We start from the raw sequence: 49,077 nt of genomic DNA on the forward strand, positions 1-49,077 counted from the left end.
CCCCCCCTCATTTTTTATCCTCGCACACGACCGCCACCGTGATTTTGGGGTTGGGCTGGTGGGCGCGTTTTTTTTATTAAGCGTGTGCGCCCCGCGGGCACCGGGCCTCCCGTCCGTCGTGGGCCGGGCCCGTCGGGCGGGGCCCGTCGGGCGTCGGGACACGCCCGGGGGCTGACGCCGAGGGGTCACGAAGTGTCGTTCTGGAGGCGTGGGACACGCCCGGGGCCTGGCGCCGAGGGGTCACGAAGTGTCGTTCTGGAGGTGCGGGACCGACAGTTCGTGACCACTCGGCGGAGGTGAGCGGGGTGTCGTGACCGGTCGGGGCAGGCCGGCGGGACCCGGCACGTCTACCCGGCGCAGCTACCCGCAGGACCACAGCTACCCGGCGATGTTGGCCGTCACCGCGTCGATGTAGGCTGCGCGCTCCTCGCGGGAACTCGGGCGACCCGGCACGCCCGGGCGCTCCTCCCACGGCAGCGGCCCGGACTCGTGGCGGTACTCGATGCCGAGCGCGTCGAGGCGTGCCAGGTGCTCGGTCAGGCGCTCCCGGAAGTCCGCGACGTCGCGCGGGCCGGCGACGTCCGCCGACCAGAGCGCCTCGGACAGGGCGACCACGCGCGGGAACAGCTGGTAGTCGAGCCGTCGGACGGTGTCCACGTGCTCGGTCCACATGTTCGCCTGCCCGCCGACCACGTGCGCCCGCTCGGCCTCGGTCAGGGACTCGGGCACCGGGTCGAACGCGTAGACGTCGTCGACGGTGAGCACGATCGACACCGGGATCGGCTCGTTCGGCAGGTCGCTCTGCCGGTAGTCGAGGTACACCTGGTCGTCCGGGGTCGAGATGACGTCGTGCCCCCGACGGGCCGCCGTGACCGCACCGCGCATGCCGCGCCAGGACACCACGGTCGCGGACTGGGAGAGCGTGCCGCCCTCGAGGATCTCGTCCCACCCGAACGCCCGGCGTCCGTGCGACTCGATGTGGGCCGCGAGCTGGCCGACGATCCAGGCCTGCAGCTGCTCCTCGTCCTCGAGCCCGAGTTGCCGGATCCGCTCCTGCGTGCGCGGGTCGTCCTCCCACTGGTCCTTCGGGCACTCGTCGCCGCCGAGACCGATGTACGCGGACGGGAACAGCGCGATGACCTCGTCGAGCACGTCCTTGAAGAACTGCACCGTGCTGTCGTCGGCGTTGAGGACGTCGTGCGCGATGCCCCACTCCGTCCAGACCCCGACCCGACGCTCAGGGTGCACGCCGAGCTCCGGGTAGGCGGCGAGGGCGGCGCGAACGTGTCCGGGCGTCTCGATCTCCGGCACGACGGTCACGAAGCGGTCCTCGGCGTAGGCGACGATCTCGCGGATGTCGTCCTGCGTGTAGAAGCCACCGTGCGGGCGGCCGTCGTACCCGGCGACCTGCAGCACCCCGTCGGCGTCGGGGACGTGGGCGCCGACCTGGGACTCGCGGCGCCAGGAGCCGACCTCGGTCAGGCGCGGGTACTTCGTGATCTCGATGCGCCAGCCCTGGTCCTCGGTGAGGTGGAAGTGCAGGCGGTTGATCCGGTGTGCCGCGAGCTGGTCGATGACGCGCAGGACCTCGGCCTTGGTCCGGAAGTGCCGGGCCACGTCGAGCATCACCCCGCGCCAGGCGAACGCGGGGGCGTCCTCGACGACCGTCGTCGGCAGCGTCCACGCCGCCGTGCGCACCTGCCCGCGGCGGTACACGTCGGCGGGCAGCAGCTGCAGCAGGGCCTGGACACCGTAGAACACACCGGCCGGGCCGCCGCCCTCGACGGTGACCCCGTCCGGCGTGACGGTCAGGCGGAAGGACTCCTCGCGGCTGTCACCCGGCCCGGCGGGCAGGTCCTCCGGCATCGTGGCGATCGTCAGCGCGATCACGGGGGCGTCGGCGTCGTCCGCGCCGAACAGCGGCAACCGCGTGGAGGCTCGGAGCACCTGCTGCAGGTACTGTGCGGTCGACTCGGTGGCGGCCTCGGCGCGGACGCGTGTGCGCTCGTCGATGGTGAAGGTGCCGGACGAGTCGTTCCGGGATCGCGGTCGGGGGATCAGCATGTCGGTTCACCATTCCTCAACGGTCTTTCGTAATGTGGAGATTATGGCGACGCACTCGAGCATGTCAACGATCGGCAGCTCCCCGGCCCTGCTCCGCAGGATGAACTCCCGCGCGGTCCTGGCCGAGCTGTTCCGGGCCGGACCCGACGTCGGGGACCCGGGGCGGGCCTCCCGGACGGTCACCGAACTCGTCGCCGCCGTCGGGCTGACGCGCCCCACGGTCGAGGCCGCGCTGACCGACCTGGTCGCCGAGGGCTGGGTCGAGGAACTCAAGGCCGTCGCCACCCCGAACCGCGCCGGACGCCGCGCCCGCCGGTTCCGCATCGACGCGCGATCCGGACTGGTGCTCGGCATCGACCTCGGCCTGCACGCCGTGGTCGGCGTCCTCGCCGACCTGCACGGCGACCCGGTCGCCCGCACCGAGCAGTTCGCCCCCACCCTGGCCCCGGTCGAGCAGGCCGTGGACGCCGTCCGCGAGGTCGTCGACCGCCTGGTCGGCACCCTGCCGCCCGGACGACTGCTCGCCGTCACCGTCTGCGTCCCCGCGATCATCGACCGCGCCGGCCGCATCGTGCACTCCGTCGCCGCGCCCGAGTGGCAGAGCGGCGGCATCACCGACCGCATCGCCGCGCTGGTCCCCGACGCGGTCACCGTCTTCGAGAACGACGCGAAGGCGGCCGCCCGCGCCGAGGCCGCCTGGGGGCGCCTGCACGGCGTCCGCGACGGCCTGCTCCTGGTGATGGGGCGACAGATCGGTGCGGCCCTGGTGGTCGGCGGCACGGTCGCGCAGGGAGCCCACGGCGCCGCCGGTGAGGTCGGTGGGATCGCCGCGACCGGGTGGCCGGCTGCGGCACGCGCCCTGGAGGCCCGGACCGGCTCCGGCTCGGACCTCCCGTCCGCCGCCGGTGACGGCCGTGCCGCCGTGCGGGCGCTCGCCGCGGACGTCGCCCCCGGGGTCGCGCAGCTCGTCGCCGCGGTGGACCCCGAGGTCGTGGTCGTCGGCGGCGAGGTGCTGCCCGACGGCGAGGAGTTCTGCACCGCCCTGGCCGGTGAACTCGAGCGGACGCCGGGTCTGGGGCTGCCGGGCGCCGCCGGGGTGCCGGTCGTGCCGTCGGGCCTCGGGCGGGACGCGGTGTCGCGCGGAGCGGTGGCGCGGTCCCTGGCGACGGCTCGGGCGGAGCGGCTCGGGCTCGGGGCGGAGCTGCGCACCGGCGTCGTCTAGCGCACCGGAGTCTGTCAGCCCGCTCAGGCAGGCTTGGCGGATGACGACTGCCGTGCCCTCGACCGTCGCCCACACCGGCGTCCTGACCGCATCCTCCGGCTCCGGGGGTGGACCGGACCCCGACATCGGTGGGCTGACCGGCCTGGTGCTGCAGGTCATCGACGCGATGGGGGAGTGGGGCGTCGCCCTGATGCTCTTCATCGAGACGGTGTTCCCGCCGATCCCGTCCGAGGTGATCCTGCCCCTCGCCGGGTTCCTCGGGGGTGCCGGCCGGATGGACCTGACGCTCGTGCTGGTGCTGGCGACCGCCGGGTCGTACCTCGGGGCGCTGGTGCTCTACTGGCTCGGCGCGGTGATCGGCTTCGACCGGACCGTCCGCTGGTTCGGCAAGCTGCCGCTGGTCGACGAGGACGACTTCCGGAAGGCCGCGTCCTGGTTCCACCGGCACGGCAAGAGCGCGGTGTTCTTCGGCCGCCTGGTGCCCGTGGTCCGCAGCCTGATCTCGCTGCCCGCCGGTGCCGACCGGATGCACCTCGGCACGTTCACCCTCTTCACGGTGCTCGGCAGCGGGCTGTGGAACTCGGTCCTGGTCCTCGGTGGTGCGGCCCTCGGCACCCAGTACGAGCGCATCGAGGCCTACACCGACTGGATCGACCGGGCCGTGTACGCGGCGGTCGTCGTCATCGTGGTGGCGTTCGTCGTCCGCCGGGTCCGACGAGGCCGGGCCGCAGCGCGGTCGACCGCGTCGGAGTAGCGGACCGACCGCGTCGCGGGAAGGGGCCCTACGCCTTCGTCAGCGCCGACTCCTTGTGGGCGGCCTGCTTGCCGGACTTCTCCGACTCGATGATCCAGTACGGGTCGTCGTCGGTCGGCTTGAAGTGCTGACCGTCGAACTCGAAGTCCGCGGTCTTCTTCTCGACGAGCTTGCCCGTCGTCTTCCCCTGGGACGTGTTCCAGTGGACTTCGTCGCCCTTGCGCATCTCGGCCTCCCGCCTCGTCCGGACCGGCTGTCCGGAGCCCGGACGGTACCCGGGCACCCCCGGCAGTCGCCGACACCATCCCGGTTACGCACCGGGGACGCGAAGACGGGTCACATTCGCGTAACCCCGCCTCGGATCGGCAGGCCCGCGCGTACCGTGGCAGAGGAGTCAGACCGCGATCACCGACGCGGTCCCCGAACTCCCAGAGGATCGAACGACACCATGAGCATGGCCATCGGCAGCGCACGAGCGGACACCGTCCTGGCAGGACGCTACCGCCTCGTCAAGCTGATCGGCACGGGCGGCATGGGCTCCGTGTACGAGGCTCGCGACGAGCACACCTACCGCGCGGTCGCCGTGAAGATGTTCGCGACCCCCGAGCGGATGACCACGGCCGACCGGGTCCGCCAGGAGCGCGAGATCCGCCTGCTCAGCATGCTCTCGCACCCCGGCCTGATCCCGCTCTACGACGCCGGCACGCACGACTTCGAGGACGGCCCGCACCGCTACATCGTGATGGAGCTCATCGCCGACGCGACCCTGCTGCGTCGCCTGGCCGAGGGGCCGCTGCACAACTACGAGGTCGCCGACCTCGGCGCACAGCTCGCCGACGCCCTGGCCTACGTGCACTCCCGCGGGATCGTGCACCGCGACGTCAAGCCCGCGAACATCCTGCTGAGCGACGAGGGCGCCTCCGGGTTCGTCCGGACCGTCAAGCTCACCGACTTCGGGGTCGCGCACTTCGTCGACGGCTCACGGCTCACCAACGACGGCACGATCATCGGCACCGCCGCCTACCTGTCCCCGGAGCAGGTCGCCGGCGAACCGATCAGCTACGCCACCGACGTCTACTCGCTCGGCCTGGTGCTGCTCGAGGCGCTGACCGGCGACCAGGAGTACTCCGGCACCGTCATCGAGGCCGCCCTCGCCCGACTGCGTCGCGACCCGCACGTCCCCGACTCGGTGGCGTCCGAGTGGCGGGAGCTGCTCACCCTGATGACGTCCCGCGACCCGGCACGTCGGCCCACGGCTGTCGCCGTCGCGCGTGCCCTCCGGGGCGGGTCGACGCAGGTCACCGGACCGGTGCCGCTGGGGCCCGAACGGGAGGTCCGCCGCAGGGAACACCGCATGCACCGGGCCGCTCACCGGCACGCCCGGCGCGGGACGTTCGACGTGGTGCGGCGTTGGCGCCGACGGAACGTCCTGGCCGCGTCGGCCACGGCGCTCGCCGTCGCCGCTGCCTGCGTCGGCTGCTACGTCGTCGGCGCGTTGCACTGACCAGGACCTGGCCGGACGGTCCGAGCATGGTCGGGCTCGTCCACTGGGGCCGATCAGGCAGGATGGGTGCATGAGCGACCAGCGATGGATCAAGATCTGCGGCCTCTCCACCCCGGAGACGGTCGACGCCGCCGTCGAGGCCGGTGCGGACGCCGTCGGGTTCGTCTTCGCTGCCGGCAGCCCCCGCACCGTCACGGCGGACACCGCGAAGGAGCTCGTCGAGCGCCTGCCGGAGGGCATCGACGCCGTCGGGGTGTTCCGGGACCAGCCGATCGACGAGGTCGTGGGCATCGCCTCGGCCGTCGGGCTCACCACCGTCCAGCTGCACGGCCGCGAGTCCGCCGCCGACTTCGCCCGTGCCCGCGACGCCGGCTTCTTCACGATCCGCGCCCTGGCCGCCGCCGACTACCTGGCCGAGACCGCCGACCAGCGCGCCGCGTTCGACCACGACCTGCTGCTGCTCGACGCGGCCGTCCCCGGCAGCGGACACCTCGTCGACCCGGCGACCCTGACCGGCACCGTCGACGAGGCCTGGATCCTGGCCGGCGGCCTCACCCCGGAGAACGTCGCCGGGCTCGTCCAGCGCCTCGACCCCGACGGCGTCGACGTCTCGAGCGGCGTCGAGTCGGAACGCGCCGTCAAGGACGTCCGCGCGATCCGGGCGTTCGTCGAGGCGGTCCGCAGCATCCCCTGAGGCGGGCGGTCTCTGAGACGCGGGGCGGGCCTCCTGGCCGGGTCCCTGCTCGTCAGGCCGTGCGGAGCGCTCGTCAGGCCTTGCGGAGCGTCGGGATGAGCTCACGGAGGAACGCGTCGGTGTCCTCCCAGCCCTCGACCGCGTGCGTGGGCACGCCCAGGGCCTTGACCGGGTAGTCGTTGCCCTCCGGGTCGAGCCGGTCGCCGACGAACAGCATGTCCGACAGGGCGATGCCGGTCAGCTCGGCGAGGCGCTGCATGCCGTACGCCTTGTCGATGCCCTTGCGGGTGATGTCGATGCTCGTGGAGCCGCCGGATCGGACCTCGAGGTCGGGCAGCTCGGCCTGCACCAGACGACGAAGGTCGTCCTTCTTCGCACCGGTCGGGTCCCAGCGCTTCTTGACGTCCACCGGAGCCGACTGGCCGAGTGCCGAGAACGTGATCTGTGAACCGCGGTCCTCGAGGATCGCGCCCCAGGTCTCGGACTCCCAGTAGCCGGCGGCCTTCGCCTGCGCCTCCACCGCGGCGAGGGCGCGGGCCTTCTCGTCCTCGGTGAGGTCCTCGGCGTACTGCAGGGTCCAGTCCAGTTCCCACGCGTAGTACCGGGTACCGCACGTCGGCATGAGGTGCAGGTCGTCGAGGCGCAGCCCCGGTCGCTTCCGGAGCGGCGTGACGAGCTGCTGCTCGAACTGCTGGAAGTTCCCGCCGCTGATGACGGCGACGGGGACGACCTCGAGCAGGGCCGCGAAGGTCTCGAGCATCTGCGGATCGAGCGGGGACTTCGACGGGGCGAGCGTGTCGTCGAGATCGAAGGCGACGAGGCGAGGTGCAGGCATGCCCTCGATCATGCCAGGCGGCTACTCCTTGACGAGCACGACCTCGTCGAGGGGGATGCGGGTACGCGGGGCGACCTCACGCTCGGCGGCCTTCTCGTCGAGGACCGACGGGTCGGCGACGGTGCCCACCGCGGTGACGGTGAACGGCACGAAGCGCTCGGGCAGGTCGAACGCGGCGGACAGGCCCGCGGCGTCGATGCCGGCCATCTGGTGCACGTGCAGGCCCTCAGCGTGCGCCTGGACGGTCAGCGCCGCGAGCGACTGGCCCAGGTCGTACTCGGCGAAGCGCAGGGGCTCGCCGTCCTCGTTCGTGGTCTCGAGGATCCCGACGACCAGCGCGCTGGCGCGGAACGCCCACGCGGCGTTGAAGCCGAGCAGGTTCTCGGTGACCTTGCGGAACGCGTCCGTGCCACGGCGGGCGGCGACGAAGCGGCGGGGCTGCAGGTTCATCGCGGACGGGGCCCAGCGGGCGGCCTCGAGGACGGCGTCGAGCTGCGCGTCCGTCATCGTCGCGGTCTCGTCGTAGGAGCGCGGGCTCCACCGTTCCTCGAGCAGGGGGACGAGGGGCTGGCTGGAGTCCGTGGAGCGGGAGAGCGTCGTCTGCGTGGTCATGGTTGCCGGAACAACCGCCTGCGCGCGGCTATTTCCGTCCGGGCCTGCGAAGATGGGCAGGATGAGTGGCGTCCTGATCGGCTTCGCGATCATCGCCGCCGTCATCGTCACGGGCTACGGCGTCGGTCGCGCCGGACTCCTCGGACCCCACGCGCAGTTCGTGCTGAGCCGGCTGGCGTTCTTCGTCCTCATGCCGTGCCTGCTGTTCCACACGATCGCCACGGCCGACGTCCGGACGCTGTTCTCCCCGATGCTCGCCGTCTCCGCGATCACCGCGCTGTCCGTCGCCGCCGGCACCGCCCTGGTGTTCGGACTCGTGCTCGGGCGTCCGCTCACCACCACGACCGTCGGAGCGCTCGCCGCCTCGTACTCGAACGCGAACAACATCGGGCTCCCCGTCGCCGTGTACGTGCTCGGGCAGGCGACCGCGGTGGTGCCGGTGATCATGCTGCAGCTCGTCGTGATGGCGCCGATCGCCCTGACCGTCCTCGACGCGGCCACGGCCTCCGGTGGCGGGTGGCGACGCCGCGTGCTCGGGCCGGTGTCGAACCCGCTCATCATCGCGTCGCTGCTCGGCCTGCTCTGCTCGGTCACCGGGGTGCAGCTGCCCGACCCGGTCCTCGAACCCTTCGCCCTGGTGGGCGGCGCCGCGGTCCCCGTCGTGCTGCTCTCGTTCGGGATGAACCTGCACGGCGCCGCACCGCTGCAGGACGCGGCCACCCGGGTCGACGTGCTGCTGGCGAGCGGGGTGAAGCTCCTGGTGATGCCGACGGTCGCGTTCCTGCTCGCCCGGTACGCGTTCGGGTTGGACGCCGAGCACGTGTTCGTCCTGACCGTCCTGGGCGGGCTGCCGGCGGCGCAGAACGTCTTCAACTACGCCCAGCGGTACGGCGCCGCGGTGCCGGTGGCGCGGGACGTGGTGCTGCTCACGACCGTCGGGTCGGTGCCGGTCCTGGTCGGGATCGCGGCGCTGCTGCACCCGTAGACGGGGCTGGCGGGAGGCGCGTGGCGGGGCCGGGGCGCGCCTCCCGTCCGCCTGGCGTGCCGTCGGGTTGCCGCCGGCCGCCTGACGCGCCGTCGGGTTGCCGCCGAGTGGTCACGAAGTGTCGGTCCCGGCCGGCCGGAGCGACAGATCGTGACCGCTCGGCGGAGGTGAGCGGGGTGTCGGGGCGCCGGAAGCGGCGCCGACCGGTCGGAGTCGACCGGGCGCAGTCGAGGCGGCCGGTCGACGCAACGGGAGGCGCGCACCCGGCTGGTGCGCGCCTCCCGTCGCTCGTCGGTGCAGGCCGGTGCACCGCGGTTGCGTCGCGGTCAGCGGCCGCGCTCGGCACCCTCGATGCTGACGGCGGCGCCGTAGTCGAGGTCCACGGACCGGTCCGGGCCGACCGCGATGCCGTCGAGGAGCTGCTCGACCGTAACGGTGTGCACGCCGCCGGCGTTCGGGGCCGGCACGTCGACCGTGAACGCGCCACCCGCTGCCTCGTCGCCTGCGGTGACCGGGTCGCCGACCGGTGCACCGTCGCGGAGCAGCTGGACGGTCGCGCCGGGGACGGCCGTGCCGGTGACCTGCGCGGGGCGGGTGACGTCCTCGTCGAAGCGGTCGGCCACGTCGGCGAGGTCGGCCGCGTCGAGCTGGACGGTGCGCTCCTCCTGGCCGACGATCGAGCTGCCGATGAGCTGTTCGATGACGAGCGTCTGCTCCACCCCGACCGGCAGGTTGCGCAGCGTGGTCGTCCACGTCGAGTCGTCACCCGCGGCACGGGTGGCGACGGAGTCGATCGGTGCGCCGTTGATGGTCACGGTCGCTCCGGGGATCTTCGTGCCGGACAGCGTGATGCTCCGATCGGCGACGTCCGCCACGGGGTCCTCGACGGACCACGAGTCGGAGTAGTCGTCCTCGGCGGCGAGCTGGGCCGCGTCGTCCGACGAGCCGACCACGACACGACCGTCGTCGCCGAGTGCGAGGTACCAGTCGCGGTTCGACCGCGACTGCAGGACGGTGCCGCCGGTCCGCTCGACGGCGGTGAACTGCTGGGCCCGGTCGCTGGTGCGGCAGGTCGAGAGGATGACCCGTCCGTCCAACGCCGCGCTGCTGGCCGGCTGGACGCAGCGGTTGCCGTTCACGACGACCTGCGCGGTCGTGCCGGTCTTCGGGAGCGCCCACGAGAGCGTCTTGGCCGTGGCCTGCTCAGTCGGCTTCGAGTCCCACGTGATCTCCTGCAGGAGACCCTCGCCGGAGCGGACGGGCTCGAGCGCGACCGCTTCGCCGGCCGTGGCGCTCGTGAAGAGGGCGCGGCCACCGCGGAGGTCCTTGTCCTCGACGATGGGCCAGACCAGTGTGGGGTCGGTCGGTCCGACAGGAGGCGCACCAGCCTGCTGCGGGGTCGCGGCGATCTCGTCGTTGTCGACCGCGATGAAGACCGTGGCGATGGAGAACTCGCCGGCGAACGAGAGCCCGAAGACGCCGTCCGGACGTGCCGTCGTGCGGTACTCCTTGTCGTACACGTCGACGACGCGGATCCGTGCACCCGGGTAGGTGGTCCCGATCACGGTCTGGCGGCGGTTGCCCGCGCTGCCCTTCTGCCAGATCTTCAGGTCCTCCGGTTCGGCGAGTGCCTTGCGGACCGTGGCGTGCGCGGGGCTGGTCTGGCGGTCGTCGTCCGTCACCACGAAGGCGTCGATGTCCCACCGCCCGTCCTCGACGGTGAACTCGACGTCGGCGGTGCCCGCGGTGACGGCGGTCGTGGCGACCACCTCGTCGTCGTCGGCGTTCCACGGGTCGTTGCGGTCGACGACGGTGAGGGTTCCGGCGGCGCTGGACTCGATCGTGGCGGTCACGTCGTTGCGGTCGACGTCGAAGCGGGGCCGGTCGCCGGAGGTGCTCTCGGGCGCTGCACCGTCGACGGCGGTGATGGTGGTGCTGCTGCCCGGGATGACCGGGAGCTGGGGGATGGTGGCGCTGGTCTGCGCGCCGGTGGTGTTCGCGGTGGCGGTCTCCGGCGCCGTGGCGGTCCCGGCGCACAGGGCGGCGGTCAGCACGGCGGTGCCGAGGAGGAACGGGCGGTACTTCACGGAAGGCCTTTCGAGGTGAGGGGGGGGGCTGTCGGCCGTGGGGTCAGGACGCGGTGGGCGCGTCGACGGTGACACCGGCGCCGTAGTCGATCGTCACCGTGGTCGGCGTCCCGACCGCGGCGCCGTCGAGGACCTGCACGACCGCGAACTCGTGCGGACCGGCTGCGTTCGGAGCCGGCACGTCGAGCACGAAGGAGCCGGCGGCGTCACCGTCGGCCGCGGCCGTCGTCGTGGCACCCTCGACCGGGACCCCGCCGTCGAGCAGCTGGATCGTCGCCCCGGGTTCGGCGTCGCCGGTGATCTGGGCCGGGAGGGTGACGTCGTCGCGGAACGCGCTGGTCACGCCCGAGAGGTCTCCGGCGTCGATGCGGACGGTCTGCTCGCTCTGGGCGACGACGACGCCGTCGATGAGCTGCTGGACCTCGAACGTGCGGGCCTGTCCGATCGGCAGGTCGTGCAGCGTCGTGCTCCAGGAACCGCCCGCGGCGATCGCACGCGCGTCCTTCGCCGACCGGGCGCCGGTGCCGTTCTCGACGGGGGTGCCGTCGACCGTGACGACGGCACCGGGGATCGCGGTGCCGGACAGCCGGACCGAGCGGTCCGCCACGGACGGGGCGGGCTCGTCGACCGACCACGAGGACTCGTACTGGTCGACGTAGGCGAGCACCGCCGCGTCGGCCTCGTCACCGAGGACGATCATGCCGTCGGCGCCGAGGGTCAGGTAGCGGGACTCGTCCGATGCCAGGCGCAGCAGCGTGTCGCCGTCGCGCAGGACCGCGGTGAAGGTCTGGCTCGGGTCGCCGTCCTCGGCACGGATGCAGGCCGCGGAACGGAGCGAACCGTCGTCTCCGGCGGTGACGCAGGTGTTGCCTTCGAGGATGATCGGTCCGGACACGTCGACGTTCGGGATCGACCACCCCACGGCGTTGTTGCCCGCGATGTCCTCCGGGCCGAGACGCCACTGCAGCCTCGCGCTGGACGCACTGGTGAGGTACGCGCTCTCACGCCCTTCCTCGCCGCCGACGAAGAGACCGAACAGGGAGCGGAGGTCCCCGAGGTCCACGATCGGCCACACCAGGGACGGGTCGCCCTCGCCCGGCTCGACCTGCTCGAACGGGACGACCTGGGTGCCGTTGGTGAGCTCGTTGTGCTCGACGATGACCTGGGTGCGGCCGGTCGACCCGAAGTAGCTGATGCCGAATCGGCCGTCCTCTCGCGAGCGCGTGGAGTACCGTTCGCCGTCGTCAGTCACGATCTCGACGCGCTCGTTCGCGTAGGTCGAGCCGGTGACGGTGATCCGCTCGTCCGTGCTGCCCGCCACGTCCGAGTACGTCCCGGCGAGGTCCTGGACGTCCTGACCGCCGACGGCGAGCGTGAACCGCTCGGGCCGGGTGCGCTGCCCGTCCGCGGTGACGACGTACATCGAGTAGTCCCAGTTGCTGTCCGGCACCGCGAACGAGACGTCGCTGGTGCCGGCCTCCACCGGGGTCTCGAGGACGACGGCGTCGTCGGTCGGGTCGTAGGGATCACCGTGTTCGACGACCGTCAGGGTGCCGTCGTGACTGGAGCGCAGCGAGAGGTCGATCGGGACGTCGTTGTCGATGTCGTCGTCGTCGTCCGGGACGACCCAGAGCGGCAGGTCCTGCCCGTACTCGGTCTCCCACTCGCCGTTGACGGTGTAGAGCAGGGTCGTGGAACCCGGGATGTCCGGGTACTCGGGGATGATCTCGCGCTGCGCTCGGGAGTCGTGCGCCGCGGTGGTCGTCGTCGCCTTCGTCGCGGTGGTGTCGGCGGGGGCGGCGTCGGCGGTGCCCGCCAGCGCGAGTCCGGAGGCGATGGTCGCGACGAGGGCGGTGGCGCCCGCGAGGGTGGGTCGGTTGTGCACTGTGGTCCTTCCCGAACAGCTGGGGTGCTGGTCGTCAGGATCACTACTCTCTCATGTCAAATGTAAAATACATCGACGGTGAGGGAATCGACGCCGATCAGAAGATCATCGGGCGGTCGTCGTCGAGCACCGTGTCGAGGTCCAGGTCGACCGACACCGGCACGTGGTCGCTCGGGGCGTCGCCCTTGCGCTCGTCGCGGTGGATCGTGGCCCCCACGGTGACGTCCGCGAACGCCTGCGACCCCATCACGAAGTCGATGCGCATGCCCTCGTTGCGGGGGAAACGCAGCTGCTTGTAGTCCCAGTACGTGTAGCCGGTCGGCACGAGGGGGCGGACGACGTCCTGCAGCCCGCGCTCCTCGAACGCCCGGAACGCCGCGCGCTCGGGCTCGCTGACGTGGGTGGAGCCCTCGAAGACCCGGACGTCCCAGACGTCGTCGTCGAAGGGGGCCACGTTCCAGTCGCCCATCAGTGCGAGGGGCAGGTCGGGCTCGGCTTGCAACCACTCCGTCGTCCGGTCGGCCAACTGCGCCAGCCAGTCGAGCTTGTACGTGTAGTGCGGGTCGCCGAGCTCGCGGCCGTTCGGGACGTAGAGGCTCCACAGCCGGACGCCCTCGACCGTCACGCCGATGGCACGGGCCTCGACCGGCAGGTCCGGACCCTCCTGGCCCTTGAGGAAGCCGGGCTGGCCGGGGAAGTCCCGCGTGACGTCCGCCATCGGCAGGCGGCTGGCGAACGCGACGCCGTTCCACTGGTTCAGGCCGTGCGCCTCGACCGTGTAGCCGGCGGCCTCGAACGCCTCGACCGGGAACTGCTCGGGCTTGCACTTGATCTCCTGCATGCCGAGGACGTCGACGTCCTCCCGCACCAACCAGTCGACGACCCGGCCGACTCGGGTGCGGACGGAGTTGACGTTCCAGGTCGCGACGCGCATGGGATCGAACCTACCGGGAGCGGCCGAACGCCCGCCCCGACAGCAGCGGGGCACCCGCCCAGGAGGCCCGCCCCCTGTCCGCGGGCGCGCTCCGGTGGCAGGGTGTTCCCTGGACGCACATCCGACCAGCACCACAGGAGGCACTCATGGCAACGACGGCGGACTCCGACCGCGTGGACGGCACCACCACCGGCAGCACCACGACCCAGGTGACCGCGAAGGGCCGCACGGTCATCGACGACGCGGTCGTCGCCAAGGTCGCCGGCATCGCCGCTCGCGACGTCCCCGGCGTGGTGGCCCTCGGGGGCAACACCGCGCGGGCCTTCGGCGCGATCCGCGACGCCATCGGCTCGAGCGACCTCGGGCAGGGCGTCCGCGTCGAGGTCGGCGAGACCCAGGCCGCGGTCGACCTGACGCTCGTCGTCGCCTACCCGATGCCGATGCAGGAGGTCGCCTCCGCCGTCCGGCAGGCGGTGACCGACGCCGTCACCGACCTGGTCGGACTGCAGGTGACCGAGGTCAACATCGCGATCATCGACGTCGACATCCCCGCACTCGACGCTCCCGCCGCCGCGCCCGAGACGCGTGTCCGGTGAACACCACCGTCGTCGGCATGGCCGTCGGGGCGGTCCTGGCGGTCGTCGCCCTGACGCTCGGGTTCTGGGCGTTCGTCGTGGTGGCGGTCGCGATCGCACTCGGTGGGCTGATCGGGCGGATCGTCAGCGGTGACGTCGACGTCCGTCGTCTCCTCGACGTCCTCCGCGGGCGTCGGAGTTCCTCGTGAGCGCAGCCGCGCTGCCCGGCACCGACCGGATCGCGACGCCTGCCCTCGTCCACACCGCGCAGGCCATCGCCGCTGAGGCGCTGCGTGCACCCCTCCGGGAGGTCCGTGCCCGGGTCGTCGACGACGGTCGCGGTGCACTGGCGGTCGAGGTCACCAGCCCGCTGACCCTGCCCGCGCTCGGCTCGCACGCGGTCCCCGACGAGCCCGTCCTCGCGACGGCGCACCGGGCCCGTGCCGCGATCGCCGAGCGGTTCCGGACGATCACCGGACGGAAGGTCGAGCGCGTCTCGGTGACGTTCTCGTCCGCCGTGTTGGACGTGCCGCGGAGGGTCCGGTGAGCCCGGCAGACACGCGTCCGGCAGGCACGGGTTCGGCAGACTCGCGTCCGGCGAGCACGAGTGACGGGAGCAGTGCCGCGCCCGGGTCGGCGCTCGTCACGAAGGCCCCACCGGCAGACGCCGATCGCTTCCTGCGCCGCATCGTCCGTCGCGAGACCTCGGCGCCCCGGACCCCCACCGTCGTCGTCGCGATGGTCCTGCTCCTGGTGGTCGCCGCGGCCGTGGGGACCGCCGCGGTCGTGGCGCTGCTGGACGAGCGCATCGCCGGCGTCGACCCCCGTGCCGTCGTGGACGCCGCAGTCCGTGTCCCGGGCGGTCTGCTCGACGCGGTCGTCGTCGCCATCGGTGCCGCGATCGCCCTGCTCGGCCTCTGGTTCCTGCTGCGCGGGGTCCTGCCCGCGCGTCGACCCCGGCACACGATCCGCTCCGCCCGACTCGGCGTGGTCGTCGACGACGAGGTCCTGGCCTCCGCCGCGGCCCGCGCCGCACGCTCGGCCACCCGCCTGGCGCCGGACGCAGCCGTCGGCTCGGTCGGCCGACTGACACTCGACGTCGTCCTGCTGCCGGCCTCCGGCCTGGACGTCGCCGTCGTCGCCGCCACCGAGGCCGTCGAGCGCGAACTGGCCGCAGTCGACGCCGTCCCGCCGCTCACTGCCCGGGTGCGCGTCCGCTCGACCGGTCGGATCGACGGATGAACGGCACGAACCGCACGCTCGGCCGCGTCGTCCTGGTGCTGGTCGGGCTGGTGTTCCTGGCGCTCGGCACCGCCGCCGTGCTGGTGCAGTTGCTGCCCGCCGCGGCGGACGTCTGGCGCACGACAGCGGACCGGACGCTCGGCGGCCTCCGCACCGGTGCGGCCGACACCTCGGCGTGGTGGTGGGCGCTCGGCGGGGCCGTCGTCCTGGGCGTCCTCGCGCTCCTCGTCCTCGGCTCGATCGGGGGTGGCCGGACCGGCACCGTGCTCGAGGACGACGGGCCCGACGGCGGGCTGCCCGGGCAGGTCCGGATCGAGGCGGCCGCCGTCGAGCACGCCCTCTCGGCCGCGATCACGCCGCTGCCGCAGGTCGCGTCCCTGGCGGTCGATGTCCGCCGCGTCCGCCGCCGCACCGCCGTCCGGATCGTCGTCCGCACCCGCCGCGGGGCACCACCCCGGGACGTCGTCGACCGGGTCGAGGACGTCGTCCGCGACCTCGACGCACTGCTCGGGCAGCGACTGCCGGTGCTGCTCCGGATCGTCCGCGGCGGATCGTCGCGGCCCGACCGGGTGCGCTGAGCCGTGGCGCCGACCGACGACCTCGCCGGCCGTGGCGGGCAGCCAGACGCGCCGGTGACCGTGCCGGACGCCGTCGCCGAGCTCGCCGCCGGCCGGACCCTCGTGCCGGTGTGGGTGAACACCGCGGGTGGGAAGACCTTCCGGATCGGACCGTCCCCCGACCGTGCCGAGGGGTACGTGAAGTGGGTCCCGCCGCACTACGCACCGTGGGTCGCCGCGGAGGTCGCGCGCCTGCAGTGGGCCGGCCGCTGGCTCACCGTGCCGGAGGTCGTCGACCACGGAGCGGACGGGTCCGGCGCCTGGATGGTCACCCGGCCCGTCGTCGGCTGGAGCGCGGTCGACCCGCGGTGGCACGACGAGCCGCGCACGGCGGTCATCGCGGTCGGTGAGGGGCTGCGGGCGCTGCACGAGACCCTGCCCGTGGCCGCCTGTCCGTTCGTCTGGTCGACCGACGAACGGGTCGACCGTGCACTGGCAGCGGGGCGGGACGTCGACGCGATGGGGTCGACGCCGGAGACCGACCAGCTGGTCATCTGCCACGGGGACGCCTGCACGCCGAACACGCTGGTCGGCGACGACGGCCGGTGGGTCGGGCACGTGGACCTGGGCGCCCTCGGGGTCGCGGACCGGTGGGCGGACCTGGCGGTGGCGTCGATGAGTCTCGGCTGGAACCACGGACCCGGCTGGGACGACCTGTTCCACGAGGCGTACGGGCTGCCGCAGGACCGGGACCGGACCGCCTGGTACCGGATGCTGTGGGAGCTGGACGTCGACGACGTGGACGACCCGCGGGGTGCGGCAGGAGCCTCCCGGCCCTGACCGGACGACTGGCCGCGACGACGGGCCGGGCCGCGGTGACGGGCCGGGCCGCGGTGACGGGCCGGGCCGCGCAGCCCGACGCGGTCTAGAAGCCGACCCCGCGTGCGGCCATGAAGCCGACCGGGTTCACCGTGCCGCCGCCGACGTGCGTCTCGAAGTGCAGGTGGCAGCCGGTCGAGTTGCCGGTCGAGCCGACGAGGGCGACGAGCGCACCCGCCCCGACCTGCTGCCCGGGGGAGACCCGGAAGCCGCCGTCGACGATGTGGCCGTACGCGGTCTTGACGCCGCCACCGTGGTCGATGCGGACGTAGTTGCCGTACCCGCCGTAGCGGCCGACGTACTCGACCGTGCCGGCGGACGCGGCGACGATCGGCGTGGAGCAACCGCTGCCCAGGTCGAGGCCGTCGTGCATGGCGACCGCGCCGGTGTAGGGGTTCACACGGACCCCGTAGCCGCTGGTGATCCAGCCGCCGGCGGGACGGACCCAGCCCGACCCGGAGCCCGAGCCGACGGGGGCGCCACCGCCACCACCGGAGGACGAACCGCCACCGCCGCCGCCGCCCTGGTTCGCGGCGGCTGCGGCGGCCGCAGCCTGCTGGGCACGGAGCTGACGGGCGATCTCGGCCTCGAGCGCCTTGCGCTTGCGCTCTTCCTCCGCCTTGCGGATCCGCTCGCCCTTCTCGTACTGCGCCTCGGTCGTGGCGCGACCCGAGGTCAGCGAGGTGAGCTGCGCTTCGAGCCGGGACTTGTTGCCCTCTTGCTCGTCGGTGGCGGCCTGCGCGCGGTCGGATGCGGCCTGCGCCTCGCCCATCCGGTCCTGCGCGGCCTGGGCCAGGTCCGCGAGCTTGAGTGCGGCCCGGTCGGCCTGGGCGGTGAGGGACCGGGCGACGGAGGCGTCGGTGGTGGCCGCGGTCTCGACGCGTTCGGCCTGCTCGGACAGCTTGCTCAGCGCCCCGAGGTCGTAGAGCAGGTCGCGGGAATCCTCGCCGCCGGTGATCACGCTGGTGGTGACGTCGGCGCCGCCGGAGCGGGCCATCTGCGCGGCGAACCGGCCGGCCTGCGCGGCGCTCGCTTCGGCGATCTCGGCGTGCTCCTCGGCGTCGTCGCGGAGGGCCTGCTCCTTCTCGGCCGCACGGAGCGCCTTGCGCTGCGCGGCCTCGAACACCTGCCCCAGCCGCTCGGCCTCGGCCTTCGCAGCGTCGGCTCTGTCGGACAACTCCGCGATGAGGCCGCGGATCTCGACGATCTGCGACTGCTTCGCGGACTCCTTGCCCCGGGCCGCGACGACGTCGTCCCACGACGGGTACGAGGCCGCCTGGGCGACCGGCGCGTCGAGCACGAGCGAGCCGACCAGGCCGGCGATCGCGAGCGCGGTGGCGAGCAGGCGTCGACGGCCCGCCGAGGCGGAGCGGGGACGGGGAGCGGGGACCACGGAGCGAGACATCGGAACGGAGCCTATACATCCACACAGGTGGAACCCTGCGGCGACGCTCCGCTGTGGAGGACTCGGGCACGCAGATCGGCCTGTGGAGGACGAGTACCCCGTCGCTGAGCCCGCGGGCGGCCGGGCTCAGAACCCCCGGTCGCGCAGGATCTGCTCCGCCGACCCGACGACCCGCTGCCGCAGCACTTCCGCGCCCCGGGTGCCCGCGTAGTCGTAGACGTCGTACCCGGTGCAGTGCGTGATCGTCGCCGGGCGGCCGAGCGAGTCCTCGACCGGCGTGGTCCAGACGTCCCCGGACCCGATCACGACGTAGTCCGGTCGCGCGTCCCGGTAGGCGCCGAGGTCGACGAGCCACGGGTACGTGTCGAACGAGTCGCGGACCTGCAGCAGCCGGACGTCCTGCTCGGCGTAGGCGGCGAGCGGACGCACGGTCCAGAACTGGCCGACGCCGACCGGGTCGCGCCCGTCGCTCCGCTGCGCGTCGACCCAGCGGTCCAGGCAGGTCACCGGGGTGTACCGCGCCACGGCGACGGCCCGGACGGTGCCCGGCGTCACGGCGACGCCGAGGACGAGCACCGCTGCCGCGGCGACCGCCAGCGCGGTCCGCAGGCCGCGCACCGGTCGGTGCACCCGGGTCCGGCGGACCGCGGTGCGGGTGAGCTCGCACACCGCGACGACGGCGAGCAGCGGCATCGCGACGACCGGCTCGAGGTAGCGCGGCGTCTCCGATCCGGCGACGACCACCCCGACGGACACCGCCACGATGGTCACGAGGGGCAGCGCGGTCGCCACGAGCACCGTCCGGGAGGTCCGTGCACGCCAGGCCCAGACCGTGCCGCCCGCGCTGAGCAGCACCCCGAGCAGCATCAGGAGCAGCCCGGCGTCCCCGGCCGCCGACGCCGCCCGGTCGTCGGTGAGCGACGCGAAGAAGGCCGCGGTCGCCCCGGCCTGCTCCGGGTGCACGTAGGTCGAGGGGTCGAGCGAGACGAAGGGCCGCAGCGGGATCCGCAGGAGGTACCCGACGACCGCACCGAGCGTCAGCGTCGCCGCCACCCAGACTGCCGGTCGCCAGGGCACGCGGCGGGCGAGTGCGAGCAGCGCCAGCGTGACGACGACCGGTGCCGCCGACCACGGCACGTACAGCGGGTTGGAGGCCGTGCTCAGCGCCGCCACGAGGCCGAGCGTGACGAGGACGGGGACCGAGGCTCGCCCGGTGCGGACCGCCCGGAGCACCAGGACGGCGGTCCCGAGCATCGCGAGCACCGCGCCGTAGTAGTAGGTCGTGGTGAGGAGGAGCGAGGCCAGCTCGAGCGAGGTCGCGGTCGCCGACGACTCCGTCAGCACGAGCATGGTGAGCAGGACCACGGCGATCACCGACACGGCGACGCGTGCTGGTCGCGTGGCCGACGGCATGAGTTCGTTCGCAGCCCCCCGCACGAGCGCGTACACGGCGAGCAGCACGAGCACCCCGTTCAGCGCCAGCGCCTGCTGCGGTGTCGTGGTCACCGCCGCGGTCGCCAGGTACACCGGCAGCTCGGGGAAGAAGAACAGCGCCGGGGACATCGCCCACTCGAACGGCTGCCCGAGTGCGATCGAGCGTGCGACCAGCGGCAGGAGCACCGAGTCGCCGTCGTACCAGAGCAGCGTGACCCGCGCCGTGGCGAGCACGTGCCGCAGCGCCACCACCGCGAGCACCAGGGCGAGCACCGCTCCGACGGCCTCGTGCGCGACCGCCCGGGCGAGGGCGGATCGCGGGCGGCGGTCGCCGGCCTCGATCGGTCGGACGCCGTCCCGCGGACGGGCGAGGGGCATGACCGGAGCGTACCGGCGTCGGCATCGGAGCAGCCGGACAGTGCGCCCTGCGGGAGTGCACAGCACAGCCGGGTGGGCGCGGAACGGCGGTCGCCGCTACCCTTGACCCTCGTGACCCACGCGCGCGAGCAGTTGATCGAGCACATCAAGGCCGATGCGGTCTTCCACGGCGACTTCACGCTGACCAGCGGGAAGCAGGCGTCGTACTACATCGACCTCCGCAAGGTCAGCCTCGACCACCGCGTCGCGCCGCTGATCGGCCAGGTGATGACCGACCTCATCGCGAGCATCCCGGACGTCGACGCCGTCGGTGGTCTGACGATGGGCGCCGACCCGATCGCGAGCGCCGTGCTGCACCAGTCGGCAGCGCGCGGTGGCTCGTACGACGCCTTCGTCGTCCGCAAGGAGCCCAAGGACCACGGCCGCGGCCGCCAGGTCGAGGGCCCGGACGTCCGCGGCAAGCGCGTCATCGTGCTCGAGGACACCTCGACCACCGGCGGCTCGCCCCTCAAGGCCGCCGAAGCACTCGAGCGTGAGGGCGCCGTCATCGCCGCCGTCGCCGTCGTCGTCGACCGGGACACCGGCGCCAAGGAGAAGATCGAGGCAGCCGGCTACCCCTACCTCGCGGCGATCGGGCTGGCCGACCTGGGGCTGTCCGCGTGACCGAGGAGCGTCCGGAGGGGCGCGACGAGTCCGACCGGTCGGTCGCGCCCGAAGACGGGGGCGACGGACAGGAGGCTCGGCGCGGTCCCGATCCGGACGCTCCGTTCCACGGTCTCCGCAGTGCGGCCGACATCTTCGGTGCGCCGATCACGGAAGAGGAGTGGCCGTCCCGCCGCGAGCGTCGGGAGGCCGAACGGGCCGCCCGGCAGGCGGGGCAGCCCGAACCCGAGCCCTTCACCGCCCCGGCCTCCGTACCCGCGTCAGCCCCGCAGGCCGACCACGAGCAGGCGGACCACGAGCCGCACGCCGACGAGCCCGATGAACCCGCTACCGAGGTCGACCCTGCGGCGACCCAGGCGATCTCGATGCCCGAGCAACTCGCGCTGCCCGGTGGCGTCGCCGGCCGGGTACCGCCGCCCGCCGCCGTGCCGCCGGTGTCGAACGCGCCGGACCCCCGTGCCATCACGCTGCCGACCGCGCGCTCGGACCGCGACCTCCGTGCCGCCGAGGCCCGGGCGATCGAGGACGAGCGCCGCCGCACCGACCCGGACGGCGTCGGGCGTGACGACGTCGACTGGCTCGGCCGGGCCCGTCCGTCCGCGACACCGCTGCCGCCCGAGTCCGTGCAGTCCGCGCCGGTGCCCCCGTCGTTCCGCGGCGGTCCGGACGCGCAGCCGCTCGGGGTGCAGGACGCGCTGCCGCCGACGTCCGAGCCGCCGACCTTCACGGAGCTCCTCCGCCTGGGCGACGACGTCGACGCCGCTCCCCAGGCTGACCGTCCCTTCGACTGGTCCCTGCTGGACGACCAGACCGGCGAGGTCCCGACGACCCTGACCCGCGACGCCTTCGACACGAACCTGGTCGCGGCGGAGTCCTGGGCGACCGGCACCGGCCTGGGCGCCGAACCGGTCGACGAGTCGGCGAGTGCGTCCGCCGCACCCGCTGCCCCGGCGCCCGCTGCCCCGGTTCCCCCGGCCGCTGCCAGGCCGGCGGTGGCACCGACGGCGGGCACCGTGCCGGACCACGACCGGGCCGACGAGCGCACCACCCCCTCGGGCTCGAGCTGGTCCCTCAGCGACGACGCGGCCCGTACCGGCGAGGTCTTCCCCGGCGACGTGGACGTCGTGGTCCCTCGTGACACGACGGTCGACGCGCCGGACGCCGACACCCGCGCCGCCGACGCCAACGACGACGCCGACGACGACCTGGCCGACGACCGCGGTTCCGCCCCGACGGCTGCGTTCTCGCCGCGGTCCGCCGCCGCGGTCCCGCCGCCCGCAGTCCCGTCGCCCTCGGTGCTGCCGACCCCCGCGGTGCCGTGGTGGGAAGCCGACGACGACGGCCCCGACCGACGATCGGCCGTCCCACCGCTCGTGGAGCCCGCACGCCAGGACCCGGCACGCCAGGACCTCACGCGCCAGGACCCCGCACGCCAGAGCCCCGCATCGCAGGACCACGCCGCCGCATGGCCGATGCCGGACTGGCAGACGCCGACGGCAGCGGGCCCCGCCGGCGACGACGACGGCACGCCGAGCCCGCGCGGCCTGGCGCCCGAGGACATCGACCAGTCCGAGTGGCAGGGCCGCGAGACGAGCGACACCGGCGTCATCAAGGACCTGTTCGGCACCGAGGCGATCCAGCAGCTCCGCGACGCCAGCCCCCGGGAGGACACCAGCACCCGGATGATGCCCGCCGTCGCCCGACCCGAGCAGCCGGCAGCAGCAGGCTCCGGAGCGAACGCGGCCGATCGCGACAACTTCATCAACGAGGGCTTCGCCCGCCTGCAGAACGAGGGGCGTCGCGGCAAGCAGCTCCTGGTCTACGGCTCGATCGCGATCATCGTGGTGCTGCTGGTCCTCGTGCTGCTCATCACCACGTGGATCCGCGGCAACACGATCGACGACCACCCGGCGTCCCCGTCGAGCAGCCCGGCCGCAGCGCTCTCGGTGCAGCCGCCCGGCAGCGGCGGCTGACGGACCCCGACGCACCACGTGACGGACGGGAGGCTCCCCACCAGCTGGTGGGGAGCCTCCCGTCTGTCAGCCGGTCGCGATCCGCGACCGTGCCCTGGTCAGGAGGACGCGGGGACCGCTGCCGACACGTCGGTGAGCGTCTGCAGCTCCTCCGCGCTGAGGTCGAGCTCCGCCGAGGCGAGGAGCGCCGGCAGCTGCTCGGTGTTGCGCGCCGAGGCGATCGGGGCGACGACGTCCGGCTGTGCCTGCAGCCAGGCGAGCGCGACCGAGGCGATCTCGGCGGAGTGCGCCGACGCGATCTCGGACAGGGCGTCCACGACCGCCAGGCCCTGGTCGGAGAAGTAGCCGGAGACCTGGCCCTCGCGGTCCTTGCCCGCGAAGTCCTGCTTCGTCCGGTACTTGCCCGTCAGGAAGCCGGCGGCCAGCGCGAAGTACGGCACGACGCCCAGGTGCTCCCGAGCCGCGAGCGGTGCGATGTCCGACTCGTAGGGCTCGCGGGTGACGAGGTTGTAGTGCGGCTGGATCGCAACCGGCACGGCCAGGTCGTGCTCCTTCGCCAGGCGAATCCACTCCGCGGCGCGCTCGTTCGAGTAGTTCGAGATCGCGGTGTAGCGGACCAGGCCCTCGCGGACGAGCTGGTCGAAGGCGCGGACGGTCTCCTCGAGCGGGGTGTCCTGGTCGTCGAAGTGGGCGTAGTAGAGGTCGATCCGGTCGGTGCCGAGGCGCTGCAGGCTGGCGCGAGCGGCCTTCGCGACGTTCTCGGCCGACAGACCGGGGAACTCGGGGTGCTGCGACACCTTCGTGGCGATCGTCACGTCGTCGCGCTTGCCGGACGCGGCGAACCACGAGCCGATCACGGTCTCGGACTCGCCGCCGGAGTTGCCGTCACCCCACGCCGAGTAGACGTCCGCGGTGTCGATGAAGTCGCCGCCGGCACCCGTGTAGGCGTCGAGGACCCGGTGCGAGGTGGCCTCGTCCGCGGTCCAGCCGAAGACGTTGCCGCCGAGGGCGAGGGGGAAGACGGTGAGGTCACTGGAGCCGATGCGGGGCATGCTGCAGTCCTTTCAGGTCGGTACGGACTGCTCCACGCTATGCCCCTCGCCGGGCTGCCACTCAGGTGCGCGGGGTGAGGTGGAGGAGCCATGCCGACGCTCTCCTCGTACCTCACCGACCCCCGCCCCGCCGTCCGTCTGCGGGCGGTGATGGCCGCCGGGACCACCCCCTCGGTGGACGAGCTGGACCTCCTCGTGGCGCAGTGCGCCGTGGAGCCGGACCTGCAGGTGCGGGAGATGCTCACCTGGGCGCTGGTGCGCCTGCCGGCCGACGTGGTCGTCCCGCGCCTGCTCGACGAACTGGACCGGCCGGAGGCGCAGGCTCGGAGTCAGGCGCTGCACACCCTGTCGAAGATCCGCGACGGGTCGGTGTACCCGCAGGTGGCGCGGCTGCTCGGTGACGTCGACCCCGGGGTCGCGCGGACGGCGTGGCGTGCTGCGGCGCTGCTCGCTCCGGAGGACGCGAAGCCCGCGCTGGCACGGACCCTCGCGGTGCAGCTCGGCCACGGGGACGAGGAGACCCGGCTGGCGCTGAGCCGCGCGCTCGCCGGGCTCGGGGCGGAGATCGCCGCGCCGGTCCTCGACGCGGCGGCGTCGCACCGGAGCGCGGCCGTCCGGGAGCACGCGGCCGAGACCGCGCGGTTGCTCGAGGACCCGGACGCCGGGTCGGCGCTGGCGCTCGCCCGGGCGCGGCGTGAGGTCGCCCTCGGTCGGACGCGCTCGGCGAAGGGCTGACGCGGCCTGCCGGTCAGTGGGGGGCGTCGGGGGTCAGCCAGATGGCGGTCGCGGCGGCGGCCGGGAGGTCCACCAGCGCCTCCGCCCCGCCGGCGTCACGCCGCGAGACCGCCACCACCCCCGCGTAGTCCCGCACCTGCTCGACCCGCAGGTGCGTCCCCAGTCCGACACCGAGCTCGTCGAAGTACCGCAGCAGCGCCGGGTCGTCGTCGGACACCCGCTCGACGGTCCCGCAGACGCCCGGGTCCACCGTGCCGAGGAGCGAGCCGGGGGAGTCCGGCACGACGCCGTCCGCGCTCGGGATCGGGTCGCCGTGCGGGTCGTGCGTCGGGTGGCCCAGGTCGGCGTCGACCCGGTCGAGGAAGGTCTCCGACACCGCGTGCTCGAGCGCCTCGGCCTCGGTGTGCACCTCGTCCCACGAGTAGCCGAGCCGCTCGACCAGGAACGTCTCGATCAGCCGGTGTCGGCGGACCATGGCGACGGCTGCCTGCTGCCCGAGCGGGGTGAGGACCACGCCGCGGTACAGCGTGTGCTCGATGAGCCCGTCGCGGTCGAGCTTCCGGAGGTTGCCCGACACGGTCGAGGCGGACACGTGCAGGGCTGCGGCGATGTCCCGCGTGGCGAGACCGCCGTCGCCACCGCGCTCGGAGGCCTTCCAGACGAGCTTGACGTAGTCCTCCGCCATGGTGCTGAGGGAGGGCAGACGCATGGGGCAATCGTACGACCGACACCGCTCCGGTCGACACCGGGACGGTCGACACTGGTACAACCGTCAGGGTGACCCCCGTGCAGCCTCCCGCCGTCCGTCGCCGCCGACGGTGGTGGCCGGTCCCGCCGTCGTTGCTCGTCGGCATCGCCCCGCTGGTGCTCTTCGCGACGTACAGCATCGTCCGCTCGCGCCCGAGCGACGACTACGACTCGCTCGGCCTGACGACCGACAGCGTCCTGCACGACCTGGTGCTGCCGGAGTCGATCGTCGCCGGGGTGATGGTCGTGCTCGTCACCGCGCTCGGCTGGTGGCGGATCGCGACCGTCGACCCGACCCGCGGGCGCCCACGGTGGACGCTGCTCGCGCCGGTCCTGATCCTGGCGGTGTGCATCGGACGGCTGCCGCTGGTCGACTGGGCGGGGAAGTCGGTGGACTACTTCCTGCTCCTCACCGTCGGGGTGCTGCTCGTCGGGGTCTTCGAGGAGCTGCTGACCCGCGGTGTCCTGCTCGTCGGACTGCGGCGGCGCCTGCCCGAGTTCGGGGTGTGGATCGCGTCGTGCGTGCTGTTCGGACTGCTGCACTTCGTGAACATCCTGGCCGGGGCCCCGGTGTCCCAGACGGTGGTGCAGGTGGTGTTCGCCGCCTCGTTCGGGTCGACGCTCTACCTGGCGCGGCGGCTGACCGGCAACCTGCTCGCCCCGGTGCTGCTGCACGCGTTCTGGGACTTCGGCGCGATCGCGGTCAGTGCCTCGCGGGGTGCCGGGCTCGACTTCTTCCTCGTCGGGCTAGTCGGCCTGGCGTCGTTCGCGGTGCTGCTGCTCGGCGTCGTCGCCGGCGCGCTGGTCGCCTGGCGGGACGACCGGGCCTGGCGGCTGGGGCGCCGGTGGCGGACCGTGCCCGCGATGGACCGCACGGGTGTCGACGGGGGTGGGGCGGGCCTCCCGGCCGGGGTGGGACCGGTGCCGCTCGCACGCTGACGGAGACGGGGAGGGGGGGGGGGGGGGGGGGGGGGCGGCGCGCGGGCCGGCCGCCCCGCGCGGGGGGCGGGGGGGGGGGGGGGCGGGGGGCGGGGGGGCGGCGCGCCCCGCCCGCGACCGCGGGGGGGGGCGGGGGGGGGGCCGGGCCCGCGGGCCCCCCGCGCCCGCCCGCCCCCCCGCCGGTGAGGGTCCGTCAGGCGCGACGGCGGAGCTGGCGACGACGCAGCACGATCAGGCCGATGCCCGCGAGCAGGAACACGATCGTGGCGATCGAGACGCCGGTGAGCTGCGCGCCGGTGTAGGCGAGCCGGTTCGCGTGCGCCCCGGTCTGGGGCGGGTCGGCGACCGTCCGTCCGCCGGTGCCGGTTCCCGCGGTCGGGCTGGTGCCCGTCCCGGCCGTACCCGTGCCTGCCGTACCCGTGCCGGCGGTACCCGTCCCGCCGGTACCGGTACCGGTACCGGATCCCGTGCCGGGCGTGCCGCTGCCGCTGTCGGAACCGGGCGTGCCGCTGCCGGAACCGGGCGTGCGGGTCGGCGTCGGGGTGGGCGTCGGAGTCGGGGTCGCAGCCGTCGACACGATCCGGCTGACCGCGCCGGTCCTGGTGTCGAGCAGCACCTCGCGCTGCTGCGGGTGGGCGAAGTCGAGCATGCCCCGGATAGACCCGGCGCGTGCGTCGAACGACTGGTCACCGATGCGGCCGGTCGACCAGTTGTCCTCGATGAACTTCGTGGTCGAGGTCTGCTCGATCGCGGTGTGGTCGACGTCGTTCTGCTTGGCGAACGGCGAGATGACCAGGTAGGGCAGGCGCTGCGAGGGGCCACATCGGTCGAGGTAGCCTCCGGCGACGCCGACCTTCGTGGCGGCCGTCGTGCAGACCGTGGTGTCGTTCGACGAGTCGGTCGACCCGTTCAGGACGGTCGGCGCGACGTGGTCGTACCAGCCGTCCGAGTCGTCGTAGTTGATGACGATCGCGGTGCTCGCCCACTCGGGGGACTGTTCGATCTCGTTGATCTTCGACGTCAGGAACTCCTGCTCGTCCAACGGGTCGGAGTACGCGGCGTGGCCGTCCTGGGCCTCGGGGGCCTTGAGGAAGGAGACCGCCGGCATCCGGTGCTCGGCGAGCGCGGTGTCGAACGCGGTCAGGTCGTACTGGTGGTTCGCCTGGTCGGTGTACCCGATCATGCTGTCGCTCGTCGGCGCGAGGTGGTGCGGGTTCGATGTCGAGGCGTAGTAGGCGAACGGGTTGTGGTGCGGCGAGTAGTCGGTGACGACGGTACCGCCGACGTTGGTCCGTGAGGCGTCGCACTTGGCGAACGACCCGGCTCCCGCGGCGGCCGTGGTCGGTGCGAAGCCACCCTGGAACCAGCCCCAGGTGACGCCCTTCGTGTTGAGCAGGTCGCCGATGTTCTTCCCCGACATCTTCACCAGGTTCGACGTCGACGTGTGGTCCTTGTCGGAGCAGTCGTCGAAGGCGGGGTCCGGGTCGGCGATGACGGTGCCCTGTCCGGCGGCGTCCTTCCCGACGACCGCGGTCGAGGTGACGACGGGTGCTCCGGTGACCGAGTCGACGCCGGTGCCACCGTGGGTGTTGCCGCTGATCAGGTTGAGCGCGCCGGGGGTGGACGGGCCGAAGCCGGTGTCCCAGGCGTTGTCGCTCATCGCGTAGTTCTGGGCGTAGTTCCAGAGCCCGGTGGTCGTGTTGCCGTCGTAGTGGTCCATCGTGAGACCGGGCGAGCCGTACAGGCCGGTGCAGGTGTCGACCGAGGTGCTCTCGACGAACTTGTCCATGGCACCGGCGTCGACGGCCTTCTGCTCGGGCAGGTAGTTGTGGTTCTGGTCGCACGTCAGGGCCTGCGCGGGCGTCAACCGCGACGGGGCGTAGGCGTTCGGGTTCTTCGTCAGCGTCCCGGACGACACGAGTGTGTTCGCGGCGGGGGTCCCGGCGGCGGCGGTGAACGGCGTCCCGTCGGTGTTCGCGGCCTTCGGGTAGGTGCCGAAGTAGTGGTCGAACGACACGTTCTCGTCGTACAGCACGACGACGTGCTTGATCGGCGTGGTGGTGTTCAGGGAGTTGTCGGCGGCGGACGCCGACTGCGGGACGGCGAGGGCCGTCGCGGCGACGGCCGCGAGGGCCATCACGGCGAGCGCTCCCTGTTGGAGACGTCGCTCGGAAGGTCGGAACACGTGGGTCCTCTTTCTGGGTGGGGCGTTCGGTGTCGTGGGTGACGGGCCGCTGGAGCGGGTCTAGGTCCGGGCGAGGAGCCCGCGCCCCAGCCAGTCGTCCGCGTGCCGGACTCCGGGGAGGGCGAAGTAGTAGCCGCCGCCGACCGGCGAGACGTAGTCGACGAGCGGCTCGTCGACCAGGCGCTTCTGCACGGCCACGAACTGCCGGTCGAGGTCCGCCTGGAAGCACGCGAACAGCAGCCCCATGTCGAGGTTGCCGTTCGCGTCGGTGCCGTTGTCGTAGTTGTACGGACGGCGGAGCATCTGCTGCTTCTGCGCCTCGGCCGTGCGTGGGTTCGCGAGCCGGATGTGCGCGTCCATCTGGATGACGTCGCCGGTGGGGTCGTCCTGGTAGCGCGGGTCGTCGAACTCGTCGCTGCGGGTCAGGGGCGCCCCGGAGTCGCGGTGGCGGCCGATCATCTCCTCCTGCTCCTGGATCGAGACGCGGTCCCAGAACTCGACGAACATCCGGATGGTGCGCACGACGTGGTAGCTGCCGCCGGTCACCCAGGCGGGTTCGCCGTCCCGGTCGCCGCGGGTCCAGACGAGCTCGTCCATCCGGTCGCGGTCGGTGGTCGACGGGTTCCCGGTGCCGTCCTTGAAGCCGAGCAGGTTGCGGGGCGTGCCGGACGGCCGGGGCGGGGAGCCGAAGCCGTCCTGTCGCCACCGCACCTGCATGCCGCCCCGGGTCGCGCGGGCGATGTCACGGACGGCGTGCAGGACCGTGTCCGTGTTGTGGGCACACACCTGCAGGAGCAGGTCGCCGTCGCAGATCGACCGGTCCAGGTCGTCGTTCGGGAAGTCCTCCATGGTGCGGAGCCGTGCCGGCCGCCGGCCCGCCAGGCCGTACCGGTGGTCGAAGAGCGACGCACCGACGCTGGCGGTGACGGTCAGGCCGTCGGCGGCGACGTCCGGGCCGAGGACCCCGGAGTCGGCCGGTGGGGCGGTGATCCCGACGTCCGCCGGTGTCCCACCACGGGTCAGGGCCCGGGCACGCTCGGTGATCGTGCGGAGCAGGTCGGCGAGTTCCGCGCGGCTGCCGACGGTCGTGTCGAACGCCAGGAACGCCGACTGTCGCTGCGCCGGGGTGGTGATCCCGGCCTGGTGGGCGCCGTGGAACGCGTACGACGTCCGGGCGCTCGCGTCGTCCGTGCGGGTCGCGGCTGCTGCCTCGGTCTGGAGGCCCGGCACCCCTCCGACGGTCAGGCCCACCGCCGCGGCGGCTCCCGCTCCGGCGCCGACGGCGCCCGTCAGGAACGCCCGGCGGCCGAGCGGTCGGCGCTGTGTCGGTCCTGGTGCTGGTGCCGGTGCCGGTGCCGGTGCCGGGTCGGTGTGCGCGATGGGGCCGCCGGCCGGGCAGACCGTGCCGTCCGCGCTGAGTCCGGCTCGTGCGTGCGCCTCGACCATCAGGCGGTGGGTCGCAGCGTCCATGCCGTGTCCGGGGGTGGTCACGAGGTCCTCCTCGGTTGACAGATGGCGGCGACGGGGGCGAGCAGTTCGAGGGCACGGTCGAGCGCGGCGTCCAGGTGCTCGCGCGCCGAATGGTCCAGGTCGTCGAGCGCCTGCCAGCTGCCGTCGGCCCGCCGGTGTGACTCGACCTCGGTGCGGAGGGACTGCAGGGCACGCTCGGTCTCGTCCAGGTCCGGGTACCGCGTCCGGAGGATCCCGTGCAGGGGGTCGAGTGCGTGCTCGGTCCCGGCGATGTTCGCGTCGATCGTCGCCAGCGTGGTGTGGCTGCCCGCGTCCGACCGCCCGGTGACCTCGAACTGCAGCGCGTTCTCGAGGATCTCGTGCGAGCGCAGGCCGACGTCGAGCGGGTCGACGCGGGAGTCCGGGAACACGCGCTGCAGGTGCGTGACCGCCGTGACCAACGCGTCGGCCGGGGCGAGTGCCCGGGTGACCGGTGCGCCGGACCAGAGGAGGGCCTCCAGGCGGTGGAACCCGGTCAGGTGCGGGTCGTCGAGTGCCGTCCGTCCGGAGGCCGGCAGGCCGTCGATCGCGGTGTCGTCGTCGCCGAACGCGCCGTAGGCGGCACCGAGCTGCTCGTACTCGCGGTGTCCGGTGAGCCAGTCGCGCTCGGCCGCGGCGACGTCTCCGGCGTGCACGTCCGCGTCGAGCGCGCGCACGTCGGAGAGCAGGACCGGCAGGCGTCCCTCGATCCAGTCGCCGTACGACTTCGCGGCGGGGATCAGGTCGGCGCGGGTGACCGGGACGATGCCCGGCGCAGCACCGGCCACGTGCGTGGCACCGCGCACGTGGACCACCGGGCCGGTCTCGGGCTCGCCGTCGGCGGGCAGGCAGCGGAAGCGGTAGTCGCCGCGGGCCAGGCGGACGCGGTAGGTCTGGGCTGCGCCGGAGCCCAGGCCCTCGGCGTCGAGGAAGACCGCACCGTCGGCCGGGTCGACGAGCTGGACCTCGATGCCCGCCACGGACGTGTTCTCGATCCGGAGGGTCTGGGTGCCGGACCGGGCCCCGCGGCCGTCACCGGGCCAACCGAACCCGCACGTGTCGGTCCCGACGCGGACCGTGTACCGGGTCGGCGTCGGGGCGCTCGCCGGGGTCAGGTGGGTGGCGACGAGGGCAGTGGCGACGACGGCACCGAGCACGCCGACGACCGCGGCCGTCGTGGCGCGAACAGACATCGACACGGCTTGTCCCAACTGAGCAGTCTCACAGAAATCCCTGATCAGAGGCTGGTTCGCCTCGATCACGGGCAACCATAGAGTCGCTCGGGGGCCAGTTCGCCTGCCGTTCACCGCAGGCCGGTTCTGTTCACCGGATGGTCATCGGCGCCGTCGACGGGGTCGCGTCAGGCCGGGTGCGTCAGGACGGGTTGTTCTTGAGCAGTCGGGTCACCGCGATCATCGCGCCGCCCACCACCGCGGGGATGCCGCCGCCGGGGTGCACGGACGCGCCGACCCGCCACAGCCAGGGGCGCCAGGGGTCGTTGTAGGACGGGCGGTGGAACGGGCCGCTGAGCCACGGCGGACGTGCCGCCCCGTAGAGCGCACCGTGCGGTTCGCCGCCACCGCCGTAGTACTGCGGATCGAGCACCACCTGCTCGTCCAGGAGGCCGGTGAGCGGCCCGTCGAGACCCATCGCTGCCGAGACGCGGTCGACCTCGCGCCGCACGAAGGGGTGCTCGACCGTGTAGTGCCCGCCGTCGGCCGGGGCGGTGAGCAGGATGCCGACGGTGCTGCGCGCGTTCGGGTAGACCTCGCCCGCGCGGTACTGGTTGACGAACACCATCGTGTCCGCCGGCTGGTCGCCCGCTTCGAGGCTGCGGTGCAGCGCGGCCGGCTTCGTCGGCAGCACCACGCTGTGCGTCGCGATCCGGGGCGGCAGTTCCTGCTGCAGCACGCCGTACACGGCGATGGCCGAGCAGGAGAGGGTGCGCGGGCGACGGCGGGGGAGCGCCGGGACCCGCGACGGAGTCATCAGGGCAGCGAGTCGGTCGGCGTCCAGGGCACTGACGACGAGGTCGGCCGAGTGATGCCCGACGTCGGTGGTGACCGACCCGCGCTCGATGCGGGTGACGGCCTCGCCGGTGCGGATCTCGACCCCGGCTGCCTCGGCCAACCGGCCCAGCGCGAGCACGATCTCGTACACGCCCCCGCGCGGCACCCAGGCCCCGGTCTCCGCCATGATCGCCGGCATGCTCGCGTACAGGGCGGGCGTGCGGGACGGCGAGACGCCCGCGTTCAGCGTGTGGATCGCGATGATCTCGCGCAGCCCGTCCGGCAGCCACGGCAGGCTGTCGAGGTACGCGCGGGTGGTGAGGCGCGAGCCGTAGACGGCCAGGAGCCGGCGGAGCGCCGGCAGCGCAGCCCGGTCCAGGGGATCGGCGAGCAGCAGCTCGGTCACGTCGTCGGCGAGCGGCGCGTGCAGGTCGGAGAAGCGTCGCCAGGCGGGGTACCAGGGGTGGTCGGGTGCCACCGGTAGGGCGGTCTCCTGGCCGTCGTGGTAGTACCGGCCCACCTCGGGCATCCGCACCAGGTCGAGGTGGCCGTCGTCGTCGGTGCGGTCGGACGCGCGCCCGCCGTCGCCCAGTCGCCGCAGCAGTTCGTCCCACACCGCGGGGAACGTCACCAGCGACGGGCCGGTGTCGATGCGGTCGTCGCCGAGGTGGATGCGACGGCTCTTGCCACCGAGCTCGGTGGACGCCTCGAGCAGGGTCACCCGGTGTCCGGCGTGCGCGAGGAGCGCGGCGGCGGTCAGCCCACCGATCCCGCCGCCGACCACGACGACGCGGCTCACGAGGCGCCCCCGAGCACGATCGAGACCATGAGCAGCACCCCGGCGAACGACCCCGCGATGTACGGGAACGCGACCGAGAGTCGGTAGAGCCGGTGGCCGGTCTCCGGCGTCGGGTGCCGCAGCAGGCTGACCACGAGGATGCCGGCGATCAGGAGGTTGACCGCGGCGACGGGCAGGCTCACCACCGCGAACAGCACGGTCGAGACGATCCACCAGGCGCCGCTCCACAGGGCCGTCCCGCGCGCGCCGAGCCGGACCGCGGTGGTCTCGATGCCCGCATCACGGTCCTCCACGATGTCCTGGACCGCGTCGAAGGCGTGCTTGGCGACGCTCCACGCCATCAGCCCGATCGCGGCGGGCCAGACAGGCGTCACCCCGAGGGCCAGCGGCACGATGACGAGCGGCAGGGCGTAGGCCGCGTTGCTCAGCGAGTCGAGGAACGGCCGCGCCTTGAAGCGCAGCGGCGGTGCCGAGTAGAAGACGAAGACGCCCACGTAGAGCAGGATCGCGGCGTTCGCGAGCGGCGGCAGCGTGACGAGGAAGAAGACCAGGAACGGGACGTTGACGATCGCGACAGCCCAGGCGATGAGCCGGACCTCGGACTGCCGGATCCGCGCGCCCTCGATGGAGCCCTTGCGGGGGTTGGCCGCGTCGGTGTCCTGGTCGTAGATGTCGTTGACGCCGTAGATGAGCAGGTTGAACGGCAGGGTGAGCCACAGGAGGACCGGCAGTGCCCGCAGGTCGAACAGCGCCCCGGTGAGCCAGACGGCGACGAGGCCGGAACCGATGGTGTTGATCCACAGCACCGGGCGTGAGATGTGCACGAGGCGGCGCACGGCCACACCGATCCCCGACGGCGTGGTGCGCGACATCCGCTCACTGCCGTCAGTCACGGGTCCGAGCGTACCCGGCCCACCTCGACGTCGGGCCGCGGCTTCCAGGCCAGACTGTGGGGCATGCGCCTGATGCTGCTCACCGCCGGCACCCGTGGCGACGTGGAACCCTTCGCCGCCCTGGCGCGGCACGCCGCCTCGCGCGGTCACGACGTCCGACTGGCGCTGCCCGACGACGCCCCCGCGCCCGACGGCGTCGACACGGTGCCCCTCGGTCTCGACGTGCGGCGGGTGCTCGCCCCGGCCGGCCGCACACCCTGGAGGCTCGTCCGTCACGTCCGCGCCGAGGTGCGGCCCGCGATGCGCCGGATGTTCGCCGCCGCGGTGCGGGAGACGATCGCCTTCGACCCCGACGTGGTCGTGCACCACCCGCTGGTCCTCAGCGCGCCGATGGTCGCGGACACCCTCGGCGTGCCCCGTGTCCTGGCGGAGTTCGCGCCGGTGGCCACCCCCAGCGAGCGCTTCCCCGCGGCCGGTGGTCCCACGGCCACCCGTGACCTGGGCTCGTACAACCGGTCGACCTACGCCGTGCCGCGCACCGCCGCACGCCTCTTCGACGCCGACGTCGCGCGCGCCGCCGCCGAACTGCCGAGCGGGCGTCGACCCGACGGGCGCTCGCCGTCGCGCGCGACGCTGATGGCCGTGAGCCCTACGCTGCTGCCCCGACCCGACGACTGGCCGGAGCGGGTGCACCAGACCGGCGCCTGGTACGAGGACGCGACGGCGGCGTCCCTCGACACCGCCGTCGCGGACTTCCTGCGCGCCGGCCCGTTCGTCGTCGCCTCGTTCGGCTCGATGGCGACGGGGGACGCGTCGGCCCGGGGGAGTGCGATCGTCGCGGCCGCCCGTGCCCACGGTCTGCGGGTGCTGCTCGTCACCGGGTGGGGCGGGCTCGCGCTGCCCGAAGCGTGCGCCGGCGCCGACGTGCTGGCCGTGCGGTCGGTGCCGTTCGACGCGGTGTTGCCGGGCGCGGCGCTCGCCGTGCACCACGGAGGGGCCGGCACGTCGCACGCCGTCGCCCGGGCCGGTGTGCCCGCCGTCGTCGTGCCCGTCACCGCCGACCAGCCGTTCTGGGCGGCGCAGCTGCACCGCCAGGGTGTGGCCGCCGCCCCGGTCCCGCTGCGCCGCCTGTCGGTCGATGCCCTGGTGCCCGCGATGGCGGACGCCCGGTCACGGCAGGAGCGGGCCACCGAGGTGGGCGGGCTCATGCGGCAGGAGCACGGGGTGCGGCGGGCGGTCGACGTGCTCGAGTCGCTCTGAGCCGGCCTAGATCTCGACCTCGTACGGCTCGGTGTGCAGGAGCTCGTGCACGCCGGCGATGACCTCGCTCGGACGGAACGGGTACCGGTCGATCTCGGCCTGGTCGCTGATGCCGGTCATCACCAGGACGGTGTGCAGCCCCGCCTCGATGCCGGCCTGCACGTCGGTGTCCATCCGGTCGCCGATCATGCCGGTGTTCTCGGAGTGCGCGCCGATCCGGTTCATCGCCGAGCGGAACATCATCGGGTTCGGCTTGCCGACCACGTAGGGCTGCTTGCCGGTGGCCTTCTCGATCATCGCGGCGATCGCCCCCGTCGCGGGCAGGACGCCCTCGGCGCTCGGGCCGGTCGCGTCGGGGTTCGTGACGATGAACCGCGAGCCGTCGCGGATCAGCCGGACGGCCTTCGTGATCGCCTCGAACGAGTAGTTGCGGGTCTCGCCGACGACGACGTAGTCCGGGGCGGTCTCGGTCATGATGAAGCCGGCCTCGTGCAGGGCGGTCGTCATGCCGGCCTCGCCGATCACGAACGCCGAGCCGCCGGGCATCTGCGACTTGCAGAAGTCCGCCGTCGCCAGGGCGCTCGTCCAGATGCGCTCCTCCGGCACCTCGAGACCCGACCAGCGCAGCCGTGCACTGAGGTCGCGCGGGGTGAAGATGGAGTTGTTCGTCAGCACGAGGAACTCGGTGCCCTGGTCCTGCCACTGCCGGATCAGCTCCGGGGCACCGGGGAGCGCCTGGTTCTCGTGGACGAGCACGCCGTCCATGTCCGTCAGCCAGCACTCGACCTCGTCGCGGGATGCCATGCGGTCAGCGTAGTGCTCCAGGCTGCGCGGGAGCGGTCGTGCCGTAGGCTGCCGGGAACGCGTTCCCGTACGCGTACCGGAAACCCGAGGAGGACGCCGTGCCCGACGCCGAGCCTGCTGCTGCTGCTGCCGAGCCTGCTTCTGCCGAGCCTGAGGCCGCCGAGCCTGCTGCTGCCGAGCCCGAGCCCCGTCGGCGCGGGCGACCCCGCGCCCTGACCCGCGACCAGATCGTCGACGCGGCCACGGTGATCGCGAACGAGGACGGCCTCGACCGCCTCAGCTTCCGCGCCCTCGGCCAGGCGCTCGGCGTCGCCCCGATGACCGTGCACCGCACCATCGGCGGCCTCGACGACCTGCACGCCGAACTCGTCCGCCGCACCGTCGACGAGTTCACCGACACCTTCGTCTGGCCCGAGGACTGGCGTGACGTCGTCCGGGTCTTCGCCACCACCTTCCGCGACCTGCTCGTCCGGCACCCGCTGGTCCTCGAGTCGCACAGCAGCCGGGCGCCGCTGGCCTCGACCGAGTCGGACGCCGTCGCCGCCACCGTCGTCCGGGCGCTGTGTTCCGCGGGCCTGTCGGAGACCGAGGCGATGTACGCCTTCTTCGTCGTCTACGACTTCGTCGTCGGGCACACCGCCGTGCAGGTCGGGCGTGGGGACTCCGAGGCCGGCCGGCCCGAGCGACACCGGCTGGTCAGCGAGATCCTCGGACAGCACTCGTACGAGGCGCGCTTCACGATGGGGCTCGACGTGCTCCTCGACGGGATCGCGGCGCGCGCGGTGCGCTGAGCGGTCGGACGGGCTGGGCTGCGTCGGGACGGGAGGCGCGGCGGACGCACCGTACGCTGGTCACGTGACCCAGGGCCTCCCGTCCGGCGACCTGCCGGAGCCGACGCCGGCGCTCCCACCCACCCACGAGGCGACGACGCACGGCGTCGGACCGCACCCGCGGCCGTGGCCCGAGGGCCCGCAGTACGACCCGGAACTGCTCGAGCACGGCGACACCCGCAACGTCGTCGACCGCTTCCGGTACTGGAGCATGGCGGCGATCGTCGCCGACCTGGACACCCGCCGACACGGTTTCGACGTCGCCATCGAGAACTGGCAGCACGACCTGAACATCGGTTCCATCGTCCGCACCGCGAACGCGTTCCTCGCCGGGACGGTGCACATCATCGGACGGCGGCGCTGGAACCGTCGCGGGGCGATGGTCACCGACCGGTACCAGCACGTGCGGCACCACGAGGACGTCGCCGCGTTCCTCCAGGTCATGCGTGCCGAGGGGCGGCCGGTCATCGCGATCGACAACACGCCCGGGGCCTCGCGGATCGAGACGGCGGAGGTGCCGGAGCGCTGCGTGTTCCTGTTCGGGCAGGAGGGGCCGGGGCTGACGGACGAGGCGGTCTCGGGCGCGGACGGGCACCTCGAGATCACGCAGTTCGGGTCGACGCGGAGCATCAACGCCTCGGCGGCGGCGGCGATCGTGATGCACAGCTGGGTCGTCCGGCACGCGGAGCTCCCCGCCTGACGGGAGGCGCTGGCCGGTGCTGGCCGGTGCCGGTGGTCGGTCGCGTGCGCCGAGGTCGCACGACGCGCCGTCGGCCTCCCGCCGAGGTCGCACGTTCTGCCGGTCGGGGAGCCCCGGGGCGGCCGATCGAGCGACCTCGCCGGACCGGGGACGGCGGGTCGTGCGACCTCGGCTGGCCGGTGGCGGGCAGATCGTGCGACGTCGGCGGAACGGGGGCGGCGGATCGTGCGACGTCGGTGGTGCGGGGGTGGCACGACGTGCGACGTCGGCGGAATGGGGGCGGGCAGATCGTGCGACCTCGGCGGACCCGGGCGGACCGGAGGGGACCCGGGACGACCCGGACTAGCGCTGCGCGGTCGTCCGGCGGGCGACGAGCCTCGGCTCGACGAGCACCTCGGTCGTGGGCAGCCCCGGGTCCGCGATCCGCTCGAGCAACCGGGCGCCCGCGCCGCGGCCGATGTCGATGCTCCGGTCGTCGATGCTCGTGAGACCGACGTACCGAGAGGCCGCGATCGGGGTGTCGTCGTACCCGATCACCGAGATGTCCTCGGGGACGCGGAGTCCTCGCTCAGCGATCGCGGACATCGCACCGAGCGCGGTCACGTCGTTCGCGGCGAACACCGCGGTCACGTCGGGGTGCTCGTCGAGCAGGCGGTGCGTGCCGGTGACGCCGGTCTCCTCGGTGACGTCGGCAGGCAGGACGACCGCGACCCCGGTGACCGACGAGCCGCCCGTGCCTGCTCCACCGGCGGCGTCGATGCCCGCGCGCCAGCCCTCGAGCCGGGCGTCGCTGGCTGCCGACTGTCCGCCGACGAACCCGAGCCGCACGTGCCCGAGCTCGATGAGGTGTTCGGCCGCCATCCGACCGCCGGCGAGGTCGTCGTTCGCCACGGTGTCGGCGCGGGGCAGCGCTGCCCGGCCGCCGGCGACGACGACCGGGGTGCTGGTGGGGACGACGAGGTCCGGGTCGGGTTCGCCCGCGATCACCAGACCCTCGACACGCATGGACAGGAACCCCTCGACGGGGGAGACGTCGAGCCCGGTGTTGAGGAAGCGATCCGCGACGACGAGTCGGTGCCCCTGGTCCTGCAGTGATTCGCGCAGACCGGTGAGCAGGTCGACGAACCACTGGTTCCGGAAGTCGTCGAGCACGACGCCGATGGTCCGGGAGCGGGTGCCGGCGAGGGACACCGCCGCGGTCGAGGGGCGGTAGTCGAGCTCCTGGATCGCCGCGAGGACTGCCGCCCGACGCTGCTCGCTGACCCGGGGAGATCGCTGCAGCACGAGGGACACGAGCGACTTCGACACCCCCGCGCGAGCGGCGACGTCGTAGATCGTCGCGGGCTTGGTGTTCCCCATCGTCATCCTCGACCTCCGGCTGCGCACCCGCCGGGTGCGTCCCGACGATCGTACCGCTGTCGCGCTCCACGCCCGGGCCGGGCCGGACCCGACCTGCACGGCGCGCCTGCAGCCTCCCGGCCGCTGCCCGCCGCCGGTGTCGTTCGGCTGCGCACAACGGAAGCCCGCCCGGACCACGCGATGCCGCGGTTCGGACGGGTTCCTGTTGGGCCCAAGGGCGGCGGAGCCGAACGGGCCGCCGGGGCCGAACGGGCCGCCGAGGCGGCCGGGCTGCGGGCCCCTTGACCTGCACGGCTCGCCCGCAGCCTCCCGTCCGCTGCCCGCCGCCCGCCGACGGTGCCGTTCGGCTGCGCACAGCGGAAGCCCGTCCGAACCACGGGATGCCGCGGTTCGGACGGGTTCCTGTTGGGCCCCAGAGGGTCGCAGGCCTGCGGGGCCGCGGTGGCGGTGGCGGTCCGTTCGCCGACCGCCGCGGACGGTGTCGTTCGGCTGCGCACAACGGAAACCCGTCCGAACCGCGGGATGCAACGGTTCGGACGGGTTCCTGTTGGGCGCAAGCACTCCGAGCCGCCGGCCGCCCGGCCGGGCCGCGCCGGGCCGCGCCCGGCTCAGCCGATCAGGCTCGGCCGCAGGTCGCGCAGCGTCCGCGTCCGGGTCTGCCGTGCCGTCACCAGGTACGACACGAGCAGCGCCCCGAGCAGCCAGCAGAGCAGGACGCCCGCGTCGCTCCAGGCCGTGGCGAGCGAGCCGCCGTACATCGTCTGCCGGATCGCGTCGACGGAGTACGTCATCGGCAGGGCGAAGTGCAGCGCGGCGAGCGGCCCCGGCAGCGTCTGCCACGGGAAGGTTCCGCCCGCGGTGACGAGCTGGATGAGCATCAGCACCAGGCCGAGGAACTGTCCGACCGAGCCGAGCAGCACGTTCAGCGTCATGATGATCGCCGCGAAGGTCGCCGACGCCAGGATCATGATGCCGACCGTCCCGCCGGCGTGCACCACGTCGAGGTCCAGGGCGTACCGGACGATCAGGAACAGTGCCGCCATCTGCACGACGCCGAGGAGCGCCGGGGTCAGCCAACCGCCGAACACGACGCGCAACGGGCGTCGGACCGCGGTGATCGCCCGCTTCGAGATCGGCTTGAGGATGAGGAACAGCGCGTACATGCCGATCCAGGCGGCGAGCGAGATGAAGAACGGTGCCAGGCCGGCGCCGTAGTTCGCCGCCGCGGCGACGTTGTCGTCCCCGACCTTCACCGGGTCCGAGATCACCTTCGCCTGCTCGGCGCGCTGCGACGCGTCCGAGGCCGGGATCTTCGTCCGGCCCTTGTCGAGCTGGGACGCCAGTTCCGAGGAGCCGGACTCGAGCGAGTGCAGTCCCTCGGCCAGGGACGTCGCGCCCTGGTCGGCCGAGGCCGCACCGGTCGCGAGCTGCGACGCTCCGGAGGACAGCTGCGGCGCTGCGGCGGCGAGCTTCTGTGTCCCGCCGGCGACCTGCGCGGCGCCTTGGGACAGCGTCGACGCCCCGGAGGCCGCGGTCGCGATGCCGGAGGACAGCTGCGGTGCCGCGTTCGCGAGCGTCGTGGCGCCGTCCGACACCTGCTGCGCGCCGCTGCTCAGCTGGTCGATCTTCGCCGTGGTCGCACCGAGCTGCTGCTTCGCGTCCGCACCGGAGCTGTTCGCCCGCTGCACGGCCGAGTCGACCGTGGCGGTGAGTGCCTGCTGCTGCTCGGGCGTCAGGGTGACGCCCTCCGGCAGGTTCGCCGTGATGTCGGCGATCACGGTCTTCGTGTCGAGCGGCTGGATCGCCTGCACCGTCTTGTTCGCCGCGTCCACCTGCCGTGCGAGTTCGGCGTTGCCGGCGGCGACCTTCGCCGCCCCCTGCGCGAGCTGCTGCGTCTGCTCCGGCAGCGCGGCCGTCTGCTGCTGCGCCGACCGGAGGCCCGTGGCCAGCGACCCCGCACCGGTCGCCACCTGCTGCGCGCCGGAGTTCAGCGTCGCGGTCTGCGACGGCAGCGCGGCCGTGCTCGACGCCAGGGTGGAGGCACCCGAGGAGAGCTTCGCGGTGCCGGCCTCGAGCGAGTCGGCCCCGTTCGCGGCGGTCGTCGCTCCGGAGGCGAGCTTGCCCGCCCCGTCGACGGCGTCGCCCAGGCTGTCGCGGACGTCGGCGAGTCCGACGAGCAGCGTGCTCGCGGCTTCCTTGCCGACGCGTTCGGCGACGGCGGTCCGCATGGTCTTGCCGGCCTGCTCCGCGATGGTCGAGGCGAGGTACGAGTTCGTGTCCGCCGTGGTCATCACGAGTTCGGCACGCTTCGGGTCGTCGGACTGCGCCGAGGCCAGGGACTCCGAGAAGTCGTGCGGGATCGTCACGACGAAGTCGTAGGTGCCGTTGCGGACACCGGAGCGGGCGTCGGCGGCGGTGGTGCGCTTCCAGTCGAAGGCGCCGCCGTCGATGGCCTGCTTCGCGACGTCCTTGCCGTAGTCGACGTGTTCGCCGTCGAGGGTGGCGCCGGCGTCCTGGTTCACGATGGCGGCCGGGATCTGGTCGAGCTTGGCGTACGGATCGCGGTTGGCCCAGAGGTACGCGCCCCCGTAGAGCAGCGGCACGCACATCAGCGCGATGAACGCGAGACGGGCGAGGGGGGTGGCGGTCAGGCGCGCGAGTTCGGCGCGGACGAGCGAGGGGATGGTCACGAGCGGGTCTCCAGGGGAGCGGTTGCGTCAGTTGCGTCTGCGGTGTCGGCTGGGAGGCCCGTGTCGGCCCCGCCGGTCCGGGTCGCGTCCTCGGGACCCTCGGTGGTGATGGTGGTGGTGTCGAGCAGGGCCGAGGCCGTCTCCGCCGCGGCCTTCGAGGTCACGAGCACGACGGTCACCCCGCGGCGGGCGATGTCCCGGACGACGGCGAACCACTCGGCGACCACCCCGCCGTGCCGCTCGGGAGCGGTGATCACGAGCCCGGTGACGTCCGGCCGCAGGAGTGCCAGCTCGGCGAGCAGCCGCACGCGGACGTCGGTCGGCACGCGCTGCACGTGGGTGTCGGCCCAGCTCGTCATGCCGAGTTCGTCGAGCACGGTCGCGACGTCGCTGCGGGAGGGGCGACGCCCGGCGAACGCGAGCTCTTCGTGCACGATCCGCTTGAGGCTAATCACCGGGAACGGTTCGGCGACGCCCGGGGTGTCGACGAGCGCGAAGGCCCGTCGGATGCCCGCGGGGTCGTCGTGGCCGTCGAGCAGGACGCGCCCGGTGTCGGGCTTCATGCGCCCACCGGCGACGAGCGACGCCAGCACCGGGGCCTGTTCGGTCTCGACGGCGACGATGCCCGGGTGGCCGGGGGCCGCGACGGCGCTGACGGCGGGGAGCGCGGCGCCGGGTTCGGTGCCGATGCCGACGGCGGCGAGTTCGAGCGTCATGCGGGGTCCTCCGGGAGGGTGGCGGGGAGAGCGAGCAGGGCGGTGCGCCAGTCGACGCCCGCCATGCCGAGGGCGGACAGGACGACCATCCGGCGGCCGGCGTCGTCCGGGGTGGCGGAGCGTGTGGCTTCGTCGAGGACGGCCAGGCAGGCGCCCTCGACCAGGCGGCCGAGCGTCGCGGCGTCCACGTCGTCGCGCATGGTGCCGTCTGCGATGCCGAGGGCGCAGGCGTCGCGGACCTGTTCGCGCAGCGGCGCGAACACCGTGGCGACGGTCTCGACGAGTGGGCCGCGGACGGCGATGACCGCCATCGAGCGGACGTGCGACACCTCGGTCCAGAGGGTCACGGCGATCGCGGCCAGCCGGGAGGCCGGGGCCAGTCCGGCGAGGGCGGCTCGGCTGGGCATCGCGGCCAGGATGCGTTCGGCTCCGCCGGCCACGACCTCGCGCATGAGGTCGTCACGGGAGGGGAAGTGTCCGTAAATCGCACGTCGGGACAGTCCGGCGTGTGCGGCGATCGACTCGAGCGACGCGTCCGGGTCGGCCTGCAGGAGGGTCCGGGCAGCCTGGACGAGGGCGGCACGGTTCTCGGTGGCGTCCCGTCGTGGCGCGCGTGCGGGCCGATCGGTGGTGGTCATGCAGCCATCGTAATAACCTGCACACCGGTGTGCAACTTCGAGGAACCACAGGTTCTGTCCCCTGAACTGCCGACTCCCCGTGCTGGGAACGAGCACATAGCTTCATCTGGACTTCACCCGGAGTTCGGACAAACCAGGAGTGTGCTGCGTGGCACGTGCGACACCACCCACCAACCCTTCCCGTCGATACCGCTCCCCGCGGCTGCTGACCTCGATCGTCGCCGTGGCGGCACTGGCCTGCGGCGGACTCGCCGTCGGCGGTGCGGCCTCAGCGGCACCGGCCAGCACCGCCTCGGCCGGCCTCAAGCTCTCCGCCCCGCTGCGGAACGCGTCCCCGACCAAGACGGTCAGCGCGTTCGTCCGCACGACGGGTGCCGGCGCGCTCGAGGTCGACGCGCAGGCGAAGGGCGGCGACCTGACCCGCTCGAAGACGCCGTCGTCCGCCGCGAAGAGCCGGGTCGCGACGATCCGCTCGACCAACGCGAAGGTCCTCAGCGCTGTCAAGAGCGCCGACGGCAAGGCTGCTGAGCTCTACTCGACCGAGTACACCGTCCCCGGTGTCGCGGTCGTCGCCGACGTCTCGGCCTTCACCGCGATCGCGAAGCGCTCCGACGTGCTGAGCATCGTCCCGCTGCTGCCGAAGAAGATCGTCGACCCGAAGCGGAGCGCCTCGGCGGACGCCGCACCCTCGGGCGTCGACCCCGACCTCGTGCAGCCCGGCGCCGACGGTGTCACGCCGAAGAACGCCGCGAGCGACCTCTACACGAAGGCCGTCGACGCCTGGACCCAGACCGGGCACACCGGCAAGGGCGTCAACGTCGCGGTGATCGACACCGGCCTCGACTACACCCAGGCCGACTTCGGCGGTCCCGGCACCACGGCCGCCTACCAGGACGCCCTCGCCAGCACCGGAGCCCCGGCGTCGAGCTGGTACGACCCGTCGAAGTTCCTCGGCGGCTACGACTTCGCCGGCCCCACGTACAACGCGGACCCGTCCGACCCGGACGCCTACGACCCGGAGCCCGCGCCGGACGCCAACCCCATCGACGGCGAGGGCGGCGACCACGGCACCCACGTCGCCGGCACCGCGGCCGGGTTCGGCATGAACGCCGACAAGTCGACCTTCCGCGGCGACTACTCGACCCTGACCCCGCAGCAGGTGCAGGACATGTGGGTCGGCCCGGGCAGCGCCCCGCAGGCCGGGCTCTACTCGCTCAAGGTGTTCGGTGACGGCGGCGGTTCGACCGACCTGACCGGTGCCGCGCTCGACTGGGTCGGGCAGTCCCTCACCGAGGGCAAGAGCATCAACGTCATCAACCTGTCGCTCGGCTCCGACTACGGCGCAGCCGACGACCCGGACAACGCGAAGATCGACGCGCTCACCGCCCGCGGTGTGCTGCCCGTGATCGCCGCCGGCAACGCCGACGACTTCACCGACATCGGTGGCTCGCCGGGCAACTCGGCCGGTGCCCTGACCGTCGCCGCGAGCGCGACCGGGCAGAGCCTGTTCGACGGTGTCGAGGCGACCGCCCCGGCGGACGTCGCGAAGACCTGGCGCGCGCAGTACTCGCAGGACTACCAGGGCGCGCTGCCCGTCGAGGGTGACGTCGTCGTCCCGACCACGGACATCGACGGCTGCACGGCCTTCAGCGCCGACCAGGCAGCCGCGATCGCCGGCAAGGTCGTCTGGCTCAAGTGGACCGACGGCGCCCTCGAGTGCGGTTCCGGTGCTCGGTTCAAGAACGTCGCCGCTGCCGGCGGCATCGGCGTCCTCCTCGCCGGCACGGTGAACACCTTCGACTCGGGCATCGCGGGCAACGCGACCATCCCGGGTGCCGAGCTGACCCGTGACAGCGTGACGGGCCTCCAGGCCGCGGCGAAGGCCGGGACCCTGCACGTCCGGTTCGCCGACGAGCTGCGGGGCTTCCAGCTCGCCACCGACGCCGAGACGGTGAACACCCTGGCGTCCTTCAGCAGCCGCGGTGAGCACGGGTCGTACGGCGACGTCGTCAAGCCGGACATCGCCGGCCCCGGCGTCAACGTGATCTCGGCCGCCAACGGCACCGGCAACGACCGGCTGTCGCTCAGCGGCACCTCGATGGCCACCCCGCACGTCGCCGGCGTCGCCGCACTCGCGTTCGAGGCCCACCCGGGCTGGAGCGCACCGGAGATCAAGGCAGCACTCATGAACACGGCCACGCACGACGTGCGCCAGAGCGCGAAGGACAGCCAGTCCGCCACCCTGCTCCGCCAGGGCACAGGGCGGGTCGACGCCCTCCAAGCCGTGCAGGACGGCACCACCGTCCGCAGCCAGGAGAACGGACAGCTCGTCACCGCGTCCTTCGGGGTCGTCGAGGTCGGCGCGGCCACCACCGAGAAGCGCACCCTGCTGGTGCGCAACACCTCGGCCACCGCGCACACCTACCGCGTCGCCTACGAGTCGCGCATCGCCCAGCCCGGCGTCGCGTTCACGCTGAGCGCCGACACGGTCACCGTCGCCGCGGGCGGCACCGCCACGGTGACGGTCACCATGACGATCGCCGACCCGACGCTGCTGCGGAAGGTCATCGACCCGACGCAGGTCGCGGTCGAGGGCGGCACACCGCGGGAGTTCGTCCCGGCCGCCACCGGCCTGGTCACGTTCACCCCGGCCGCCGACGGCGTCACGCCGCTCCGACTCGGCGTCTACGCCGCGCCGGAGCCGGTCAGCGCCCTGCACGCGGACGACGTGGTGTTCTCCGGCGCGGCCCGTACCAGCGTCATCACGATGGCGGGCCGCGGCCTGTCCCAGGGAACCGGCACGACCGGGTACCAGGCACTCGTCGCACCGTTCCAGCTCGGCGGCACGGACCCCAAGGAGTCGTTCCCGGACGGTACCGCGAAGCAGACGCTCGGCGGCGCGGACATCCGTGCCTACGGCGCCAACTCCACGGCGCTCGGCCTGGCCGACAAGTCGAAGGGCCTGGTGTCCTTCGGAGTGCAGACCGACGGGGCCGAGTCGAACCCCGGCCAGTCGAACAACGTCGAGGTGCTCATCGACACGAACCGTGACGGCGACCCGGACTTCCTGACGTACGACACGAAGTCGGCGACGGCGGACGTGACGATCGTCAAGACGATGGACCTGCACCAGAAGGACCCGAAGAAGCAGATCGTCGACACGCGGCCCCTCGGTGGTGTCGCAGCCGGCGTCGACGTCAACACGTTCGACTCCGCGGTCAAGGTGCTGCCGGTGTCGCTCGCGGCGCTCGGCTACACGGCGAAGTCGACGTCCGGTGTCTTCGACTACTCGGTTGTGACCGAGTCGTCGTACTCGCCGACGCTGCCGACGGCCGCGTCCTCGGTGGTCGACGAGACGAAGACCGCGACGTTCAACGCCTTCCAGCCGGCGGTGTCGTTCACGGCGAACGGGACGTCGAACCTGACCTACCCGGACACGTCCGTCAAGGTCATCCGGGCCTCGGCCAGCTCGACCACGGCGAAGGTGCTGCTCCTGCACCTGCACAACGCCCCGGGCGACCAGGCGGACCTGCTCAGCACGACCTCGGTGACGCCGAAGCTCGCGCTGGTCTCCAGCCAGGTCAAGATCACGGGTTCGCTCAAGGTCGGGACCAACATGCGCGGACGCACCGGCAACTGGAACACGGACGGCATCACGTTCACGTACAAGTGGCTCCGTGACGGCAAGGACACCGGCTCGAAGGCGTCGACCTACAAGACGTCGACGAAGGACGTCGGACACAAGCTGTCGCTCACCGTGACCGCGAAGAAGTCCGGGTACGAGAGCACGTCGATCACCTCGGCCCCGACGGGCACGATCACCAAGTAAAGAGGGACGAGACACGGCACGAGCGGGCGGTCCGGCAACGGGCCGCCCGCTCCGTCGTGCGGTGCACGGCAGTGCCCCCCGTTCGCGGGCGGGATGTGCGCCAACGGGACAGGTAGTTAGACGAACTAGGTACTTCGTGACAGTGTTGCCACATGCGAACGAACACCCTGGTGCAGCTCCGGCAGAACCCGATGGAGTGGCGACGACGTGGCCTCACCCCGCCGGACGCCATCCGGGCCATGGTGGAGGAACGACTCGCCGAACCGGGCCACACCCAGTCGTTCGGGGACCCCTCGTACGCCGACTTCTTCCGCGGCTGACAGCGCGCGGTCGCGACGCGACCACCTGACGGACGGGAGGCCCGGTACCAGCTGGTACCGGGCCTCCCGTCCGTCGGTGCGAGCGGGTGTCTGCTCAGGCGTCGGGACGCTCGTCCGCGGCTTCGCGGCCACGGTCGGTCTCGGGCATGACGTCGGAGGGGGCGCCCTCGACCGAGCCGATGCCGCCGTCGGTCAGCTCCTCGGCCTGCTGCGTGTCGAGCAGACGGTTCATGTCGTCGATGGGGTCGCTCATGGTGGTTCCTCTCGTCATGGTCGTGGTGCTGTCCCCAGCGTGCTCTGGCGCAGCCGGGTACTCCACAGGTGGCGGCACCCCGGTGACGCGGAGATGACCAGCCGATAGACTCGGGTGGACCACCGGCCGGGACGGCCGTGTGCGGTCCTCCGCCAACGTGAGGAGAACCAGATGCCCGCAGCAGTCATCATCGGCGCCCAGTGGGGCGACGAGGGCAAGGGGAAGGCCACCGACCTCCTCGGTTCCCGCATCGACTACGTCGTGAAGTTCAACGGCGGCAACAACGCCGGACACACGGTCGTCGTCGGCGGCGAGAAGTACGCGTTGCACCTGCTGCCCTCGGGCATCCTGACGCCGGGCGTCACCCCGATCATCGGCAACGGCGTCGTCGTCGACCTCGAGGTCCTGTTCCAGGAGCTCGACGCGCTGAAGGCCCGTGGCGTCGACGTCTCGAAGCTCCGCGTCTCGGCCAACGCCCACGTCATCACGCACTACCACCGCACCATCGACAAGGTGACGGAGCGCTTCCTCGGCAAGCGCCAGATCGGCACCACGGGTCGCGGCATCGGACCGACCTACGCCGACAAGATCAACCGCGTCGGCATCCGCATCCAGGACATCTTCGACGAGAACATCCTGCGGCAGAAGGTCGAAGCGGCCCTCGACCAGAAGAACCACCTGCTGGTCAAGGTCTTCAACCGCCGGGCGATCGACGCCGAAGAGGTCGTCGAGTCGCTGCTGTCCTTCGCGGACCGGCTGCGTCCGATGGTCGCCGACACCGCGCTCGAGATCCACCGGGCGCTCGAGCGCGGCGAGACCGTCCTGTTCGAGGCCGGCCAGGCCACGATGCTCGACGTCGACCACGGCACGTACCCGTTCGTGACGTCCTCGTCGGCGACGGCCGGCGGCGCCGCGACCGGCTCGGGCATCGGCCCGGGCAAGCTCGAGCGCATCATCGGCATCGTCAAGGCGTACACGACCCGCGTCGGCGCCGGCCCGTTCCCGACCGAGCTGTTCGACGAGTCGGGGGAGTTCCTCCGCGCCAACGGCTTCGAGTTCGGCACCACGACCGGTCGCCCGCGTCGCTGTGGCTGGTACGACGCCCCGATCGCCCGCTACACGGCACGCATCAACGGCGTGACCGACTTCGTGCTCACCAAGCTCGACGTCCTGACGGGTCTCGAGACGATCCCGGTGTGCGTCGCGTACGAGGTCGACGGCGAGCGTGTGGACGAGGTCCCGGTGTCGCAGTCGGACTTCCACCACGCCAAGCCCGTGTACCAGGAGTTCCCCGGCTGGTCCGAGGACATCACCGGCGTCCGCGAGTTCGACGACCTGCCGAAGAACGCGCAGGACTACGTGCTGGCGGTCGAGGCGATGTCCGGCGCACGGATCTCCGCGATCGGTGTCGGCCCGGGCCGTGACGCGATCGTCGTCCGGCACGACCTGCTCGGCCAGGGCTGAGCGTGCGGATCCTCTTCGTCTGCAGCGGCAACATCTGTCGGTCGCCGCTCGGCGCCCAGGTGCTCCACGAGCGCCTGGGCCCGGCGGCGTCGGTGCACGTCATCGAGTCGGCGGGCACGATCGCCGACGACGGTGCCGTGATGGACGGTGCAGCGGCCGAGCAGTCCGCACGCCTCGGGGGACACCCGGAGGCCCACCGGTCCCGCTACCTGACCGAGCGGATCGCCGGGGCCGCCGACCTGGTGCTGACGGCCGAGCGCTCCCACCGTGCCGCGGTCGTGCAGCTCGCGCCGCGGGCCGCCAAGCGGGCGTTCACCATCAAGCAGTTCGCGCGGGTGCTCGACGGCCTCGAGCCCGGGGACCTGGCGGACGTGCAGTCGCCCGAGGCCCTGGTCGAGCGGGTCGCCCGGCTGCGGGGGACCGTGCCGCCGCCTGCCGACCCGGCAGACGACGACGTGGACGACCCCTACCGTCGCTCCGAGTCCACGCACGTGCGGGTCGCGGACGAGATCGACGCCGCGCTGACGACGATCGCGGACGCCCTGCGCGCGGTGTCCTGAGGCCTGGCCGCCCCGAGACGCCCCCGTTCACGGCCCACCCCCCCCGGTGGGCCCGACCCCCCCCCCCCCCGGGCGGGGGGCGGCCCGCTGCCGCCGGGGCGCCGGGCGCGCGGGCGGCGCGGGGG

Annotated in this window: 44 protein-coding genes; 22 read left to right on the top strand and 22 right to left on the bottom strand. The window is 73.0% G+C overall.

Features of this window, described 5'->3' with window-relative positions:
* Positions 1 to 378: 378 nt before the first annotated feature.
* Positions 379 to 2,064, bottom strand: coding sequence for a beta-N-acetylhexosaminidase (locus QCD68_RS06920; RefSeq protein ID WP_301222500.1), 1,686 nt, complete (start codon positions 2,062 to 2,064; stop codon positions 379 to 381).
* Positions 2,065 to 2,125: 61 nt separating this feature from the next.
* On the opposite strand from QCD68_RS06920, the gene QCD68_RS06925 reads away from it, so the two are divergent.
* Both QCD68_RS06925 and QCD68_RS06930 read left to right on the top strand, forming a co-directional pair.
* Entirely contained in the window at positions 2,126 to 3,286 is a 1,161-nt protein-coding gene (locus QCD68_RS06925) for an ROK family protein (protein WP_301222501.1), read from the top strand.
* Positions 3,287 to 3,326: 40 nt separating this feature from the next.
* Positions 3,327 to 4,040, top strand: coding sequence for a DedA family protein (locus tag QCD68_RS06930; RefSeq protein WP_301222502.1), 714 nt, complete (start codon positions 3,327 to 3,329; stop codon positions 4,038 to 4,040).
* A gap of 28 nt (positions 4,041 to 4,068) precedes the next feature.
* Here the strand turns inward: QCD68_RS06930 and QCD68_RS06935 are convergent, their stop codons facing one another.
* Positions 4,069 to 4,266, bottom strand: a complete 198-nt coding sequence (locus tag QCD68_RS06935; RefSeq protein ID WP_301222503.1) for a DUF2945 domain-containing protein — start codon at positions 4,264 to 4,266, stop codon at positions 4,069 to 4,071.
* 222 nt (positions 4,267 to 4,488) lie between these two features.
* On the opposite strand from QCD68_RS06935, the gene QCD68_RS06940 reads away from it, so the two are divergent.
* Together QCD68_RS06940 and QCD68_RS06945 are read left to right on the top strand one after the other, a co-directional pair.
* Positions 4,489 to 5,544, top strand: coding sequence for a serine/threonine-protein kinase (locus QCD68_RS06940; RefSeq protein WP_221850061.1), 1,056 nt, complete (start codon positions 4,489 to 4,491; stop codon positions 5,542 to 5,544).
* Between the two features lie 70 nt (positions 5,545 to 5,614).
* Positions 5,615 to 6,238 carry a phosphoribosylanthranilate isomerase gene (locus QCD68_RS06945; protein WP_301222504.1) on the top strand — a complete coding sequence of 208 codons (624 nt, stop codon included), beginning with the start codon at positions 5,615 to 5,617 and terminating at the stop codon, positions 6,236 to 6,238.
* 73 nt (positions 6,239 to 6,311) lie between these two features.
* Here QCD68_RS06945 and QCD68_RS06950 read toward each other — a convergent pair whose 3' ends face one another.
* Positions 6,312 to 7,073 carry an HAD-IIB family hydrolase gene (locus QCD68_RS06950; protein WP_111075921.1) on the bottom strand — a complete coding sequence of 254 codons (762 nt, stop codon included), beginning with the start codon at positions 7,071 to 7,073 and terminating at the stop codon, positions 6,312 to 6,314.
* A 21-nt stretch (positions 7,074 to 7,094) separates the two neighbouring features.
* Positions 7,095 to 7,685: a nitroreductase family protein gene (locus QCD68_RS06955; protein ID WP_111075894.1), complete on the bottom strand. Its 591-nt coding sequence runs from the start codon at positions 7,683 to 7,685 to the stop codon at positions 7,095 to 7,097.
* A gap of 61 nt (positions 7,686 to 7,746) precedes the next feature.
* Here QCD68_RS06955 and QCD68_RS06960 point away from each other — a divergent pair, with 61 nt between their 5' ends.
* Positions 7,747 to 8,670 (top strand): AEC family transporter, encoded by a 924-nt coding sequence (locus tag QCD68_RS06960; protein WP_301222505.1) that lies wholly within the window; start codon positions 7,747 to 7,749, stop codon positions 8,668 to 8,670.
* Positions 8,671 to 8,996: 326 nt separating this feature from the next.
* Here QCD68_RS06960 and QCD68_RS06965 read toward each other — a convergent pair whose 3' ends face one another.
* From QCD68_RS06965 to QCD68_RS06975, 3 genes are all read right to left on the bottom strand, one after another.
* Positions 8,997 to 10,757 (bottom strand): hypothetical protein, encoded by a 1,761-nt coding sequence (locus QCD68_RS06965; protein ID WP_301222506.1) that lies wholly within the window; start codon positions 10,755 to 10,757, stop codon positions 8,997 to 8,999.
* 43 nt (positions 10,758 to 10,800) lie between these two features.
* Positions 10,801 to 12,642, bottom strand: coding sequence for a hypothetical protein (locus QCD68_RS06970; RefSeq protein ID WP_301222507.1), 1,842 nt, complete (start codon positions 12,640 to 12,642; stop codon positions 10,801 to 10,803).
* A 97-nt stretch (positions 12,643 to 12,739) separates the two neighbouring features.
* Positions 12,740 to 13,576: an exodeoxyribonuclease III gene (locus tag QCD68_RS06975; RefSeq protein ID WP_301222508.1), complete on the bottom strand. Its 837-nt coding sequence runs from the start codon at positions 13,574 to 13,576 to the stop codon at positions 12,740 to 12,742.
* Between the two features lie 146 nt (positions 13,577 to 13,722).
* Between QCD68_RS06975 and QCD68_RS06980 the strand changes: the two genes are divergently transcribed.
* Genes QCD68_RS06980 through QCD68_RS07005 form a run of 6 tightly spaced genes read left to right on the top strand, consistent with a single transcriptional unit; the run spans position 13,723 to position 16,790 of the window.
* Positions 13,723 to 14,172: an Asp23/Gls24 family envelope stress response protein gene (locus QCD68_RS06980; RefSeq protein WP_301222509.1), complete on the top strand. Its 450-nt coding sequence runs from the start codon at positions 13,723 to 13,725 to the stop codon at positions 14,170 to 14,172.
* On the top strand, positions 14,169 to 14,360 hold the full coding sequence (locus QCD68_RS06985; protein WP_111075900.1) for a DUF2273 domain-containing protein: 192 nt from the start codon (positions 14,169 to 14,171) through the stop codon (positions 14,358 to 14,360). The genes QCD68_RS06980 and QCD68_RS06985 overlap by 4 nt, the downstream gene beginning before the upstream one ends.
* Positions 14,357 to 14,698: a hypothetical protein gene (locus QCD68_RS06990; RefSeq protein ID WP_301222510.1), complete on the top strand. Its 342-nt coding sequence runs from the start codon at positions 14,357 to 14,359 to the stop codon at positions 14,696 to 14,698. Before QCD68_RS06985 ends, QCD68_RS06990 begins: the two co-directional genes overlap by 4 nt.
* Complete coding sequence (locus QCD68_RS06995) at positions 14,695 to 15,393, top strand: hypothetical protein (RefSeq protein WP_301222511.1); 699 nt, start codon at positions 14,695 to 14,697, stop codon at positions 15,391 to 15,393. Before QCD68_RS06990 ends, QCD68_RS06995 begins: the two co-directional genes overlap by 4 nt.
* Complete coding sequence (locus tag QCD68_RS07000; protein ID WP_221850069.1) at positions 15,390 to 15,971, top strand: hypothetical protein; 582 nt, start codon at positions 15,390 to 15,392, stop codon at positions 15,969 to 15,971. The genes QCD68_RS06995 and QCD68_RS07000 overlap by 4 nt, the downstream gene beginning before the upstream one ends.
* Positions 15,972 to 15,974: 3 nt before the next feature.
* A complete protein-coding gene (locus tag QCD68_RS07005) occupies positions 15,975 to 16,790 on the top strand; it encodes an aminoglycoside 3'-phosphotransferase (RefSeq protein WP_301222513.1) in 816 nt (271 codons plus the stop codon).
* Between the two features lie 85 nt (positions 16,791 to 16,875).
* Here the strand turns inward: QCD68_RS07005 and QCD68_RS07010 are convergent, their stop codons facing one another.
* Together QCD68_RS07010 and QCD68_RS07015 are read right to left on the bottom strand one after the other, a co-directional pair.
* Entirely contained in the window at positions 16,876 to 18,234 is a 1,359-nt protein-coding gene (locus QCD68_RS07010; RefSeq protein WP_290156345.1) for a peptidoglycan DD-metalloendopeptidase family protein, read from the bottom strand.
* Positions 18,235 to 18,360: 126 nt separating this feature from the next.
* On the bottom strand, positions 18,361 to 20,046 hold the full coding sequence (locus QCD68_RS07015) for a hypothetical protein (protein WP_301222514.1): 1,686 nt from the start codon (positions 20,044 to 20,046) through the stop codon (positions 18,361 to 18,363).
* A gap of 111 nt (positions 20,047 to 20,157) precedes the next feature.
* Here QCD68_RS07015 and pyrE point away from each other — a divergent pair, with 111 nt between their 5' ends.
* Positions 20,158 to 20,709, top strand: coding sequence for an orotate phosphoribosyltransferase (pyrE, locus tag QCD68_RS07020; RefSeq protein ID WP_111075923.1), 552 nt, complete (start codon positions 20,158 to 20,160; stop codon positions 20,707 to 20,709).
* The gene (locus QCD68_RS07025; RefSeq protein WP_301222515.1) at positions 20,706 to 22,682 is read left to right on the top strand and encodes a hypothetical protein; all 1,977 of its coding nucleotides are present in this window, start codon (positions 20,706 to 20,708) and stop codon (positions 22,680 to 22,682) included. Before pyrE ends, QCD68_RS07025 begins: the two co-directional genes overlap by 4 nt.
* 98 nt (positions 22,683 to 22,780) lie before the next feature.
* Here the strand turns inward: QCD68_RS07025 and QCD68_RS07030 are convergent, their stop codons facing one another.
* Positions 22,781 to 23,734 carry an aldo/keto reductase gene (locus tag QCD68_RS07030; RefSeq protein ID WP_301222516.1) on the bottom strand — a complete coding sequence of 318 codons (954 nt, stop codon included), beginning with the start codon at positions 23,732 to 23,734 and terminating at the stop codon, positions 22,781 to 22,783.
* Positions 23,735 to 23,824: 90 nt separating this feature from the next.
* Between QCD68_RS07030 and QCD68_RS07035 the strand changes: the two genes are divergently transcribed.
* Complete coding sequence (locus tag QCD68_RS07035; RefSeq protein ID WP_301222517.1) at positions 23,825 to 24,469, top strand: HEAT repeat domain-containing protein; 645 nt, start codon at positions 23,825 to 23,827, stop codon at positions 24,467 to 24,469.
* Positions 24,470 to 24,482: 13 nt separating this feature from the next.
* Here the strand turns inward: QCD68_RS07035 and QCD68_RS07040 are convergent, their stop codons facing one another.
* Positions 24,483 to 25,178 carry a metal-dependent transcriptional regulator gene (locus tag QCD68_RS07040; protein WP_221850075.1) on the bottom strand — a complete coding sequence of 232 codons (696 nt, stop codon included), beginning with the start codon at positions 25,176 to 25,178 and terminating at the stop codon, positions 24,483 to 24,485.
* 77 nt (positions 25,179 to 25,255) lie between these two features.
* Between QCD68_RS07040 and QCD68_RS07045 the strand changes: the two genes are divergently transcribed.
* Entirely contained in the window at positions 25,256 to 26,155 is a 900-nt protein-coding gene (locus tag QCD68_RS07045) for a CPBP family intramembrane glutamic endopeptidase (RefSeq protein WP_301222518.1), read from the top strand.
* Between the two features lie 193 nt (positions 26,156 to 26,348).
* Here the strand turns inward: QCD68_RS07045 and QCD68_RS07050 are convergent, their stop codons facing one another.
* The 5 genes from QCD68_RS07050 to QCD68_RS07070 form a co-directional block, all read right to left on the bottom strand.
* Positions 26,349 to 28,340: a phospholipase C gene (locus tag QCD68_RS07050; protein WP_441005173.1), complete on the bottom strand. Its 1,992-nt coding sequence runs from the start codon at positions 28,338 to 28,340 to the stop codon at positions 26,349 to 26,351.
* A 60-nt stretch (positions 28,341 to 28,400) separates the two neighbouring features.
* Positions 28,401 to 29,831, bottom strand: a complete 1,431-nt coding sequence (gene efeB, locus QCD68_RS07055) for an iron uptake transporter deferrochelatase/peroxidase subunit (RefSeq protein WP_301222519.1) — start codon at positions 29,829 to 29,831, stop codon at positions 28,401 to 28,403.
* Positions 29,828 to 31,021, bottom strand: coding sequence for an EfeM/EfeO family lipoprotein (locus QCD68_RS07060; RefSeq protein ID WP_301222520.1), 1,194 nt, complete (start codon positions 31,019 to 31,021; stop codon positions 29,828 to 29,830). The genes efeB and QCD68_RS07060 overlap by 4 nt, the downstream gene beginning before the upstream one ends.
* A gap of 181 nt (positions 31,022 to 31,202) precedes the next feature.
* Positions 31,203 to 32,636 carry a phytoene desaturase family protein gene (locus QCD68_RS07065; RefSeq protein WP_301222521.1) on the bottom strand — a complete coding sequence of 478 codons (1,434 nt, stop codon included), beginning with the start codon at positions 32,634 to 32,636 and terminating at the stop codon, positions 31,203 to 31,205.
* Positions 32,633 to 33,529, bottom strand: coding sequence for a UbiA family prenyltransferase (locus QCD68_RS07070; RefSeq protein ID WP_301222522.1), 897 nt, complete (start codon positions 33,527 to 33,529; stop codon positions 32,633 to 32,635). The genes QCD68_RS07065 and QCD68_RS07070 overlap by 4 nt, the downstream gene beginning before the upstream one ends.
* Positions 33,530 to 33,592: 63 nt before the next feature.
* Here QCD68_RS07070 and QCD68_RS07075 point away from each other — a divergent pair, with 63 nt between their 5' ends.
* On the top strand, positions 33,593 to 34,789 hold the full coding sequence (locus tag QCD68_RS07075; protein ID WP_301222523.1) for a glycosyltransferase: 1,197 nt from the start codon (positions 33,593 to 33,595) through the stop codon (positions 34,787 to 34,789).
* A gap of 6 nt (positions 34,790 to 34,795) precedes the next feature.
* On the opposite strand, the gene QCD68_RS07080 is transcribed toward QCD68_RS07075, so the two are convergent.
* Positions 34,796 to 35,593, bottom strand: coding sequence for an HAD-IIA family hydrolase (locus QCD68_RS07080; RefSeq protein WP_111076463.1), 798 nt, complete (start codon positions 35,591 to 35,593; stop codon positions 34,796 to 34,798).
* Positions 35,594 to 35,691: 98 nt separating this feature from the next.
* On the opposite strand from QCD68_RS07080, the gene QCD68_RS07085 reads away from it, so the two are divergent.
* Entirely contained in the window at positions 35,692 to 36,384 is a 693-nt protein-coding gene (locus QCD68_RS07085) for a TetR/AcrR family transcriptional regulator C-terminal domain-containing protein (RefSeq protein WP_301222524.1), read from the top strand.
* Positions 36,385 to 36,448: 64 nt separating this feature from the next.
* A complete protein-coding gene (locus tag QCD68_RS07090; RefSeq protein WP_374107140.1) occupies positions 36,449 to 37,123 on the top strand; it encodes a TrmH family RNA methyltransferase in 675 nt (224 codons plus the stop codon).
* Between the two features lie 342 nt (positions 37,124 to 37,465).
* Here QCD68_RS07090 and QCD68_RS07095 read toward each other — a convergent pair whose 3' ends face one another.
* The 4 genes from QCD68_RS07095 to QCD68_RS07110 all read right to left on the bottom strand — a co-directional run bounded on the left by QCD68_RS07095 (position 37,466) and on the right by QCD68_RS07110 (position 42,526).
* Positions 37,466 to 38,482, bottom strand: a complete 1,017-nt coding sequence (locus QCD68_RS07095; RefSeq protein WP_301222525.1) for a LacI family DNA-binding transcriptional regulator — start codon at positions 38,480 to 38,482, stop codon at positions 37,466 to 37,468.
* 608 nt (positions 38,483 to 39,090) lie between these two features.
* On the bottom strand, positions 39,091 to 41,172 hold the full coding sequence (locus QCD68_RS07100; RefSeq protein ID WP_301222526.1) for a YhgE/Pip domain-containing protein: 2,082 nt from the start codon (positions 41,170 to 41,172) through the stop codon (positions 39,091 to 39,093).
* Positions 41,169 to 41,888: a hypothetical protein gene (locus tag QCD68_RS07105; protein ID WP_301222527.1), complete on the bottom strand. Its 720-nt coding sequence runs from the start codon at positions 41,886 to 41,888 to the stop codon at positions 41,169 to 41,171. The genes QCD68_RS07100 and QCD68_RS07105 overlap by 4 nt, the downstream gene beginning before the upstream one ends.
* Positions 41,885 to 42,526 (bottom strand): TetR/AcrR family transcriptional regulator, encoded by a 642-nt coding sequence (locus QCD68_RS07110; protein WP_221850084.1) that lies wholly within the window; start codon positions 42,524 to 42,526, stop codon positions 41,885 to 41,887. The genes QCD68_RS07105 and QCD68_RS07110 overlap by 4 nt, the downstream gene beginning before the upstream one ends.
* A 148-nt stretch (positions 42,527 to 42,674) precedes the next feature.
* On the opposite strand from QCD68_RS07110, the gene QCD68_RS07115 reads away from it, so the two are divergent.
* Together QCD68_RS07115 and QCD68_RS07120 are read left to right on the top strand one after the other, a co-directional pair.
* Complete coding sequence (locus QCD68_RS07115; RefSeq protein ID WP_301222528.1) at positions 42,675 to 46,355, top strand: S8 family serine peptidase; 3,681 nt, start codon at positions 42,675 to 42,677, stop codon at positions 46,353 to 46,355.
* A 152-nt stretch (positions 46,356 to 46,507) separates the two neighbouring features.
* A complete protein-coding gene (locus QCD68_RS07120) occupies positions 46,508 to 46,675 on the top strand; it encodes a hypothetical protein (protein ID WP_181439236.1) in 168 nt (55 codons plus the stop codon).
* A 94-nt stretch (positions 46,676 to 46,769) separates the two neighbouring features.
* Here the strand turns inward: QCD68_RS07120 and QCD68_RS07125 are convergent, their stop codons facing one another.
* Positions 46,770 to 46,928, bottom strand: a complete 159-nt coding sequence (locus QCD68_RS07125; protein ID WP_181439237.1) for a hypothetical protein — start codon at positions 46,926 to 46,928, stop codon at positions 46,770 to 46,772.
* A 171-nt stretch (positions 46,929 to 47,099) separates the two neighbouring features.
* Here QCD68_RS07125 and QCD68_RS07130 point away from each other — a divergent pair, with 171 nt between their 5' ends.
* Both QCD68_RS07130 and QCD68_RS07135 read left to right on the top strand, forming a co-directional pair.
* Positions 47,100 to 48,392, top strand: coding sequence for an adenylosuccinate synthase (locus QCD68_RS07130; RefSeq protein ID WP_111074834.1), 1,293 nt, complete (start codon positions 47,100 to 47,102; stop codon positions 48,390 to 48,392).
* A 2-nt stretch (positions 48,393 to 48,394) separates the two neighbouring features.
* The gene (locus tag QCD68_RS07135) at positions 48,395 to 48,952 is read left to right on the top strand and encodes an arsenate reductase/protein-tyrosine-phosphatase family protein (RefSeq protein ID WP_253467023.1); all 558 of its coding nucleotides are present in this window, start codon (positions 48,395 to 48,397) and stop codon (positions 48,950 to 48,952) included.
* Positions 48,953 to 49,077: the final 125 nt, after the last annotated feature.

Origin of the sequence: Curtobacterium sp. PsM8, from assembly GCF_030433875.1 — a bacterium.
GTDB lineage: Bacteria > Actinomycetota > Actinomycetes > Actinomycetales > Microbacteriaceae > Curtobacterium.

What these genes read in the sequence shown, in the direction of transcription:
- QCD68_RS07040 (WP_221850075.1), bottom strand. Translation starts at nt 25,178, where the DNA reads ATGCGTCTGCCCTCCCTCAGCACCATGGCGGAGGACTACGTCAAGCTC.
- QCD68_RS06920 (WP_301222500.1), bottom strand. Translation starts at nt 2,064, where the DNA reads ATGCTGATCCCCCGACCGCGATCCCGGAACGACTCGTCCGGCACCTTC.
- QCD68_RS07015 (WP_301222514.1), bottom strand. Translation starts at nt 20,046, where the DNA reads ATGCCCCTCGCCCGTCCGCGGGACGGCGTCCGACCGATCGAGGCCGGC.
- QCD68_RS07010 (WP_290156345.1), bottom strand. Translation starts at nt 18,234, where the DNA reads ATGTCTCGCTCCGTGGTCCCCGCTCCCCGTCCCCGCTCCGCCTCGGCG.
- QCD68_RS06935 (WP_301222503.1), bottom strand. Translation starts at nt 4,266, where the DNA reads ATGCGCAAGGGCGACGAAGTCCACTGGAACACGTCCCAGGGGAAGACG.
- QCD68_RS07095 (WP_301222525.1), bottom strand. Translation starts at nt 38,482, where the DNA reads ATGGGGAACACCAAGCCCGCGACGATCTACGACGTCGCCGCTCGCGCG.
- QCD68_RS07105 (WP_301222527.1), bottom strand. Translation starts at nt 41,888, where the DNA reads ATGACGCTCGAACTCGCCGCCGTCGGCATCGGCACCGAACCCGGCGCC.
- QCD68_RS07130 (WP_111074834.1), top strand. Translation starts at nt 47,100, where the DNA reads ATGCCCGCAGCAGTCATCATCGGCGCCCAGTGGGGCGACGAGGGCAAG.
- QCD68_RS06945 (WP_301222504.1), top strand. Translation starts at nt 5,615, where the DNA reads ATGAGCGACCAGCGATGGATCAAGATCTGCGGCCTCTCCACCCCGGAG.
- QCD68_RS07110 (WP_221850084.1), bottom strand. Translation starts at nt 42,526, where the DNA reads ATGACCACCACCGATCGGCCCGCACGCGCGCCACGACGGGACGCCACC.
- QCD68_RS07120 (WP_181439236.1), top strand. Translation starts at nt 46,508, where the DNA reads ATGCGAACGAACACCCTGGTGCAGCTCCGGCAGAACCCGATGGAGTGG.
- QCD68_RS06980 (WP_301222509.1), top strand. Translation starts at nt 13,723, where the DNA reads ATGGCAACGACGGCGGACTCCGACCGCGTGGACGGCACCACCACCGGC.
- QCD68_RS07035 (WP_301222517.1), top strand. Translation starts at nt 23,825, where the DNA reads ATGCCGACGCTCTCCTCGTACCTCACCGACCCCCGCCCCGCCGTCCGT.
- QCD68_RS06930 (WP_301222502.1), top strand. Translation starts at nt 3,327, where the DNA reads ATGACGACTGCCGTGCCCTCGACCGTCGCCCACACCGGCGTCCTGACC.
- QCD68_RS06960 (WP_301222505.1), top strand. Translation starts at nt 7,747, where the DNA reads ATGAGTGGCGTCCTGATCGGCTTCGCGATCATCGCCGCCGTCATCGTC.
- QCD68_RS06940 (WP_221850061.1), top strand. Translation starts at nt 4,489, where the DNA reads ATGAGCATGGCCATCGGCAGCGCACGAGCGGACACCGTCCTGGCAGGA.
- QCD68_RS07000 (WP_221850069.1), top strand. Translation starts at nt 15,390, where the DNA reads ATGAACGGCACGAACCGCACGCTCGGCCGCGTCGTCCTGGTGCTGGTC.
- QCD68_RS06955 (WP_111075894.1), bottom strand. Translation starts at nt 7,685, where the DNA reads ATGACCACGCAGACGACGCTCTCCCGCTCCACGGACTCCAGCCAGCCC.
- QCD68_RS07080 (WP_111076463.1), bottom strand. Translation starts at nt 35,593, where the DNA reads ATGGCATCCCGCGACGAGGTCGAGTGCTGGCTGACGGACATGGACGGC.
- QCD68_RS07125 (WP_181439237.1), bottom strand. Translation starts at nt 46,928, where the DNA reads ATGAGCGACCCCATCGACGACATGAACCGTCTGCTCGACACGCAGCAG.
- QCD68_RS07030 (WP_301222516.1), bottom strand. Translation starts at nt 23,734, where the DNA reads ATGCCCCGCATCGGCTCCAGTGACCTCACCGTCTTCCCCCTCGCCCTC.
- QCD68_RS06925 (WP_301222501.1), top strand. Translation starts at nt 2,126, where the DNA reads ATGTCAACGATCGGCAGCTCCCCGGCCCTGCTCCGCAGGATGAACTCC.
- QCD68_RS06975 (WP_301222508.1), bottom strand. Translation starts at nt 13,576, where the DNA reads ATGCGCGTCGCGACCTGGAACGTCAACTCCGTCCGCACCCGAGTCGGC.
- QCD68_RS07060 (WP_301222520.1), bottom strand. Translation starts at nt 31,021, where the DNA reads ATGTCTGTTCGCGCCACGACGGCCGCGGTCGTCGGCGTGCTCGGTGCC.
- QCD68_RS06950 (WP_111075921.1), bottom strand. Translation starts at nt 7,073, where the DNA reads ATGCCTGCACCTCGCCTCGTCGCCTTCGATCTCGACGACACGCTCGCC.
- QCD68_RS07075 (WP_301222523.1), top strand. Translation starts at nt 33,593, where the DNA reads ATGCGCCTGATGCTGCTCACCGCCGGCACCCGTGGCGACGTGGAACCC.